Below are 56,755 nucleotides of genomic sequence, written 5' to 3' on the forward strand. Positions count from 1 at the left end.
ACTGACCCCGGCCGGTCCGTCCGGGCGCACGACCACGGTTGCACGCCCGGCGACGGGGTCCTACATGTGGGGCAGGTGCGTGCGCAGCTCGAAGGGCGTCACCTGGGCGCGATATTCCTCGAACTCGGCCCGCTTGTTGCGCAGGAAGTAGTCGAAGACGTGCTCTCCCAGCGTCTCGGCCACCAGTTCGGAGGATTCCATCGCGTCGATCGCCTCATCGAGTGAGCGCGGCAGGGCTGTGATGCCCAGTGCCCGGCGTTCCCGCTCCGACAGCGCCCACACGTCGTCCTCGGCCTCGTCGGGCAGGGGCAGTTCGCGGGTGATGCCGTCCAGGCCGGCGTTGAGCATGAGGGCGTAGGCCAGATAGGGATTGCACGCCGAGTCGATGGCGCGGTATTCGATGCGTGCCGCCGACGGCTTGTTGGGCTTGAACAGCGGCACCCGGATGAGCGCCGAGCGGTTGTTGCGGCCCCAGCAGACGTAGGCGGGGGCCTCGCCGCCGCCCACCAGCCGTTTGTAGGAGTTCACCCACTGGTTGGTCACCGCGGTGATCTCGGCGGAGTGCGCCAGGAGGCCGGCCACGAATTGACGACCGATCTTCGACAGTCGCACCTCGTCGGTGGCGTCATAGAAGGCATTGCGGTCGCCCTCGAACAGGCTCATGTGCGTGTGCATGCCCGATCCGGCCATGTCGGTGAACGGCTTGGGCATGAACGACGCGAGGATGTTCTGCTGGGCGGCGATCTCACGGACCACCACGCGGAAGGTCATGATGTTGTCGGCCATCGACAGGGCGTCGGCATAGCGCAGGTCGATCTCATGCTGGCCGTGTGCCGTCTCGTGGTGGCTGAACTCCACCGAGATGCCCATCTGCTCCAGCATCATCACCGTGTCACGGCGGAAGTCGGTGCCGTCGTCCATGGTGGTGTGGTCGAAGTAGCCGGCCATGTCGAGCGGCTCGGGCATCTGGCCGGGAATGATCGGCTTCTTGAACAGGAAGAACTCGATCTCGGGGTGACAGTAGAAGGTGAACCCCATGTCGGCGGCCTTATTGAGGGCGCTCTTGAGCACATGGCGCGGATCGGCCATCGCCGGCGAGCCATCGGGCAGGGCGATGTCGCAGAACATGCGGGCCGTGCTCGCCTCGGTGCGCCACGGCAGCAGTTGGAAGGTGGTGGGATCGGGACGGGCGATCATGTCCGACTCGAACACCCGCGCATAGCCCTCGATCGCCGAACCGTCGAACCCGGTGCCCTCGGCGAAGGCCCCCTCGAGCTCGGCCGGCGCCATCGCCACGGACTTCAGGAATCCCTGCACATCGGTGAACCACAGGCGGATGAACTTCACATTGCGCTCTTCGACGGCCCGCAATACGAACTCGGTTTGACGATCCATGCGTCCAGTGTGCCAGTGCCCGTGGCGACGGGGGGCGCGGACCACCGGCTGAGGTGATCGGCACCGTCACCCCTGTGGGGTGGCCGCCTGTGAATGTGCTGGGCACTCGACACATGGTCGGACGATAGGCTGCCGCCGAGATCGCACGGCCCCGCCACCCGGATCCGCGCGATGACGCTGCGCGGACTGGATGTGAGGTGACACCGATGCCCACGCCCGGTTGGTATCCCGATCCGGCAGGTACCCCCGGCCTGTACCGCTATTGGGACGGTCAGGCCTGGACCGGGGCCACCACCAACGACCCCGCCGCCACACCCGCTCCCGGACCCCAGGGCCCCGCCCCGACCCCCCGACGGCGTCGCGGCTGGCTGATCGCGCTGGTCGCCGTGCTCGTGGCGCTCGGCGTGATCATCGCCGTGGTGCTCACCCGCGGCGGCACGGCCCCGTGGAGCGGTGGAAACGCCAGGGAGGACCCCAACAGTGCCTCGCCCACCGGGTCCCAGTGGGACGAGACCTCCACCCCCACGCCCAGCCCCTCGGACAACGCCTCGAGCGTCCAGTGCCCGCGGACGACGGTGCGCACGAACACCGCCCAGAGCAACAGCACGCTGAGGAGCGGCAACCTCCAGGTGGACCGCATCTCGGGGTGGGGATATGACTCCACCTTCTACCTCGACTGGGTCTCCGACATCCACTCGGTGGCCGACACGGTGTATCCGGGCTGGATGTCGGACATCGCGGTGGGCACGCTCAACGCGAAGGACGGCTTCACCGAGGTGAGGGCCTCGGCCCACGCGACGCTGGAGTGCTATGCGAGCTCGGGATATTACGAGGGTTTCAGCGGGCGCAAGGACTTGGTCGACCAGCAGACCACGGTGGACGGCCACCCGGCGTGGCGCATCCAGTCCGAGGTTTATGTGACCAATCCGAATGTGCCCCAGGCGCGCGGTGACCGAGTGGACATCTATGTGGTCGACCTGGGCCGCCAGGACCAGCTCGGACTGTTCATCGGCAGTTCGAACCTGGGCGACGCCACCCGCAACGGCAAGGTCGACGAGGCCATCCGGACGCTGAAGGTGACCGGCTGAGGCCGGTGGCGACGCCAGCCCCGTCCATGGGGCGGACGATAGGCTGCCGCCGACGTTTGCCGATGGCGTCCTGAGGAGTCACACATGTCGAGTTCCGGATCGTGGCCCGGTGGCGGGTCCACGTCAGGCCCCACGCCCGGTTGGTATCCCGATCCGGCCGGCACCCCCGGCCTGTACCGCTATTGGGACGGTCAGGCCTGGACCGGGGCCACCACCAACGACCCCGCCGCCACACCGGCCCCGCAGGTGGACTCCCCGACGCGGTCGGGCACGCACCGACGCGGCTGGATCGTGGCGGTGCTCGCCGTGCTCGTGGCGCTCGGCGTGATCATCGCCGTGGTACTCACCCGCGGCGGCGCCCCGTGGAGCGGCGGCAACGCACCCGAGGACACCAACAGCGCCTCACCCACCGGGTCCCAGTGGGACGAGACCTCCACCCCCACGCCCAGCCCCTCGGACAACGCCTCGCACGCCCCCTGCCCCACGACCTCGGCGACCGGCGTCACGCGTCAGGCCAGCAACAAGGTACTGAGCGGCGGCGGGATCCAGGTGGACGCCATCAGTGGTTGGCAGCCGGCCACCATGTCACTGCGCTGGGTCAGCGACCTGCACACCGTGGCCGACACGGTGTACACCAGCCATGGCTTCGGCGTCACCCATACCTGGTTCTCCAATATCGGGGTGGGCGCGCTCAACGTGCAGGACGGATTCACCGACGTGCGGGCCTCGGCCCATTCGACCCTCGAGTGCTATGCCAGCACCGACTACTACGACGGGTTCACCGGGCGCAAGGACCTGGTGGACGAACAGACCACGGTGGACGGGCACCCCGCCTGGCACATCCAGACCGAGGTCTATGTGACCATGCGCGATATCCCCCAGGTGCGTGGCGACCGGGTGGACATCGTCGTGGTGGATGTGGGCAACCGGGACCACCTTGGTCTGTTCCTCGGCAGCTCGAACCTCGGCGACGCGGGACGCAACGGCAAGGTCGACGCCGCCATGAAGACCCTGCGGGTGACCGGCTGACCACGGCCTGATCGCGACGTCAGCCATGCTGTCGCCGCCTCGGTGGGGCCGCTGGTGTGACGCTCGTAGAATGGGAATGTGACCGCAATCAAGCCGTATCCACAGACTGAAGAATTGACCGTCCCCGCCGATATCGAGCGCCCTCCCTATGTGGGGGTCATGGGCCCCGAGACGTACACCGGGTCAGACGTCCAGAGCTCCGAAATCGTCGAGAAGATGCGGATTGCCGGACGCATCGCCGCTGACGCCATCCTGGTGACCGCCAAGGAGATCGCGCCGGGCGTCACCACCGACCACCTCGACAAGGTGGCCCACGAGTTCATGCTCGACCACCATGCCTGGCCGGCAACCCTGGACTACCGCGGTTTCCCCAAGAGCCTGTGCACCTCGGTCAACGAGGTGATCTGCCACGGCATCCCCGACCTGCGCCCCCTCGAGGAGGGCGACATCGTCAAGCTCGACGTCACCAGCTACATCGACGGCGTGCATGGCGACAATTGCGCCACCTACTACGTGGGTGAGGTCGACGAGGAGTCGAAGAAGCTCACCGAGGTGACGCGCGAGTCGATGTACCGCGGCATCAAGGCCTGCAAGCCCGGCCGCCCGATCTCGGTGATCGGACGCGTCATCGAGTCCTACGCCAAGCGCTTCGACTTCGGGGTGGTGCGCGAGTACACCGGCCACGGCGTACACACCGCATTCCACTCGGGCCTGATCATCCTGCACTACGACGAGCCGCGCCTGAACACCCCGATGCAGCCGGGCATGACCTTCACCATCGAGCCGATGCTCACGGTGGGCAGCCCCGAGACCGAGCAGTGGGACGACGGCTGGACCGTCGTCACCCGTGACGGATCGCGCAGCGCCCAGTTCGAACAGACCCTGGTGGTCACCAACGACGGCACCGAGATCCTGACCCTGCCGAGCAGCGGCCAGCCGATCCTGGGCGGGGACCCCACCCTGATCGACCTGTCGGACATCCACTGAGCCGAGCCTGACCCCGGTCCGGGAGACCGGTTCCGGAACGCACAAGGCGGCTGGTCCACGATCGTGGACCAGCCGCCTTGTCGTTGTCGGTGGGCACTCTCCCGGAGTGACCCGGGGCCCGGTCAGTCAGTGACCGGATCAGCGACGCCAGCGAGCGCGGGGCTCGCCGGGGTACTTCTTGCAGGTCGCGGTGATGCCCTGCACGGTGGTGCCGGTCGCCCCCTCGGGTGCGCAGAACGAGCCGAAGTGGACTCCGGTCTGCACGGTCCCCTCACCGGGGTTGGGATTCGGGTTCGGGTTGGCATTGCAACCGCCGCCGGTGATCGGCGTGCCGCCACCCTCGGTGAGGCGGTACATGAACGCGTCCATCGCGTCACGCTTTACGGGCTCCATGGGCTTGAAGACGCGGCAGCCGTTGCCGGTCTCCCAGCCGGTGGAGATCCCCTTCTGGGCCAGCCAGGACATCTCCTTGTAGAACTGGGTGGACGACGAGATGTCGACGAACGGCGAGGCGGCCTGGTCGGCGACCTCGGGGCTTCCCGCATAGCGGTAGAGGAAGGCGGCCATCGCATCGCGGGCCACCGGACGCAGCGGCTGGAAGCTGCCGTCCGGGTAACCGGTGGTCACCCCGCGGTCGGCCAACCAGGTGATCTCGGTGAAGAACTGGTTGGTGGCGGGCACGTCGACAAAGGAGGTCGCGGACGCCTGGTCCGCAGCACTCGCCATGGGCGCGTTGAGGGCTGGTGTGAGGGTGGCTGCCAGCAGGATTGCGATGGCAGCGCTGAAGAATCGACGCATGGGTGAACCATAGGGGACGCACAGTTTCCCCGCCAGCGAAAATGCACGCAGTGCAGCATGCTGGGCGGGGAGGGAACGAGCCGGCCGGTAAGCCGGATTCTGTGGCTCCAGGAGCCGATGATCATCCATCTGCGACCGCTGTTGCCAACGGCCTTCCCCCGGCGCTTCCACGCCGGGCGTGCAACCTACCCGCAGGCATCGGGCGGGCCGCCCTCAAACGCCTGCGCGGGCGAGGAATCCTCGTCCTTCTTGGTCTTGCTCCGGGTGGGGTTTGCCCTGCCGACGCAGTCACCTGCGTCGCGGTGGTCTCTTACACCGCCGTTTCACCCTTACCCGATTGCTCGGGCGGTTTGTTTTCTGTGGCACTGTCCCGCGGGTCACCCCGGGTGGATGTTGTCCACCACCCTGCCCTGTGGAGTCCGGACTTTCCTCGACGCCGAAGCGCCGCGATCATCTGGCCGGCTCGTCCAGCCGACCACTCTACCGTCGCCGGTGGCCCCCACCTACCAGCTCACGTGCCATTCGACGTGTCAGCTCACGGACATACCGGCAGACGGCCCTGCCCGCCCCGGCGGGGCTCAGACCCCCGACTGGGAGGTACGGACCAGGATGCGTCCGCACTCATCGCAGCGCAGCACCACATCGACCCCCTCGGCGGCGATGCGGTGCAGCTCGGCCGAATCGATCTCCAGGCCGCAGCCACCACAGCGCTTGGCGCGCAGCTCGGCGGCACCGGTGTTGCCGGTGTGCTCGGCCACGTGGTCGTAGAGCTTCACCAGGTCTTCGGGTAACACATCGGTGATCTCGCCACGTTCGCGCTGCAGCTGGTCGCGCTTGGTCTGCAGGCCGGCCTTCGCGTCATCCCGCTGGGTGAGCAGGGCGCGCATCTGGTTCTCGATCTCGGTGCGCTGGGCGGTGAACTCGCCATGCTCGCGGGCGGCGGCGTCCACCCGGTCCATGGCCTCGAGCTCGATGTCCTCGAGGTCGGAGACGCGTCCCTTGAGGTGTTCGATCTCGTCGGTGATGCCCTTCAGCGCGCGCTCGCTGTTGATCTCACCGGAATGCACGCGCTTCTCATTGCGCTCGAGGCGTTCCTTGGCGGGATTCAGGTCCTTCTCCACCCGGTCCACCTCGGCCTGGGCGTCGCCACGACGTGTCTCCGCCTCGGTGATGCGTTCCGAGAGGGCCAGCCTCTTGGTCTGCAGGGCCGACAGCTGCTGGTTCTCGGGCAGATGCTCACCGGCATGACGCAGCTGCACCAATTCGGTATCGATATGTGCCAGATCAAGCAGTCGGCGCTGGGCGGAAGGGTCAGCTCGCATAGGTGAATCCTTTCTGATTCATCCACCCTAGCCGGGCGACCATGCACGGCCCGGCACGCACAACCAGCCACGCCATAGGATCGGGGCAGGTGGACGGGTCCGGCCCCGGCGCAGGTACGTCCTCCTGACCGGTGCGCGGATGGCGCGCGGCCGGCAGGCAACGGCAACAGCAACAGCGATGGTGATGATGAGCGACAAGCAACCGAAGATCCCCGAGGGACGCACGCCCTTCTCGAGTGCGTTCAAGCAATTCATCTGCGAGGACTGGGCGCCCTACAGCGACCAGCTTCCGTTGCCACTGGACTCGGTGGCGAGCTCCAGCAGGCACCGTGCCGACATCGCCCAGCAGTTCCCCGGCGAGCGCCTGGTGGTGCCGGCCGGCAGCTACAAGCAGCGCAACAACGACTGCGACTACCCCTTCCGCCCCCATTCGGCCTTCACCCACCTCACCGGCCTGGGCACTGACCGCGAGCCGGACGCGGTGCTGTTGATCGAGCCCGACGGCGAGGCGAGGCTGTACTTCCATCCCCGCGCCCCGCGCACCGATCCCGAGTTCTATGCCTCGGCACGCTATGGCGAGATGTGGGTGGGCCAGCGCGATTCCCTGGCGGAGATGTCCGCACGGTGCGGGATCCCGACGGTGGACATCCGCGGCCTCGGCGACGCCCTGTCCGCCGGGCATGCGCCACTGCGGGTGGTGCGTGAGGCCGACCCCGCCGTCACCGAGACGGTGGATGACACCCGTGGCGCGATCCAGCTCGACCGCGATGACGAGCTGGCCACCGCACTGAGCGAACTGCGCCTGGTCAAGGACGATTGGGAGCTCGACCAGCTGCGCGAGGCCTGCCGGGTGAGTGCCCTGGCGTTCGAGGACGTGGTGGCGAACTTCAACAAGGCCGTCGAATACGGTCACGGCGAGCGGTGGATCGAGGGCATCTTCGGCCTGCACGCCCGCCACGAGGGCAACGCCGTCGGCTACGACACGATTGCCGCCGCCGGCGATCACGCCAACACGCTGCACTGGATCAAGAACGACGGCCCACTGCGCGAGGGCGACCTCGTGCTGATGGACGCCGGCATCGAGATCGACTCGCTCTACACCGCCGACATCACCCGCACCATGCCGGTGGGCGGCACCTTCACCACCCCGCAGCGTCAGGTCTATGACGCGGTGCGGGCGTCGCAGCAGGCCGGCATGGATGCTGCCCGGGCCGGCGCCAAGTTCGCCGACGTGCACAATGCGGCCGTGCGCGTGCTGGCGCAGACCTTTGCCGACTGGGGCATCCTGCCGGTCAGCCCCGACGAGGCGCTGTCACCCGAGGGTGGCCAGTGGCGCCGCTGGATGGTGCATGGCACCAGCCACCACCTGGGCCTGGACGTGCATGACTGCGCCCAGGCGCGCGTCGAGAACTACCGCAAGGGCACATTGCGGGCCGGCATGGTGATCACCGTGGAGCCCGGCATCTACTTCAAGTCGACCGACCTGAAGGTGCCCCCGGAGTTGCGCGGCATCGGCGTGCGCATCGAGGACGACATCGTCATCACCCCGAACGGCTGCGACATCCTGTCGTCGCACCTGCCCCGCGAGAGCCGGGCCGTGGAGGACTGGATGGCCTCGGTCGTCCGCAAGTAGGGGCGCGCGGACCCGCCCTGCCGACCATGAACGTGAGATTGCCCGGACCCCCGCGGGGGTCCGGGCAATCTCACAGATGAGGCGGAAAGCAAGTGCTGCGGCAGCACCACGGCACGGCGTCAGTGGTCAGTCACGACCACCGGTCGGGTCAAAGGTGCCCGCGCTGGAGGCGGGCGGTTGATCCGAGCCCTGCGCTCCCGGGGTCCCCTCTCCCGGGGTGGAGCCACCGTTGGTCGGCTGCTCGACGACACCGCGTGCCGGCGACTGGCCGGCCGCTGCGGGCGGCTGCTGCGAGGGATAGCCCTGCGACGTGCCGGACTGGGTGGACGTGGTGCCCGACTGACTGTTGGGCGCGGGCCATGCCGGCGGCGGGAACGACCCGGACCCGGTGGTGGCGGGTGCCTGCTGGGAGCCGGCGGAACCCGGCTGCCCGGCCTGCTGGCTTGCCCCATAGGGCTGCTGCCCCGCGGCGCCGTAGTGCTGGCCACCCGATGCTCCGCGGTTCTGGCCACCGGACAGCATGGCGCGTGCCTGACCGGCCACCTCGGCCTCGCCCAGCACCTCATAGTGCGTGGCAATGATCTGCGTGGTCGAGGTGAAATCGCGGCGTCCGCCAGTCATCCGGTAGCCGATGGCCGAGGTGATCATATTGGCCGCCACGAAGATGACCAGCGAGCTGACGAGCATCAGGAAGGGGTTGACGTTGGGGATGAACAGCCACAGGAACAGCGAGGCCATGATGCCCCACACCACGCCGGTCATCGCCGAGGACGTCAGCACCTTGCCCCAGGTGAGTCCTCCGGTGATCCGCTCGAAACTCTTCAGGTCGGTGCCGACGATCGAGAGGTTCTGCACGGGGAATCGCTGATCGGCGAGGTAGTCGACCGCGTGCTGGGCGTCCTGGTAGGAGTTGTAGATGGCGATGGACACGGGACGCTGCAGGGTGAACCGACCGGCCGGGCCGCCCTGTGCCGCTGCGCCCTGAGGGCTGAGGAAAGACATTGGTTGCTCCTTGCGGGCCCGCCGCACCTCGGCGGAACTCACTCCAGCCTAGCCACCGGATTTCCCGATTCCACAGGTCCCGCTATGGAGCGGGAATGAACTTTCTGTGCGTCTGCCCTGTGCCCCCTGAGCATTCCCGGGCGTTCAGCGCGCGCGGATCGCCTCATGCATCGCCAGCACGCGTCGTGCCGTCTCGACATGCAGGTTCTCGATCATCTTCCCGTGGAATGTCACCACTCCCCGGCCCTCGGCCAACGCCTGGTCGAAGGTGTCGATCAACTCGCGGGCCCGTGCCACGTCGTCGGCACTGGGTGCCCACACGCGATTCGCGATGCCGACCTGACCGGGGTGGATGAGTGTCTTGCCATCGAAGCCCAGGACGCGTCCGTCGACGCATTCCTGCTCGAAGCCGCCGATATCGCGCACATCGTTGAACACCCCGTCGAGCACCACCTTGTCGTTGGCGCGTGCGGCGCAGATCGCGGCCGACAGGGCATATTGCAGCGGCCGGCGACTGGGCACCGACTGGGCGCGCAGCTCGTTGAGCAGGTCATTGGTGCCGAGCACCACCACATTGAGTCGCTCGGAGGCCGCACAGATGGCATCGGCGTCCACGATCGCGCGGGGCGTCTCGATCATCGCCCACAGGTTCATCTGCGGGTCGGCACCCAGCCCCTCGAAGGTGTCCACCAGCTGGCGCACCTGCTCGGGCGAACTCACCTTGGGCACGGCGATGGCTGCCGGCCGGGCCGCGCACACGGCGGCCAGGTCGTCGTCATGCCAGGCGGTGCCCACGCCGTTGACGCGCACCACGAGCTCGCGGTAGCCGTAGTCGCCACTGGCGACGGCGTCGCAGGCGGCCTGGCGGGCCTGGGGCTTGGCATCGGGGGCCACGGCGTCCTCGAGGTCGAAGATGATGGCATCACAGTCGATGGTCCTGGCCTTCTCGAGGGCTCGCTGATTGGATGCCGGCATGTACAGCACGGAACGACGCGGACGAAAGGTCATGCCCTCACGCTAATGCCCCCGCGCCCGCGCGTCACCTGTGCCCCGAGGTGTGTGTCCGCCGCCGGCGCCGCGGACGCGAGGGGCACCCCCCGGAACGGGCAACGCCGCGTGTCCATCCGTGACACGACGCGTGTCCTCGCGCGCGCTCCTGACAGGTAGCCTTTGTGCGTGAGCCCTCAAATGACATCGATCTTCCTCTCAAGGCTCCAGGGTCTGCCCGTGCTGGACGCATCGGGCGACCAGGTGGGCAAGGTGCGCGACTTCGTCTGCCAGTTCCGATCGCCGGGCCGATTACCCCGGGTCAAGGGCATGGTCGTCGACCTGCTGGCGGCCCGGCGCATCTACGTTCCGATGGAGAGGGTCCATTCGGTGGACGCCAACCAGATTGCGCTGGCCGGCGTGATCGATGCGCGCCGTTTCGTGCAGCGTGACAACGAGACCCTGGTGTTCGACGACCTGTTCGATCGGTCGGTGATCACCACCGAGGGCAAGTCGGCGACCATCTTCGATGTGGCCATGCGCCAGGTGCGCACCCGGCAGTGGGAACTCGTGGAGGTGGCCCTGCGCGAGCGGCTCCCCAAGCGTCCCTTCAGCTTCGCGAGCCGCAAGGGCAGCGTGTTCACCGCGCCGTGGACCGATATCGCCAGCACCGTGGCACGCGCCGACCAGGCCACCGACCAGAAGGTGGCGCAGCTGTCGGACATGCCCCCTGCCGACGTGGCCCGTGAGCTGCATGACATGGATCCCGGGCGGCGCGTCGAGGTGGCCGAGGCACTCGATGACGAACAGCTTGCCGACGCCTTCCAGGAGCTCCCCGAGTCGGAGCAGGTGTCCCTGCTGAGCCGCCTGGAGGTGGAGCGCGCCGCCGACGTGCTCGAGGAGATGGACCCCGACGACGCGGCCGACCTGATCAACGACCTGCCCACCGACTTCGCCGAGGACCTGCTGGAGCGCATGGAGCCCAAGGACGCTGCCGACGTGCGCAATCTGATGCAGTACGAGGACCTCACCGCCGGCGGCATGATGACCCCCGAACCGGTGGTGCTCGCCCCCGACGCCACCATCGCCGACGCCCTGGCGGCCGTGAGCCGCGAGGACGTGACCCCGGCAACAGCCTCCATGGTGTTCATCACCCGCCCACCCACCGACACGCCCTCCGGGCGCTATATCGGCGCGGTGCACAGCCAGCGACTGCTGCGCGAACCGCCTTCGGTGATGACCGCTTCGGTGATCGATGCCGACCTGCAACCACTGGCCCCCGACGCGGGCCTCTACCAGGTGAGCCGCTACTTCGCCACCTACAACCTCGTCATTGCACCGGTGGTCAACGCACGCGGCCAGCTCGTCGGCGCCGTGACCGTGGACGATGTGCTGGACCACATGCTGCCCGACGACTGGCGCGGCGTTCAGATGGACGGCATCCACCCCGATGACCAGAGCCGGGAGGCGGACGAATGAGCGACAACAGCTGGGCAGATGACCGACTCAACACGCCGGGCGACCGCACCCGGTTCAAGCGCCACCTGAAGAACCCCTTCACCGGCGACAGCTTCGGACAGTTCGCCGAATGGGTCGCCCGCTTCATGGGCAGCCCCGCGTTCCTGCTGTGGATGACCATCTTCGTGATCAGCTGGATCTCGTTGAATGTGCTGGGCAGCTGGCACCACTGGGACGCCTATCCATTCATCCTGCTCAACCTGGCCTTCTCCACCCAGGCCTCCTACTCGGCCCCCCTGATCCTGCTGGCGCAGAACCGTCAGGAGGCACGTGACAAGTTGAGCCTGGAGGACGATCGCCGGGTCGCCGCCCAGTCGCGCGCCGACATGGACTTCCTGGCCCGCGAGATCGCCTCGCTGCGCGCCAGCGTCGGCGAGATGGCCACGCGTGATTTCGTGCGCTCCGAGCTGCGCGACCAGATCCGTGAGCTGATCGCCGAGCTGGAGGATTCCGATGACGAGGCCGACGATGCGGCCTCCCAGGAGAGCTCCCACACCGACGCCTCCCCCGACGGTTCCTGAGCGTCCGGACCCCTCGGCGGGCCCGGAACCAAGGTCGTGGGATCTGCCCGGGGGCTCGGCGAACGTGCATCGCACGCCTGCGCGCGCAGGATAGTCGCCCGGAGATTTGAAATCCATGCATCCGGTGACGTAGACACGACTCTATGAGCGATGCTGAAAACCCCCTGTTGCCCCAGATCAACGAGGCACTCACAACAGTCCAGGATCCTGAGATCCGCCGGCCGATCACTGACCTGGGCATGGTCGATGGGGTCAGCGTCGACGATCAGGGCAATGTGGACGTCAAGATCCTGCTGACCGTGGCCGGCTGTCCCCTGCAGACCACCATCCGCGGCGATGTGCAGAACGCCCTCGACAAGGTTGAGGGCGTCAAGGACGTGAACATCGAGTTGGGCACCATGAACGCCCAGCAACGCGAGGCCATGCGCAATACGCTGCGTGGCGGCGAGCCCGAGCACGAGATCACCTTCGCCCAGCCGGGCAACCTGACCCGCGTGCTGGCCGTTGCGTCCGGCAAGGGTGGCGTGGGCAAGAGCTCCGTCACCGTCAACCTGGCGCTGGCGCTGGCGCAGCGCGGGCTGAAGGTCGGCCTGCTGGACGCCGACATCTACGGACACTCGGTGCCCGACATGCTGGGCATCCCCGATGCGCATCCCACGGTCGTCGACGACATGATCATGCCGGTACCCGCCCTGGGCATCAGCTCGATCAGCATGGGCATGCTCAAGGAATCCCGCGATCAGGTGATCGCCTGGCGCGGGCCGATCCTGGACCGGGCCCTGACCCAGCTGCTGGCGGACGTCTACTGGGGCGACCTCGACTGGTTCCTCATCGACCTGCCCCCCGGCACTGGTGATGTCGCCATGTCGATCGGCCAGAAGCTGCCCGGCTCCGACGTGATCGTCGTCACCACCCCGCAGGCCAATGTGGCCGAGGTGTCCGAGCGCGCCGGCACGATGGCCAACATGATGCACCAGCAGGTGATCGGCGTGGTGGAGAACATGAGCTACCTCGATTACACCTGCCCCAAGTGCGGCAACCACGACCACATCGAGCTGTTCGGTGCCGGCGGCGGCGCCCAGACGGCTGCGGCACTGACCGAGCGTGTCGGCCATTCGGTGCCCCTGCTCGGCCAGATCCCGATCGATCCGGTGATCAGCTCCGGCGGCGAGAGCGGTGATCCGGTGGTGCTGGCCGCCCCGGAGAACCCGAGCGCGAAGGCGATCACCACCCTGGCGGCGATGCTTGCGTCCAAGCCCAAGGGGCTGGCCGGCAAGCCGCTCAAGATGGCCGTGAAGTAACTTCCGCAACACCAACACAGCAACGACACCAACACAGCAACACAGTGGAGGGGCCGGCGTCATGACGCCGGCCCCTCCACTGTGTTCATGATCACCGTGTTCATGATCACCGGGTTCACGCCCACCGGCCTGACGACCAGTTCAAGATCGTCACGCCCTGCGAGGAAGCCCCCGGGATGCCTCAGGTGGCCTCAAGATCGAAGCACAGCCCATAGCGGGCCCTCATCGAGGCGACATCCGGGTCAACCGGCGCAGGGCTGTCTGCGTGGATCGCCGCACCGACGCCGGCCGACGCGGCGGCCACGTCCTCGCCGGCCATGTTGAGTTCGGTCTTCACCACGTTGAGGTCATCCTTGACCTCGCTGATCTGGTCCTGGATGTCGTCGAGCAGGTGCTTCTTCACGAAGGTCTTCGGGTTGAGGTCCTCCACCGTGAGGTCCTTGTACTCGGGCCCGAGCTCCTCCTTCAGCTGGGAGGTGGCGTCATTGGCGATATTTCGCACATAGAACACCACGCGAGCCGCCTTGCGGCTGAACTCGGGGATGCGCTCGGGCCCGAAGAAGATGACGGCGAGCACCGCGAGGATGACGAACTCGCTCCCGTTGATGCCAAAGATGGCCAGAGGAACCACGCCACAAGGCTAGTCGCCGCACCGCCGGCAGACGAAGCGGCCACCGCCCCTCGGGACGCGCCGGGCCTCCCGTCCGCCACGGCGGGGGCGGCTACAGCTCGGCGGCGTCCAGGATCTTGCCGAAGGCCTGCGCCAATTCGGCGGGGGCCTCGCCGAGCGGGGCCCGGCAATGGCCCACCGGCATGCCCTGGTGCGCCAGGCCGGCCTTCACCATGAGACAGCCCTGGGTGGCGAAGACGCCGGTGAACACCGGCAGCAGCAGCCGGTGCAGGCGCAACGCCTCGGTCAGGTCCTGCGCGACGAAGGCGTCGATCATCTGGTGGGCGATGCGTCCGGTGAAGTGGGTGGAGGTGCCGACCAGGCCCACGCCACCCAGGGACATGAGCGGCAGGGTGATCGCGTCGTCGCCGGCGTAGTAGGCCAGGTCGGTCTGCGACATGACGATGCCGGAGGCGTCCAGGTCCTTCTTGGCATCCTTGACGGCCACGATGCGGGGATGACGCGCCAGCTGCAGCAGCGAATCGGTTTCGATGGCCCGGCCGCTGCGGTGCGGGATGTCGTAGAGCACCACCGGAAGGCTGGTGGAGTCGGCGATGGCCACGAAGTGGTCGATGATGGACGACTGCGGGGGTAGCGAATAGTACGGCGTCACCACCAGCAGCGCGTCGGCCCCGGCCTGCTCGGCCTGCTTGGCCAGCTCGATGCTGTGCGCGGTGTCATTGGTGCCCACACCGGCGATGAGGTTCGCCCGGTCGCCGACCTCGGCCTTCACCGCCGCGAGGAGCTCGGCCTTCTCCCGATCGGTCGTGGTGGGCGATTCCCCCGTGGTGCCCGAGATGACCAGCCCGTCATTGGTCAGGTCGTCGACGAGGTGGGCGGCCAGGCGCTTGGCGCCGGGCAGGTCGAGGGACCCGTCGGCGTTGAAGGGGGTGACCATTGCGGTCAACATTCGGCCAAAGATCGGTTCAGTCATCGTGTTTGCCTTCCGTACCTGTGGCACACCCGCTTGTGCCCCACCTTCTAGTGTTCCGCGTGCCTGCTCCGGGCCCGAATCAAGGGTCCGGCCATCTGCACGCACTTATACATGGTAGAGACATTGCCCGCTAGGCTGGGCGCGTGACAGCGCCGCATAACCATAAGAATTCGCCTTCCGTCGACCTGGACGCGAGTTCCCTGGTCTTCGCCGATGACTTCGTGCCCATGTCCGAGGCCATCCGTGAGGCCCGTGACCAGGCCGTGTTGATGGGTGCACCCCAGCTCAGCAATGGGTCGTGCAGCACCCTGACGATGCTCACCCGGGCCATCGGTGCCCAGGCGATCGTCGAGGTGGGTTCGGCGACCGGGGCCTCCGGGCTGGCCTTCTTCGCCGGCATGGGCGACTCCGGCGTGCTGACGTCGATCGACCCCCAGTCGCAGTGGCAGCTCGAGGCCCGCAACGCATTCCTGTCGCGGAACATCCCGACCCGCCGGTTCCGCCTCATCCCGGGCCTGCCGCTGGACGTGCTGAACAACCTGCGCGACTCGGCCTACGACCTGGTGTTCATCAACGGTGACAAGCTCGAATACGTCGAGTACTTCGCGCAGGCCCAGCGGCTGCTGCGTCCCGGCGGCCTGATCGTGATCAACGACGCCCTGTGGCACAACAAGATCGCCGATCCCTCCAATGAGGACGATGAGACGGTGATCATCCGCGAGGCGCTGCAGTCGGTCACCGACACCGAGAACCTCACCACGGCCCTGCTACCGGTCGGCGATGGCCTGCTGGTGGCCGTGAGCGGCTGAGCACCGCACGCTCCACGAACGAGCACACCACACGAACATGACTGTGGCCCCGGCAGCTGCCGGGGCCACAGTCATGTGTGCACGCTGGTGCTGCGCCGGTCGCCGGCCGGAGCCATCGGCCGGCGTCCGGGCGCCCGCTAGAGCGGGTTGCCCTGTTCGGATCCGTCCTTGGTCACCACGAAGTCCTTCGGCACGACGGTGACACCGCCGGGGCTGACGGTGAGTCCGCGGCGCTCGTCGTCCTCGGGATCACTGCCGACATTGGTGCCCGGGGTGATCACGACGCCCTTGTCGAGGATGGCATTGCGCAGGATGCAGTCCTCCCCCACCTGTGCCTCCTCCATGAGCACGCAGCGGTCGATCGAGGCCCCCTTCTCCACGCGCACCTTCGGGCTGAGCACTGAATGGTCCACGTCGCCGCCGGAGATCACGCAACCGGGCGCGACCAGCGAGCTCTCCGCGTTGCCGTGCAGGGTGAACTTGGCGCCGGGGGCCTGCACCGAGTCGGCCCAGATGGGCCATTCCTCGTTGTAGAGGTTGAACTCGGGCACGACGCTGACCAGGTCCATGTGGGCGGAGTGGAAGGCGTCCACCGTGCCCACATCGCGCCAGTAGTCCTTGTCATGCTCGGTGGCGCCGGGCACCACATTGTCCTTGAAGTCGTAGACGATCGCGTCGCCCGCGTCCACGAAGGCCGGCACGATGTTGCCACCCATGTCGTGCTTGGAGTCCTCGTCGCGCGCGTCGGCCTCCAGCATGTCCACCAGGGCCCGGCCGGTGAAGATGTAATTTCCCATCGACGCCATGGACTCCTCGGGGGAACCGGGCAGGCCGGGGGGATCGTCCGGCTTCTCGAGGAAGCTGCGGATCCGGTGGTCACTGTGCGCGTCGATGATGCCGAAGTCGGACGCCTGGGAGCGCGGCACCCGGATGCCCGCGACGGTGGCGCTGACGCCGGCGTCGATGTGGGCGTCGAGCATCTGCATGACATCCATCCGGTAGATGTTGTCGGCCCCGAAGACCACGATGTAGTCGGGGCGGGTGTCCTTGATGAGGTTCATCGACTGGTAGATCGCATCGGCACTGCCCTGGTACCAGTGCGGCCCGCGACGCTGCTGGGCGGGTACGGGCGTCACATAGTTGCCCAGCATGGCCGACATGCGCCACTTCATCGAGATGTGACGGTCAAGGGAGTGCGACTTGTACTGCGTGAGCACGGCGGTCCGCAACAGATTGGAGTTCGCCAGGTTGGACAGCACGAAGTCGATCAGCCGGTAGGTGCCACCGAACGGGACGGCCGGTTTGGCCCGATCGGCAGTGAGGGGCATCAGCCTCTTCCCCTCGCCTCCAGCAAGCACGATGGACAAGACACTTGGGGTTGCCATGGCCATAATTTAGCGCCCGCGATGGGCCTTGGGAGGCTGTCATGACAAATCGCTCACCAACGGCCTCCACGGGCCCGCAATATGACACCATCGGGGCATGCACGTCTCGATCCTCACCCGTGAATATCCTCCGACCATCTATGGCGGCGCAGGCGTCCATGTGGCGCAGTTGGTGCCGCAGTTGCGCAAGCTCGTCGACGTCGACGTGCAGTGCATGGGCGAGCCGCGCCCCGGTGCGGTGGCGCACAAGGAGGACTACCCGCCCAACGCCAATGCCGCGTTGCGGGTCTTCGGTGCCGACCTGGCGATGGTGGCCTCGTTGGAGGCCGACACCAACCTGGTGCACTCACACACCTGGTACGCCAACCTGGGTGGTCACCTCTCGGGGCTGTTCGCCTCGATCCCCCATGTGGTGACGGCCCATTCCCTGGAGCCGCTGCGTCCCTGGAAGAAGGACCAGCTGGGTGGGGGCTATGAGCTGTCGAGTTGGGCCGAGCGCACGGCCTTCCAGGGCGCCTCGGCGGTGATCGGGGTGAGTTCGGCGATGGCTGCCGACATCCTGCACTGGTATCCCGAGCTCGACCCCGACAAGGTGCATGTGGTGCGCAACGGCATCGACGTCGAGGAGTTCTACCCCGACGCCGCGCACGACTACTGCGACAAGATCGGCATGGACCTCGACCGCCCGACGGTGGCGTTCGTGGGACGCATCACCCGCCAGAAGGGCCTGGTGCACCTGGTGCGCGCCGCCCGCGAGTTCGACAAGGGCACCCAGCTGGTGCTGCTGGCAAGTTCCCCGGACACCCCCGAGATCGCCCAACAGTTCTCCACCGCCATCGAGGAATTGCGTGCCATCATGGGCGACGACCTCATCTGGGTGGAGGAGATGGCGCCGCGCGCCGCGGTGCGGCAGGTGTACTCCCACGCCACCGTGTTCGCCTGCCCGTCGATCTACGAGCCACTGGGCATCGTGAACCTCGAGGCGATGGCCTGCGAGGCGTCCGTGGTCGCCTCCGCCGTGGGCGGCATTCCCGAGGTGGTCGACGACGGTGTCACGGGTTCGCTCGTGGCCTATGACCCAGACCAGGAGAATGACGCGAGCTATATCGCCGACTTCGAGCACCGCTTCGCCGAGCAGGTCAATGAGCTCACCCGCAACCCGGCGAGGGCCGAGGCCTTCGGCAAGGCCGGTCGCCAGCGCTGCATCGACCACTTCAGCTGGGCCAAGATCGCCCAGCAGACGGTGGATGTGTACAACCACGCCATCGAGTACTACGCGGCCCACGGCCGCCAGCTGGCCAGCGGAACCCACTGAGCCGCCAGCAGAAGGCGGACGTTCGGGGCAGGGCCTTCGCGGACGAGGGTCCTGCCCCGACGACAAGAGGCCCAGCACGACGAAGATGCCCAGCACATTGCGTGCTGGGCATCTTCGTGTCCGGGTGGTGCGCAGCCCATGGCCGCGCTCCCGGGGGGGGTTGTCTGGTGGGTCTTGATCAGCCGACGACACCCTTGAGGCACTCGAGCAGTTCGCTCGCCTCGGTGGCGTTCAACTCCACCACGAGGCGCCCACCGCCATCGACCGGCACTCGCATCACAATTCCACGGCCCTCTTTGGTAACTTCCATAGGGCCGTCACCGGTGCGCGGCTTCATCGCTGCCATTGGATCCTCGTTTCTCGTCGTCCTGCGCGTCTAGTACCTCATTATCTCCCATCTGGGCGTCAGGTGCCCAGATCGGAGTCCTGCCGGGGTGCCGAGAGCTGCGCAACCACGCGGTTGATCACGGCATCCACCTGATCCATTTCATAACCCCGGGTGACCACATCGAAGCGGGTGGCAAGCACCCGGGTGAGGGCCTCCTGGGGAGGATTGGCCCCTTCGGAGAGCAATCCCGCGAGCACGTCCATCGCGGCGCGTACCTGCTTGGGGTCGTAGCCACGCAAGACCGTGGCAAAGACCACGTCGTGCAGGTCATCGGCGCGAATGCCCGACTCGGGAAGGTCGGGGCCGGGACGATCGGGCACCGCAGGCGCGAGCTCGCCGAGCTTCCCCCGCGCGGCAAACACGCCACAGGCGATTGCCACGATGATGAGAATTCCGATAGCCCAGACCACGCACCAATGCTATCCGCTCCCCCTACGGCGCCGGGGTCCCGCGATACAGGCGCGCCGCCTCGAGGCGATTTCGCAACTGGCTGTGGAAGATCGAATTGTCGCCGACGATCATCGTGGCAATCGCCACCGCAATCATGGCCGGGGCCAACAGCGACAGGTTCCCGGTCATCTCGGCGACCATCAGCATCACGCCGAGCGGGGCATGCGCGATCGCGCCGAAGCAGGCGATCATGCCGATGATCACATAGGGCGCCGGCGACGACGAGACGCCGGGCATGTCGTGGATGATCCGCCACAGGGCAGCCCCGGTGGCCCCACCGATCACCATGCCGGGCCCGAAGACGCCGCCCGAGCCCCCCGAGCCGATCGACAGCGTGGTGGCCACGATCTTGGCGAAGGGGATCACCAGCACCAACCACAGTGGGGACGACAGCATCCAGCCGCTGGTCATCTGTAGTTGGGTCCACCCGTAGCCGGTGCCCAGGACGGCCGGCACCGCGAGTCCCAGCAGGCCCACGCACAGTCCCCCGATCGCCGGCAGGATCGCCCTGGGCACGGGAAGGCGCTGCAGCAGTGCCCCGCCTGCATAGAAGGCCTGGGCGTACCACCGGCCGAGCAGTCCTGCGGCAACCCCGACGACCGCGAACCACAGCAATTCGGCCGGATGCACGAACGTGAGCCCGCTCATCGTGCCGAAGATCGGTTGGAAGCCGTACACCGATCCGTACACCGCGAAGGCCACGATCGACGAGATGAGTCCCGGCATGATGGCATCGGCCTCAAGGTCGTCGCGGTAGAGCAGCTCGGCTCCGAGCAGGGCCCCTCCCAAGGGCGCGCGAAAGATCGCGCCGATACCTGAGGCCATGGCGGCCGCCACGGCGATGCGGGCGTCGGGACGGGGGATGCGCAGGGCACCACACAGGCGTGAGATCACGGTGGCGCTGATCTGGGCGGTGGGCCCCTCGCGCCCGCCTGACCCGCCCGATCCGATGATCAGCGAGGAGGCGACCACCTTGACCAGCGCGGCCCGCAGCCGCAGGCCGGTGGGGTTGTGGTGCACGGCCGCGATGGCGGCGTCGGTGCCGTGGCCCCTGGCCTCGGGGGCGATGCATGCCACCAGGATGCCGGCCACCAGGGCTGCACCGCCGGTGACGGCCGGGATCGCCCAGGGACGGGCGAAATCGGCGCCCGGGAAGCCGGTGCCCTCGCCGCGGGTGGTGGGCGGCAGGTAGCCGCCCAGATCGACCAGCAACCACTGGGTGGCGTGGGACAGGCACCAGTAGAAGCCGACCGCGCCGAGTCCGGAGACGACGCCGATCACCACCCCGAACAGCAGCCAGCGCGACATCGAATCGCGGAAGGCCTTGGGGCTCGACGGTGTGAACCGGGCAACCAGTGCCCTGAGGCGGCCCAGCGTGGTCCGTCGTGGTGTGGCGCTGCCCGCGCTGGGACCCTGCGCGCGCTCGGACACGGCGTCATTATGCCGCCGGCTGGGTGCACGCCGTGAGTCGGGACCAGTCTGCGGTTGGCGCGTTGGTCCCCCACCCGGTCAGGGCCTCGGCTCAGTCCTCGCGGGGTTCGAAGGGCGGTGCCTCGGTGACCAGGCGAACGGCCTCGTCGACGTCATCGGTGACACTGACCAGGTCGAGGTCAGGCGCCGAGATGTTCCCCGAGGGCAGCACCTGCGACCTGAGCCAGTCGAGCAGTCCACTCCAGTACTCGGACCCGAACAGCACCACCGGGAAGTGGCTCACCTTGCCAGTCTGCAACAGGGTCAGGGCCTCGAACAACTCGTCGAAGGTGCCGAACCCGCCGGGCATCACGATGAACCCCTGGGCGTACTTGAGGAACATCACCTTGCGGGCGAAGAAATAGCGGAAATGCACGCCCAGGTTGATGTACTCGTTCATCGAAGACTCGTAGGGCAGTTCGATGCCCAGGCCCACGGAACGTCCGTGTGCCTCGGAGGCACCGCGATTGACCGCCTCCATGGTGCCGGGACCGCCCCCACTGATCACCGCATAGCCGGCCTCGGCCAACAAGTGGCCCATCCGCCGGGCCTGCTGATAGGCCTTCGCCTGGCGCGAGGTACGGGCCGAACCGAAGATCGCAATGGCCGGTCCGAGCTCCTCAAGGGCTCCGAAGCCCTCCACGAACTCGGCCTGGATGCGCAGCACCCGCCAGGGATCGCTGTGCAGCCATGATCCGTCGTGATGGCTCTCCAGCAACCGTTGGTCAGTGGTGGAACCATCCACCTCCGCGCCGCGTCGGATCACCGGGCCGGCGAAGACCTCGCCGACCTGCGCCGAGGGAACATTGTCCGTGGGGGCCTGTTCGGCCCATTCCGAGGCGCTTCGCACCCGTGCGGGATCGGACTCGCGGGCCTCGTCTTCTTTCATTGCCATCCACGTCTCTTTCTTTCGTTTCGAATGATTACCGTCTCCAACTCGGCGCACCCTGATGGCCGTGCAGTGTCGCCGCTACCGGTAACCATCGTGCCCCGGTGCCGCCCAATACTGAAACCGTCCCCCGCGTGTCCGCCGATTTCACTGGTCAGGTCTCACCGGTCGGGCGCCCGGTTCGTCAGCCACGTGGTCAGTGCGCCGGCGCATGTGTCGAGGTCGGCCAGGGGGCAGCATTCGTCCACCGCATGGGCCTTGCCGGCATCGGCGGGTCCATAGTTGACCGCCGGAATGCCCAGCTGCCCGAAACGCGCCACATCCGTCCAGCCGTATTTGGGGCCGGGCGTGCCACCGACCGCCTGCAGGAAGCCGCGTGCCTCGGGACGGTCCAGGCCGGGACGGGCCGCCGGAGACAGGTCGAGCACCTCGAAGTCGACATCGGGCAGGTCGAACAGCTCGCGCATCCGGGCCAGTGCCCGGTCGGCGTCCAGGTCGGGCGCGAAGCGGTAGTTCACCTGCAGCTGGGCACGGTCGGGGATCATATTGCCGGCCACTCCCCCGCTGACGATGGTGGCGTTGAGGCCCTCGCGGTACTCCAGTCCCTCGACCATGACGCGGCGCACCGGGAAGGCCTGGATGCGCTGCAGCAACGGCGTCAGGTCGTGGATCGCGTTGTGGCCCAGCCAACTGCGCGCGGAATGGGCCGCCACGCCATGGGTGGTCAGCAGGAAGCGCGTCGTGCCCTGGCAGCCGCCCTCGATGCGGGCGCTGGTGGGCTCCATCAACACCGCGAAGTCACCGGCCAACCACTGTGGCTGGGCCGCGGCGATCTTGGTCAGGCCGTTGGCGGCGGCCTCGATCTCCTCGCACTCATAGAACACCCAGGTGACGTCGTGGACGGGCTCGGCCAGTTGGGTGGCCAGCTGCACCATGACGGCGATCCCGCCCTTCATGTCGGCGGTGCCGCGTCCCACCAGGTAGTCACCGTCGGGGCGGTGCTCCAGCCTGCTGGGCAGGTTGTCGGCCACCGGCACCGTGTCCAGGTGACCGGCGATGATCATGCGTTGCGCGCGCCCCAGGTGCGTGCGCGCCACCACGCTGTTGCCGTGGCGCGTCACCTCGAGGTGGCCGCACGGCTCGAGCACCGCCTGCACGGCGTCGGCCAGGCGTTCCTCATTGCGGCTGACCGACTCGATGTCGACGATCTGGGCGAACAGTCGGTGCAGGTCCCTGGTATCCAGCGTCATGGCGTCAGCGTAGCGATCCCGCCGACGTGACCAGTCGGGTGGCGACGGCCCACAGCCGGCGCATCGGGAACGCACCGCAGCGTCGGTAAGATCGCTGGCATGACGCAGAACGCCGCATCGCGCAGGGCCTGGGGCTGGGGCCTGGCCACCATCCATTCGTCCGGTCAGGTGCTTGACACCTGGTTCCCGAGTCCGGCCCTGGGGGAATCCGACGGCACGCCGGCTCCCTCCGCTGTGACCAGCGGGGTTGCGGTGGACGAGCTGCGCCACGTCGAGACCCAGCCCCGACTGGTGGAGATCGACCTGGACCAGCCGCCGGCCGACACCAGCGACGCCTATCTGCGCCTGCACCTGCTCAGCCACCGACTGTGCCAGCCCAACAGCATCAACCTCGACGACATCTTCGCGGTGCTGCCCAATGTGGTGTGGACCAGCGCCGGGCCCTGTTCCCCCGACGACTTCAACGAGCTGCGGGCCGGCCTGCGCGCCGCCCACGGCACCCTGATCGTCACCAGCATCGACAAGTTCCCGCGCATGGTCGATTACGTGGTGCCGTCCGGAGTACGCATCGGCGACGCCGATCGGGTGCGCCTGGGTGCGCACCTCGCCGAGGGCACCACCGTGATGCATGAGGGCTTCTGCAACTTCAACGCCGGCACGCTGGGCGCCTCGATGATCGAGGGCCGCATCAGCCAGGGCGTGATCGTCGACGTCGGCTCCGACATCGGTGGCGGTGCCTCGACGATGGGCACCCTGTCGGGCGGCGGCAAGGAGCGCGTCCGCATCGGCAAGGGCTGCCTGCTGGGGGCCGAGTCGGGATGCGGCATTGCCCTGGGCGACAACTGCGTCATCGAGGCCGGGCTGTACCTGACCGCCGGCACCAAGGTGACGATGCCCGATGGCTCGGTGGTGAAGGCCCGCGAACTGTCCGGGGGCCACAACATGCTGTTCATCCGCGATTCGGTGAGTGGGGCGGTGAAGGCGTTGGCACGCAGAGGCAAGCAGATCACCCTGAACGCCGCGCTGCACCACAACTGAGGCCCGATGGCTGAGCGCACGGCACGCCGGCTGACCCGTCGGTCGCTCCTGGCGATCGGGGCAGTCGGCTCCCTCACCGCCCTGGCGGCCTGCGCGGGGGCGACCACTCCCTTCGTCTCACCGGGATGCACGGCGACGGTCAATGGCTCCAGCGACCTGCGCGACCTGGAGCAGGCCGGCAATGTGGCCATCATCGTGGGCGAGGCGCTGCGTCGCGGCCTGCCTCCTCGGGCAGCCACCATTGCCATCGTCACGGCACTGCAGGAGTCCAAGTTGTACAACCTGGACTACGGCGACGCCGATTCCGTGGGGCTGTTCCAGCAACGCCCCAGCCAGGGTTGGGGCACCGAGGACCAGATCATGAACCCCTGGTATTCAGCGGGCAAGTTCTATGAGGCGCTGGTCAAGGTCGACGGCTGGCAGACCGACACCATCAATGACGTCGCCCAGAAGGTGCAGCGGTCGAACTTCCCGCACGCCTATGCCCAGCACGAGGACGTCGGACGAATCTGGGCCAGCGCCCTGTGCGGTTTCGACCCGGCCGGGGTCACCAGCGTCGACAACAAGAACGCCACCGGGAACCCCGAGGTGCTGCGTGAATTCGTGGTGCGCGTGTGGGGCGGGGCGATCCCGATCGCCATCAACCCCGATGGGCTCAGCTTCACGGTGGGTTCGGCGACCACGGCCTGGTCGGTGGCCCTGTTGTGCATGTGCCTGGGCTCGCAGGCCGGCCTGGTGGGACTCCGGGTGGGCGACATGACGTGGGCCAACAGCACCAGCCAGCGCGCCACCTGGGCAGGCCAGAACGCGGTGGATCCCACGGTGGTCACCGCCACCTGTCGCACGGCGTGAATCCAGCGACCCACGCCAAGCGGCCTGTCAGCTCGTGAGCCGTCCGGCCGCCGCGTTGATGCGCTCATCGGTGGCGGTCATCGACAGCCGCACATGGTCATGGGAGGTCGGCCCGTAGAAGTCGCCCGGGGCGGCCAGGATGCCGCGCTCGGCAAGCCAGTCGATGCTGGCGCGCCCGTCGCGTCCCTGGGTGGCCCACAAGTAGAGCGAGCCCTGCGAGTGGTCGATGCGGAAGCCTGCTGCTTCCAGGGCACGGCGCATGATGGCGCGGCGCGCCGCGTACCGGGCGCGCTGCTGTTCCACATGTTCCTGGTCGCCCAGGGCGGCCACCATGGCCGCCTGCACCGGCGTCGGCACGATCATGCCGAGGTGCTTGCGCAGCGCGACCAGCTCGGTGACCAGTTCCTCATCGCCGGCCACGAAACCAGCCCGGTAGCCGGCCATGTTCGACCGTTTCGACAACGAGTCAACGACCAGCAGGCCGGTGATGTCGCCGTCATTGATGATCGGGTCGATGACGCTGTAGGCCTTTGCGTCGAAGGCGAACTCCCCGTAGCACTCGTCGGAGGCAATCACGGCGTGGTGCTTGCGCGCGAACGCCACCCACCGTCGCAGCAGTTCCCCGGAGGCAACCGCCCCGCTGGGATTCGACGGGCTGTTGAGCCAGATGAGGCGCGGTGCGCCCTGCACCCGGTCGGGATCGTCGCACCGTTCGATGTGTGCCCCGGCCATGAGCGCCCCCACCTCATAGGTGGGATAGGCGGTCTCGGGGATCACCACAAGGTCGTCGGGCCCCAGTCCGAGCAGGGTGGGCAGCCAGCCGACGATCTCCTTGGTGCCGATCGCGGTGGTCACATTGCGATCGCGCAGGCCCGTCGCGTTCCAGCGTCGGGTGAGGTAGCCCATGATCGCGGCACGCAGCTCAGGGCTGCCCCAGACTGCGGGATAGCCGGGGGCCTGCGACGCCGCCGCGAGCGCGTCGCGCACGAGGTCGGGCGTCGGGTCAGTGGGGGTTCCCACCGACAGATCGACGATTCCCCCGGGATGCGCCTGCGCGGTGGCTTTCGCCCGCGCCAGCGAGTCCCAGGGGAAGTCGGGCAGGGATTGCGAGAGTTTCACGAAGCCTGCGGGGGCAGCTTGGCTACCGAGGGCTCGTCAAAGCTCTGGGGGCCGAGGCGCGCCGCGCCACCGGGCGATCCCAGTTCACTGAAGAAGTTGGCGTTGACGTCGTACCACTCCTTGTACTCGTCGGGCAGGTCGTCCTCGTAGAAGATGGCCTCCGTGGGGCACACGGGCTCGCAGGCACCGCAGTCGACGCATTCCTCCGGATGGATGTAGAGGGTGCGCTCACCCTCGTAGATGCAGTCGACGGGACATTCCTCGACGCAGGCTTTGTCCTTGACGTCCACACAAGGCAACGCGATGACGTAGGTCATGAGAGCTCCTGGAAAGGTCAGGCAATATCGTTCCGCCGGCGCTCAAACCGGCGCTCCGGCCACCCTACAACCGATTGGTCCGACAAGGCCCGCGGCCGCACGCCGTCTCAGCGGTCAAGCCGGATCGTGCACGCCCGCCGCCTTCTGCTCCCGGTCTCCGTGCCAGCGGCGGCGTTCCGGACGCACCCCTTGCCGGGCCGGTATCGTCCGGTACATAAGGAAAGGGGTGTCAACCATGGCGAGAATCTGCATCACCGACGGAGTACCTGCCGAGGGCATCGAGGCCCTGCGCACCGCCGGCAACGAGGTCATCACGTGGGATGGCCAGGAACCACCCACGCGCGAACAGCTCCTGGCGCACGTGAAGGGCGCCGACGCCGTGCTGACCGTGCTGTCCGACGGCGTCGACGAGGAATTCATCGCGGCCGCGGGTCCCCAGCTCAAGGTGGTGGCGAACATCGCGGCCGGCTTCAACAACATCGACCTCGACGCCTGTCGCGCCCACGGCATCGTGGCGACCGTGACGCCGGGCACCCTGTTCGACGCCGTGGCCGACCTGGCGTTCGGACTGATGCTGTCGGTGACGCGACGCATGGGCGAGGGCGAGCGGTTGATCCGCGCCGGCAAGCCGTGGCGGTACCGCACCACGTTCATGCTCGGACGCTCCATCGAGACGAAGTCGATCGGCCTGATCGGTGCCGGCCAGATCGGCACCGCAATGGCCCAGCGCTGCAAGGCCTTCGGCATGGACGTCTTCTACGCCCAGGAACATCCGATGCGGGAGCCGGCACGCAGCGAGCTGGACGCCAAGGGCCTGTCGGTCGATGAGCTGGTGGCCCACTGCGATGTGATCAGCCTCCATTGCCCGCTGACCCCCGAGACCCACCACATCATCAACGCCGAACGCCTCGCGTCGATGAAGCAGGGCTCCTATCTGATCAACACGGCACGTGGCGCCTGCGTTGACGAGAAGGCACTGGTGGCCGCCCTGCAGAGCGGGCACCTGGGTGGCGCCGGCCTGGACGTCTACGAGCATGAGCCGGCCATCGAGCCCGAGCTGCTGACCATGGAGAACGTGGCGCTGCTGCCTCACCTGGGCTCGGCCAACATCGAGACGCGCACGGCGATGACCGCGCTCGCCGCGAAGAACGCCCTCGAGGTGCTCGCCGGACGCGCCGCACCGACGCCGGTTCCGGGCCTGTAGGGCACTGCCCCACGCCGGACGCGCGGGCACATGGGTCACGCAGGACCCCCTGCGTCGTGCCGTGGTGGGGCGCCTGATCGGCCGATCGGCGCCCCACCCATCGCGTCCGTCGCGGCATGCCCCCTCACCGCCGGGGACCGCCCCGGATCGCTAGGCTGAGGCCATGGCTGATAACACCAGCGCGAAGACGCGCACGGAATCCGACTCCATGGGCACCGTCGAGGTGCCGGCAAACCACCATTGGGGGGCGCAGACCGAGCGCAGTCTGCACAACTTCGACATCGGTCGTCCGACCTTCGTGTGGGGACGCCCGATGATCAAGGCCCTCGGCATCCTGAAGAAGGCTGCCGCCCAGGCCAATGGAGAGCTCGGGGAGCTCCCCAAGGACATCTCCGAGCTCATCGTCAAGGCCGCCGATGACGTGATCGCCGGCAAGCTCGACGACGACTTCCCCCTGGTGGTCTTCCAGACCGGCTCGGGCACGCAGTCGAACATGAACGCCAATGAGGTGATCTCCAACCGCGCGATCGAGATCGCCGGCGGCGAGATGGGCACCAAGACCCCGGTGCACCCCAATGACCACGTGAACCGTGGCCAGTCCAGCAACGACACCTTCCCCACGGCGATGCACATTGCCGTGGTCACCGAGCTGCAGGAGATGTACCCGCGCGTGATGAAGCTGCGCGACACCCTGGACGCCAAGGCCAAGGAATATGACGATGTCGTGATGGTGGGGCGCACCCACCTGCAGGACGCGACCCCGATCCGCCTCGGCCAGGTGATCAGCGGCTGGGTGGCCCAGATCGACTTCGCCCTCAAGTGCATCAAGTTCTCCGACGAGCAGGCACGCGAACTCGCCATCGGCGGCACCGCCGTCGGCACCGGCCTGAACGCGCATCCGAAGTTCGGCCCGCTCACCGCCGAGAAGATCAGCGACGAGACCGGCCTCAAGTTCGAGCAGGCCCCGAACCTGTTCGCCGCACTGAGCGCCCACGACGCGCTGGTGCAGGTCTCCGGTTCGCTGCGCGTGCTGGGCGACGCCCTGATGAAGATCGCCAACGACGTGCGTTGGTATGCCTCCGGCCCCCGCAATGGCATCGGCGAGCTGCTGATCCCCGAGAACGAGCCCGGCAGCTCGATCATGCCCGGCAAGGTCAACCCGACCCAGTGCGAGGCCATGACCATGGTGGCCACCAAGGTGTTCGGCAACGACGCCACGGTCGGCTTCGCCGGCAGCCAGGGCAACTTCCAGCTGAACGTCTTCAAGCCGGTCATGGCCTGGTGCGTGCTGGAGTCCATCCAGCTGCTGGGCGACACCTGCGTGAGCTTCAACGACCACTGTGCGGTGGGCATTGAGCCCAACCTCGAGAAGATCAAGCACAACCTCGACATCAACCTGATGCAGGTGACGGCGCTCAACCGCCACATCGGCTACGACAAGGCCTCGAAGATCGCCAAGAACGCCCACCACAAGGGCATTGGCCTTCGTGATTCGGCCCTCGAGCTCGGCTTCCTCACCCCCGAGGAGTTCGACAAGTGGGTAGTGCCGGCCGATATGACCCACCCGTCCGCCGCCGACGACGACTGAGCAGGCGCCGGCGGCGTGACCACGATGCGCCACCGGACCTGATTGCAGAGGGAGGGTCCCGGAACCATGGTTCCGGGACCCTCCCTCTGCCTATCATCGGACAAGCCGCCCCGCCGCTCCGCCACCCGGCGCCCACGACGGGGCCCGGAACCGGGGGAGCACGATGGTTGACCACGACGAGATCAGGCGCCAACAGGAATCGCTGTGGCAGACGCAGCTGAAGCATCCGGACATCGACATCATGGGCAAGATGGGCGGCTGGCTCGCCGGCCCGCCGTCGCCGGATCCGCCCGCCGGACCCGTGTGGCAATGGGGCCCCGAGGACATGCACAAGCGCTTCCTCATCATCTACCCCGATGGGACCGACTCCACCGGTTCCATCCATGAATACGTCTCACTGCTCGCGCGCCTGCCACCGTTCGGCCCCGACAGGCGGTTCAGCTATGACGAGAGCATCGAGCTGTGCCGGTTGATGCACACGATGGGGGCCTGGAGCTGGGACGAACCTCGACACTGCCTGGTGTGGAGCAGCAAGCGCACACATGAGCTCGAGGCCCGCGCCATCGACGCCTGGCTGCGGTGGTTGGATTCGCGCGGCGGGCACGACTGAGCCACACCCGGCGACGGGCCCGCGTGGCCGAACCGGCCCGCACGGGGGCCGGTTCGGACTGCCCGTCGCGCGGCGGCGGCGAGCAGAATGGCAGTGGGTGGACAACGACCAATCAGGAAGGCAAGGCATGAGCACACGTATCGAAGTGGACCTGCTGGGCAAGCGCGAAGTACCCGAGGACAAGTACTACGGGATCCACACCGTGCGGGCGCTGGAGAACTTCCAGCTCTCCGGGGACACCATGAATGACGTGCCGGAGTTCATCCGGGGCATGGTGCAGGTGAAGAAGGCCGCCGCGCTGGCCAACAAGGAGCTCCATGCGCTGCCGGGCGACGTGGCCGATGCGATCGTCGCGGCCTGCGATGCGATCCTCGACGAGGGACGCTGCATGGACCAGTTCCCCACCGATGCATTCCAGGGCGGTGCGGGCACCTCGATCAACATGAACACCAACGAGGTGATCGCCAACCTCGCGCTGGAACTGGTCGGCTACCCGAAGGGTCGCTACGACCTGATCAACCCGAATGACGATGTCAACAAGTCGCAGTCGACCAACGACGCGTACCCCACCGGATTCCGCCTGGCCGTGTTCACCCTGGTGCGCGGGCTGGTCGCCGAGGTTGACCGGCTCCAGGCCAGCTTCGCGGCCAAGGGCATCGAGTTCGCCGATGTGCTCAAGATGGGGCGCACCCAGCTGCAGGATGCCGTGCCGATGACGCTCGGCGAGGAGTTCAGGGGGTATGGGAACAACATCCGCGAGGAGGTCAAGCGCATCAGCACCGCGGCCGACCTGCTGCTGGCCATCAACCTCGGTGGCACGGCGATCGGTACCGGGCTGAACACTCCCCCGGGCTATGCCGCGCTGGTCACCCGCAAGCTCGCCGACATCACCGGCTACGAGGTGGAGATGTCCGGTGACCTGCGCGAGGCCAGTTACGACAACGGTGCCTATATCGCCGTGCACTCGGCCATGAAGCGCCTGGCGGCCAAGTTGTCGAAGATCTGCAACGACCTGCGGCTGCTGTCGTCGGGCCCCCGCGCCGGGATCAACGAGATCAACCTTCCGGCCATGCAGGCGGGCTCGTCGATCATGCCGGCCAAGGTGAATCCGGTGATCCCCGAGGTGGTCAACCAGGTGTGCTTCCGTGTCTTCGGCAACGACGTCACCGTCTGCTTCGCCGCCGAGGCCGGCCAGCTCGAACTCAATGTGATGGAACCCGGCATGACCCAGGCGATGTTCGAGACGGTCCACCTCCTGACGCGCGCCTGCGCCACCCTGCGGGAGCGCTGTGTCGACGGCATCACGGCCAATGTGGAGCGCTCCCGTGAGTTCGTCATGAACTCGATCGGTATCGTCACCTACCTCAACGACGTGATCGGCCACCACAACGGCGACCTGGTGGGCAAGGAGGCCGCCCGCACCGGCAAGTCAGTGCGCGAAGTGGTCATCGAGATGGGCCTGCTCACCGGCGAACAGGTGGACGCCATCCTGACGCCGGAGAACTTCCTCAAGCCGCGCTACACCGGCAAGGTCTACGGCCCGGACGACCACCGCCTGCCCAGTGATGCCCGACTGCGGGCGCTGGATGAGCGCTGACCCACCCAACACACGCACACGAGGACTCCCGGTAACTTGCATATTGGGAGCCCTCCTGCTACGTGATCCTCCACCAACGCCGCCGAAACGCACGCTGACAGGCGTTTCGCCTCTCACGAACCGAGGGTTACAGTTCACATTCCCCACCTGTGCACCACATGAAGAAGTTTCAACAAGAATCACTGTGAGCTACTTCATAATCAATCAGATACCCCCCCCTTGACCCCCTGAAACAGCAAATGTTACTGTGGCCAGGACAACACCGACTTGTCAATCGGCGGCCCCAGAACGGGACGCGCCCGTGGCAAGAAGCTCAAGGGAGAGTCATCATGTCCACACGCATTGAAGAAGATCTTCTCGGCAAGCGGGAAGTACCGAACGACAAGTATTACGGGATCCACACCGTGCGAGCACTGGAGAACTTCCAGATGTCCGGACGATCCATGAATGATGTGCCGGAGTTCATCCGGGGCATGGTGCAGGTGAAGAAGGCCGCCGCGCTGGCCAACAAGGAGCTGCGAGTGCTCCCGGCGGACATCGCCGATGCGATCGTCGCGGCCTGCGATGCGATCCTCGACGAGGGGCGCTGCATGGACCAGTTCCCCACCGATGCATTCCAGGGTGGTGCGGGCACCTCGATCAATATGAACACCAATGAGGTGATCGCCAACCTCGCCCTGGAGCTCATCGGATATCCCAAGGGTCGCTATGACCTGATCAATCCGAACGACCACGTCAACAAGTCGCAGTCGACCAACGACGCGTACCCCACCGGATTCCGCCTGGCCGTGTTTACCCTGGTGCGCGGGCTGGTCGCGGAGGTTGACCGGCTCCAGGCCAGCTTCGCGGCCAAGGGAGTTGAGTTCGCCGATGTGCTCAAGATGGGGCGCACGCAGCTGCAGGATGCCGTGCCGATGACGCTCGGCGAGGAGTTCAGGGGGTATGGGAACAACATCCGCGAGGAGGTCAAGCGCATCAACACCGCGGCCGACCTGCTGCTCGAGACGAACATGGGCGGCACCGCAATCGGCACCGGGCTGAACACCCCTCCGGGCTATGCACCGGTTGTGACGACGAAGCTCGCAGAGGTCACCGGATACCCGGTGGTCGCCGCTGCCGACCTCATGGAATCCAGCTATGACAACGGGGCTTACATCGCCGTGCACTCGGCCATGAAGCGCCTGGCCGCCAAGATGTCGAAGATCTGCAACGACCTGCGGCTGCTGTCGTCGGGCCCCCGCGCCGGGATCAACGAGATCAACCTGCCCGCCATGCAGGCCGGCTCGTCGATCATGCCGGCCAAGGTCAACCCGGTGATCCCCGAAGTGGTCAACCAGGTGTGCTTCCGCGTCTTCGGCAACGACGTCACCGTCTGCTTCGCCGCCGAGGCCGGCCAGCTCGAACTCAATGTGATGGAACCCGGCATGACCCAGGCGATGTTCGAGACGGTCCACCTCCTGACGCGCGCCTGCGCCACCCTGCGGGAGCGCTGTGTCGACGGCATCACGGCCAATGTGGAGCGCTGCCGTGAGTTCGTCATGAACTCGATCGGCATCGTCACCTACCTCAACGACGTGATCGGCCACCACAACGGCGACCTGGTGGGCAAGGAGGCCGCCCGCACCGGCAAGTCAGTACGCGAAGTGGTCATCGAGATGGGCCTGCTCACCGGCGAACAGGTGGACGCCATCCTCACCGACCAGAACTTCCTCAAGCCTCATTACACCGGCCGCTTCTACAGCGCCGATGAACATGGGCTTCCTGAGGATGTCGCACCGGAGCTCGTCGGCCCCGAAGGCTAGAACAATGCTCGCGCTACAGCTAGCGGTAGTTCTTGTCTTCATTTTCATCGGCGTGCGCCTGGGAGGTTTGGGGATCGCGTTCGCCGGTGCAACAGGTGTGATCGTTCTGGGTCTTCTCGGATGTGACGTCAATATCAGTACGGGCATCCCATGGGAAGTTCTTGGAATCATCATTTCGGTGATCTCCTGCGTGGCAGCCATGCAGGTCGCGGGCGGCCTCGATCTGCTCGTGAAGATCAGCGAGCACCTGCTCCGGAAGAATCCGAAACGGATCACATTCCTCGCGCCCATCGTCACCTACTTCATGACATTCCTATGTGGCACGGGTCACGTTGCGTTCGCCACGCTGCCAGTGATCGCGGAGGTCGCCAAGGAGCAACACGTGCGACCATCGCGGCCATTGTCCATCGCCGTGGTCGCGTCCCAGGTCGCCATCGCCGGATCGCCTCTTTCCGCGGCAACGGTTGCGATGGCCGCCGCCGTTGAGCCCCGGGGTGTCGGCTACGTCCCACTGATCGGGGTGACTTTGGTTACTACCTTCATCGGCTGCATGGTTGGCGCCCTGGTCGCAAGCCACCAAGGATGCGAGCTGGACGACGACCCGGTGTACAAGGAGCGCCTGGCGAGGGGCGAAATAACCATGCGGGGTCAGGGAGAATACGACATCCCCCGGTACGCCAAGCGATCTCTGATCATCTTCGGCACCACCCTCGTGATTGTGATGGTGTACGCGGTCGCGGTGGGTTCCATAAAGAACCCTCCGCTACCCCGAACAGCGGCGATCATCTGCCTCATGTTCGCGGCCGCATTGGCCATCAGGCTTTTCTGCAAGATCGAACTCGGAAAGGTTGCAGATCAGACCACATTCAAGGGTGGCATGAGCGCCGCAATTTGCATCCTGGGCGTTGCATGGCTGGGGAACACCTTCGTCAATTCAAACCTTGATGCGATCAAGAGCGTCGGCTCGGGAGTCATTGGCCATTTCCCTTGGCTGCTCGCGGTAGTCCTCTTCTTCGCCTCCGCCCTGCTCTATTCCCAGGGTGCTACGACAGCAACTTTCATGCCCGTTGCCGCCGCAATGGGTGTGTCGGGGGCAGTCATGGTGGCTTCTTTCCCAGCAGTGACCGGCCTGTATCTCCTGCCGACATATCCAACCACTGTCGCCGCCGTCGAAATGGACGACACAGGATCCACCAGAATTGGAAAATATGTGTTCAACCACCCATTTATCCTACCCGGGTGCGCGGCCGTAGTAGTTTCCACTCTCTTGGGTTTCGCCATTGCACCATTGATTTTCTGAATCGAGAGCATCATGAACTCCTATCGATACCAGAACACTCTGATCGGAGTACTTGGAGGAATGGGACCTGCCGCAACGGGAAAGTTCCTTCTTGAACTCACCACCGCATGTGGTGCGGCCCAGGACCAGGGTCACCCCCGAGCAATCGTCCTGTCTGATACCCACATCGCAGACCGGACGGCCGCAATCCTCAATCACGACGATCTTCCACTGCGCCAGACTCGTGAGGACATCTGGAAGCTCGTCGCCTGGGGTGCAACCCTGATCGCGGTCCCATGCAACACAGTGCACTATTTCATCAATCAATTCATCGACGAAGTACCAGTACCCTTCGTCAACATCGTTGACGCGACACTGGACGCCGCACAGAAGGCCAGTCCTGAGGGAGCCTGGCTAACCTGTACGCGCGGCACCGTGGAAACAGGGCTGTACCAGCGGGAGGCAGAAAAACGCCATTACACGATACTCACACCGGACGACGATGGCCTGGACCAGCTCATGACCATTGTTGGCGAAGTCAAGGCAGGAAGACTGTCCGACGCCGGGATTCATTACAGCGAGATTGCGGAGCAACTCATGTCCATGCATGAGCTGCCCCTCATGACCGCCTGCACCGAGCTCCCCTTGGCCTTTGAGGCCTCCGGGTTGTCTCCATCAATCCAGATTTCCTCCTTGACGGCTCTGGCTGAAGCCAGCATGTCGGAGATCAACAAGCTGGAGCCCGCCCTCAGCTGAACAACAACAAGAGGGGGTCAGGATTTAATCCTGACCCCCTCTTGTTGCGCCGCAGCATTGGCGACCAGGGCCGGGGAGAGCTCCCCCCGGCCGTCGACCGCGACTATTTCTCGGGTTCGGCGGCACTCTGCGCCGCTATTGCCTCATCGGTGGTCCACACATGCAGGCGCAGGGGGCGTCCCCGTTCGATGCGCACGCGAACTCCCTTGTGCACGAAGAAATACAGTCCGACGATCACACAGGCGGCGCCGGTGGCAATCGATCCGGCCAGCAACGACCATCGGGGCCCGGCCACGTCACCCACCCATCCGACGATGGGGGCGCCGAGCGGCGTGCCACCCATGTTGATTGCCGCATAGACCGCCATCACCCGTCCCCGCATCGAGGGGGCGGTGGATATCTGCACGGTGGAATTGGCGCTGGTCATCACGGTGAGCGCACACAGGCCGGTCGGGATCAGCAGGATCGCATAGAACCAATAGCTGGGCGCGAGCGCCAGGAAGGTGTTGGCCAGCGCGAAGCCACCCAGCCCCAGCAGCAGCACCGAGACCCGTGGGGCCCGGCGACGCGCCGCGATGATGGCCGCACCGAAGGTGCCGATGGCCATGATGGTGCCCAACGCACCGTATTCGGCAGCGCCCCGGCCGAACACCTTGGTGGCCATGGTGGCATTGGTGATCTGGAAGTTCATGCCGAAGGTGCCCAGCATGAACACCATGAACAACACGAGCATGATGTCGGGGCGATGCCTGATGTAGCTGAGCCCCTCCCGCACCGAGCCACGCCCCTTGCGCTGCGGCGCCGGGTGCAGTTGCGCGGGATTCATGGCCAACAGCGCCCCGATCATCGCCAGGAAGCTGAGCGCATTGATGAGCATGCCCGGCGCCACCCCCACCGCCGCGATGAGCAGGCCGGCAGCCCCCGGCCCGATCAGCCGCGCGGCGTTGAAGGACATCGAGTTGAGGCCCACCGCATTGGGAATCAACGAGTCGGCCACCATCTCAGAGACGAAGGCCTGACGCGCCGGCATGTCGAAGCTCGCGACAACGCCCTGGGCGAAGGCGAACACGTAGACATGCCACAGCTCCACGTTGTTGGTGACCACCAGCAGCCACAGGAGGGCACAGTTGAGCCCGAGCAGGGTCTGGGTGATCAGCAGGATCGTCCGCTTGGGATAGCGATCGGCCACGGCCCCCGAGAAGGGCGCCAGGAACGGAATCGCCAGGAACTGCAGGGCGCTGACGATGCCCAACGCCGACGACGAGCGGTCGGTCAGCTGGGTGAGCACCAGCCAGTCCTGACTCGTACGCTGCATCCAGGTGCCGATATTGCTGAGCAGGGCCCCGGTGAAGTAGAAGCGGTAGTTGCGCTGCGCCAGCGACACGAAGGTGCGTCCGACGCTGTGCCAGAACGCAGCCGAACGGCTCTGGGTGGGATTCACCGTGCCACCACCCCCTCGGTCAGTTCGGTGAGCAGCCGGGCGGCGTCGCGCAGCAGGGCCCGCTGATCGGCGTCGAGTCCGTCCAGCCGGCGCAGCATCCAGGTGTCACGTGCGGCCAGGGTGCGTTGCAGCTGGCCGCGTCCCCGCTCGGTGAGGCCGATCAGCACCTGGCGATGATCGTCGGGATCCGGCGTGCGGGCCACCAGCCCCTCCGCGACCAGGGCGTTGATCACCCGGGTGATGGCCGGTGTGCTCACCCCGGCGTGCGCGGCGAGTGCCGTGGGCGTCTGGGGGTCTGTCCGGTGCAGCTGCATGAGCACGCTCATCAGCGGGCCGGGCAGCTCGTCGCTGGCGTGACGAATACCGCGAGCAATGCGTTGGCAGGCAATCCGAACATCGGTGGCGAGGTTTGCCAGCTCCTCGTCGGCACCCGCCGGTGCCGGATGCGCGGTCCCGCCGTCGTGGGGCCCGGCCACGCCCGAGTGCGATGTTCCGCATCGACGCGCGTGGGTGTCGGGCTTCTCGTTGTCCTGTCTGCTCACGAGGCACCAGACTAACCCGTTAACCAAGTTAATTAGCTTTGGTAACCAAACCCGCGGGGCGGTTTCGCTCAGGGCCGCGATCAGCAACCACCAGGGGGACGATCAACCGCGCCCGACCTGGCCGGACCTACGCTGCTTGGGTGCCCATCTCCTTCATCGTGCGCGACGCCGTGAACGACGACGCAGCCGCACTCACCGCCATCCACAATGCGCAGGGGGTGGCCACCACGGCCAGCTATGCGCTGACGCCGGGCACCGTCCCCGACCGGCGGGCCTGGCTGGCCCGGCAACATGCCGCACGCCATCCGGTGCTGGTGGCCGCCGACGGCCAGGGACGGATCGTCGGCTTCGCCGACTACGACCGCTTCCGATCCCTGCCCGGCTATGACCTGACCGTGGAACACAGCGTCTACACGGCGCCCGGGCACGAGCGACTGGGGATCGGCGCAGCACTCATGGACCAGCTCATCGACCGGGCCCGCAGCGCCGGGATGCACGCCATGGTGGGCGTGATCGACGCCGACAATGCGGCGAGCATCGACTTCCACCGGCGACTGGGCTTCCGACTGTGTGGCACCCTGCCGCAGGTGGGCCGCAAGTTCGACCGCTGGCTGGACGCCTGCCTGCTCGTCAAGCTGCTGGACGAGCGCTGAGCACCGCTGCCGCACGGACCCGGGAAGCGCCGCGACGCCGGCCTCGATAGGATTCCGACATGACGGCTTATCACGCGGATGCGGTCGACCAACACGACAAGGAAATCCTCACCTGGGATGGGCTGGGTGAGGCATCACGCGAACTGGCCCAGACAATCGTTGATTCGGACTTCGATCCCGAGATCATCATCGCGGTGGCCCGCGGGGGCATGATCCCGGCCGGCGCGCTCACCTACGCACTGGGAACCAAGCTCACCGATGCGATCAACGTCGAGTTCTACACCGGCGTGGCCCAGACGCTGCCCGATCCGGTGCTCCTGGCGCCGATGCTCGACACCGAGTCGATCACGGGCAAGCGCCTGCTGGTGGTTGACGATGTGGTCGACTCCGGACGCACGATGCAGCTGGTGATCAAGCTGCTGCGCGGCTTCGGTGCCGACGTGCGCAGCGCCGTGCTCTACGCCAAGCCCACCACGGTGGTGCTCCCCGATTTCGTCTGGCACCACACGGCACAGTGGATCGTCTTCCCCTGGTCGGCACAGCCGCCGGTGGAAGCCAGCAAATAGGCACACACTGACCCACCAGCGATGAGGGGGACCCGCCGATTCCGGCGGGTCCCCCTCATCGCTTTCCCGGGAGTATCACTCCGGCAGCGCGCCGCTCCAGGCAAGTGCCGCGAGGAGGGCCGCCTGATCGCCCAACACGGCGTCGTCGTAACGGGCCAACGGCGAATGCAGCTGCGGAGCCGTGGCCGGGTCGACGCCGGGATACAGGGCCCCCATGAACAGGAAGGCCCCACGCACCTTCTCCAGCACATAGCTGAAGTCCTCGCTGGCCATCACCGGATGCTTCATCTCGACCACGCGCTCGGCGCCGAACAGCCGCGTCGCGGTGTCCAGCACGACCTGCGCCGCCACGGGATCATTCATCGTGGTGGGGCAATTGACCTTGAACTCGGCATCGACGGTGCAGCGATGGGTGGCCGCCACGGACCTGGCCACCTCCACCCCGCGCCTGGCGAAGTGCTCGGTGGCCTCCGGGGAGACGGCCCGCACCGTGGCCCCGAGGTAGGCGGTGTCGTGGATCACATTGATCGCCTCGCCGGCCCTCAGCTGCGTGGTGGTGCACACCACCGGGTCGAAGACCGAGAACTCGCGGGTCACGAGGTTCTGCAGCTGCTGACCCAGGTCGAGCACGGCTGGCACCGGGTCGATCGCCGTATGGGGGGCAGAGCCGTGGCCGCCCAGGCCGGTGAAGGTGGCAGTCAATTGGCAGTTGCTGGCCATCTGGGCGCCGGCGCGCACGTGGACGGTGCCCAGCGGATAGGGCATTTCGTGGATGCCCCACGCCACCACCGGCTGGTCGCCGGCGGCATCGAGCAGGCCGTGGCTGAGCATCTCGGCTGCGCCCCCGGCGATCTCCTCGGCCGGCTGGAACATGAACAACACCGAGCCCGCCAGGTCGTCGCGCACCCGGCTCAACAGTTCCGCCGCGCCGACCATGCCCGACATGTGCAGGTCGTGCCCACAGGCGTGCATGCGCCCGTTGGTCGACCTGAAGGGCTCGTCGGTCTGCTCGGCCACCGGTAGGGCGTCCATGTCGCCGCGCAGCAGCACGGTCGGCCCGGGCCTGCCCCCGCGCAGCACCGCAATGATTGAACTGGACCCCTCACGGGTGTGGATCTCCAGGGGCAGGCCGTCCAGGGCCTGCAGCAGGCGCGCCTGGGTGCGCGTCAGGTCGAATTCCAGCTCGGGGATCTGGTGCAGCTCACGGCGAAGGCCCGACAGGCCCGCCTCCAGCTCTGCACCCATCGCCCGAAAATCGGGAGTGGTCGGATCGGGAGCCGTCCTGCCGGCCGCCTTGCCATGGGATGGCGTCGAAGCATTCGTTGCATTGCTCATGGAGCCATGGTTGCACCGGCCCCATCACCGCACCCGGAGCGTCCATCACCGAGCGGGTAGCGTGCCTGCCATGGAGCAGCCAGCATCCGGGCAGGGTCACGACGAGGCACTCACCCGACTCGCGCCGACCACCCCGGGGCGCGCCATGCTGCTCGAATCGGGACGCCAGGCCCTGACGCTGATCGCCCGATGGTGCCGCAACCATCATGTGGGGCTGGCGCTGCTGCCGAGCTATCACTGCGACACGATGGCCCTTCCGTTCTGGCTCGAGGGCATGCGCGTGCACTTTGTGGAGGTGGGTGCCAACCTGCAGTTCGACCCGCCGGCACTCGGCACCGCGCTGGACGACGCCGATGAGCCGGCCCTGGTGGTGTGGTCACGGGTTGGTGCGATCGCGCCCGATGCTGCGCTGACCACGGTGTTGCGACGCGCCCGCGAAGGGGGCCACCTCGTGGTGGACGACGCCACCCATGCCGTGCTGGACGACCTGTTGCCCGACCCCCTGCGAACCGGCCCACTGTCGTCCACCAGCCCCCTGCCGACCACTGGCGCGTCAGCCACTGGACCCCTGCCGACCTGCGACTTTCGCGTGGCCAGCCTGCGCAAGCTCGTCGCGGTGACCGATGGTGCCCTGCTGTGGTCGCGCGAGGGCATCACCCCCGACTCCCCCGCCACCCGCAGTGGGGTCGACGAGGAATTGTCCGCGGCCCGATCCACGCTGCTCACCCGGTCGGCGGCACTGGAAGCCCGCACGCCGGTGCCGGTGAGTGCGACGACGGCCGACCTGTCGGAGGCCCCGCCTCTGGTCGCCGACGATTACCTCGCCCAACTCGCCCGTAGCGAGGAGCTGTTCGACCGGGCCACCACCCCGGTGCCGATCAGCCACGGGGCCCGCTCGCAGTTGGGGATCTTCGACCTGCCGCGCCAGGCCCGTCGCCGACGCCGGGCCAACCGCGCACTGACCAGGGAACTTGGCGATGCACCACTCGAGGTGCTCAATGCGGGGCGCGCATGCTTTCCGCTCATCCGTTCGGCGGCCGCGCCGGCGATCGAGGATGCCCTGGCGCGGCGCGGGATCTTCTCGCCGCAGAGCTGGCCACGGCCCGCCTACATGCCCGATACCCAGGGCTGGCCCACCGATGTGGTGAGCATCGACTGCGGGCCGACCACCAGCACCGAGAAGATGAGGCAGATCGCGGCCATCATCACTGCGGCGTTGTGATCACGGCTCGCGGCGACCGGCCCGTGCGGTCCGCCGGTCCTCGCGGCGCCTCCGCGGCGGACCCGGTCGGGCTGCTGCCGTCCACACGGCTCAGTCCAGGCGACCGTCGCCGATATGGACCGCCACATGGCCGCCCACCTCGGCCGACAGCTGACGCGCCCGGGCGCAGATGATGTCGCCGTCGGCCTGCACGGGCAAGGGTTGATCGGGCTCGATGGTGACCCGCGCCCCCTGGGCCCGCTGCAGGCCATGCGTGGCAGTCCGTGTGTTGAGTAGGCCCGCCGCCGCAATCGCCATCCAATGCCCGGGGTTCTCCGGGCGGGTGGCCACCACGTCCAACAGCCCATCGTCCATGCGCGCCCGGTCGGCGAGCACCGCGCCCGCGCGCAACGGTCCTACTCCCGGCAGCAGGGGCGTGTTCGTCGCCAACACTGACCAATAGCGCCCCCGCCGCCAGGGCGTGTCGTCGGTGCGCCACGACATCTCGAAGCCGCGACGGGGAAGCTGCCCCAGCCCCGCCACTCCATAGGCCAGGGGCCCCAGCACCCGCTTGGTGCGCCGATGGGTTGACTGCACCGACAGGGCATCGCGCCCCATGCCGACCATGGTGCAGAAGGGTTGCGGCGCCACGGGTTGCCCGTGCTCATCCCAACAGCTGGCCAACCCGACGTCCAGGTCTGCCAGGTCGCCCAGCACGGCGACCCGCGCACGACCGCTCACCGATCCCCGGCGAAGGCCCAGCGCCGAGGCGAGCACATTGCCCGAGCCCGCGGCAAGGATGCCCAGGGTGCACTGGTTGGCGCCGGCACCGGCCAGCACCCCGGCGGCCAAGCGCACCGTCCCGTCGCCGCCGGCCACGACCACCGTGTCGGCCCCGGCGTCCAGGAACTGCACCACCTGTGCGCGCCCGGGCTCGGCCCGGGAGGTGTGCCGCACCAGCAACCGCGCCCCCACCTCCCGGCACACGGCCTGCACCGAGTCGACGATGGCACCCTGACGCTCAGCCAGCGAGTGAACCAACAGCCCGACCACCCGGGGACGTCCGGACGGACGCGAAGGCCGGTCGAAGGGCTGGGGACGGGCACGCGGCAGCACATCGGACCATCGCGTCGGCCCATCGCCCTGCTTGTCCACCATGGGATTCATTGTGCCGCCAGGGTCGGCGTCGACGCCCGGTGGCCTCCCATTGCGTGTCCGCCGCCCGCGCCGCCGCGGCGTCAATGCGGGACCACCGGCCCGCGTTGTCCGCAATTTGAACCGGTTTGGCATATGGCAATTCGACAGCTATGTTTATTCACGTGAACAGCACTCCCGACCTGAGCCACGCGACGTCGTCGCGCGATGCCGTCGTGATGATGTGTTGTCTCTGTTGCCGCTAGTCCGGCGCAGCTTTGTGCGGTCATACTCCCAAACTTCTGCGTTAGCCGGGCGGGCCTCCCAACTCCCCTGTCAGAGCCGGCGTGCTTGCACACCCGAACTCTCGTGACAGTACGGCGCGAAGGCCTCTCAAGCTCTTCACTGCGCCGTCACAGCAATTGACGGAAAACTCTCTTTCATCAAAAGCTATTCCCTCACTCGAAAGGCCCTCGCATGTCTGCAATTCACGATTCCATCACCGAACTCATCTTCAACACGCCGCTGGTGCGCGCACCCCATTACCTGAAGGCAGCCGGCGCCCCTGATGCCGACATCGCCCTCAAGCTGGAGTACTTCAACCCGGCCGGTTCGGTGAAGGACCGCATTGCCCTGGCAATGATTACCGACGCCGAGAAGCGCGGCGTCCTGAAGCCCGGCGGCACCATCATCGAGCCCAGCTCGGGCAACACCGGTATCGGCCTGGCCGCCGTGGGCACCGCCCGCGGCTACAAGGTGAAGGTCGTGCTTCCCGCCAGCCTGTCGGTTGAGCGCCGCGCGCTGATCCAGGCCTACGGCGGCGAGGTCATCCTCACCCCCGGACCGCTGGCCATCAAGGGCTCCATCGCCTACGCCAAGCAGCTGCACGAAGCCGACCCCTCCTCGGTGATCCTCGGCCAGTTCGACAACCCGGCCAACCCGGAGATCCACTACAAGACCACCGGCCCGGAGATCTGGAAGGACACCGACGGCACCGTCGACGTCTTCATTGCCGGAATCGGCACCGGCGGCACCCTGTCGGGCGCCGGCAAGTACCTGAAGGAACAGAAGCCCGACCTCAAGGTGATCGGCATCGAGCCCGCCAAGAGCCCGATCCTCGAGGGTGGCAAGCCCGGCCCGCACGGAATCCAGGGCATTGGCACCGGCTTCGTCCCCAACACGCTTGACCGTTCGGTCTACGACGAGGTTGTGGGCATCACCGACGAGGACTCCATTGCCCAGGCCCGCCTGCTCGGCACCGCCGAGGGCATCTTCGTGGGCATCAGCTCCGGTGCTGCCCTGACCGCCGCCCTGCAGATCGCCGCCCGCGACGAGTACAAGGGCAAGCGCATCGTGGCCCTGCTCCCCGATTCGGGCGACCGCTACCTGTCCACCGCCCTCGGCCAGTTCCCCGAGCTCACCGTGCACGAGGACGTCGAGCTCTGAGCGACAGCCCGGCCCCAACGCACACATAATCACCACTGACAGGTCCGTCACCCCGGCCCTGCCGGCCCACAAGGACGCCGTCTCCGAGGGAAGTCACCCGCCCGCGGACGCGGCGTCCTTGCGCGTTCCGGCACCCGTCCGCCCACCATCGTCATGGCAGGGCCCCAACCTCCCAGATAATGTGATATCACTTTGGTATCACATTGAGAGGATTCCACCATGACCACTCCTCAGTCCCCTGACGCCTCGGGCACGCCACTACCGGACGATGCCCTGGTGCACTCCCCCGCCGGCCATCCAGTAGGACGCGAGGGAAGCCGCGTCGACATCAACGAACGCAGGGCCTGGGCCATCACCGGGCTGCCCGGGATCCTCATCGCCCTGGCGCTGCTGGCCGTTGGTGCCTGGCTCTTCCTGGCCGAGGACATGCCAGAATTCAGCGCACCGCTGGGCGTGGTGCTGGCCGTCATCGGCCTGCTGCTGTTCAGTGGCCTGGCGGTGATCAGCCCCGGCCAGACCCGCGTAGTGCAGTTCTTCGGCGCCTACATCGGCACAGTGCGACGCACCGGCCTGGTGATGACCGTGCCGCTCACCACCCGCCGCAAGGTGTCGGTCAAGGTGAACAACTTCGAGACCAACGAGCTGAAGGTCAACGACTCCGAGGGCAATCCGGTCAACATCGCCGCCATCATCGTGTGGCAGGTGGCCGACACCGCCAAGTCGGTGTTCGCCGTGGAGAATGCCCACGAGTTCGTGGCCGTGCAGTCGGAGTCGGCGCTGCGCCACATCGCGGGCGCCCATCCCTATGACAACGGGGAGCCCGGCGCCGAGACGCTGCGCGGGGCCACCGAGAAGGTGGCCGACGAGCTGGCTGCCGAGGTGGCCGCCCGCATCGCCATCGCCGGCCTTGAGGTGATCGAGGCCCGCATCAGCTCGCTGGCCTACGCCCCCGAGATCGCCCAGGCCATGCTGCAACGCCAGCAGGCCTCGGCGGTGATCGCCGCGCGCGAGAAGATCGTCGAGGGCGCCGTGACCATGGTGCAGAACGCCCTCAACCAGCTGGAGGAGCAGGACATCGTGGCACTTGACGATGGGCGCAAGGCCGCCATGGTGTCGAACCTGCTCGTGGTGCTGTGCTCCGACTCCCGCGCGACCCCGGTGGTCAACGCCGGAACGCTCTACAACTGATCCGCTGGCGCCATGAGTGAGCGCAAGACGCTCCTGCTGCGACTTGACCCTGCCGTGCACGACGCACTGCAGCGGTGGGCCAATGACGAACTACGGTCGACCAACGCGCAGATGGAGATGGTCCTCCGCGACGCGCTGCGGCGCGCGGGACGACTGCCGAAGGACGTGAAGCCCATCCGGAAACCGGGGCGTCCACCGGCACGACGGAACAAGGGGGACGACCAGCCCACGACGTGAGGGACGGTCGCAGCCCGGCCAAGTGGGCCGGGCTGCGACCGTCATGTCACATCTCGTGCAGATCAGGCTCCCCCGACCAAGGCCGGGGGATGACGTCCGGGCTCAGCGGGCGAATGCCGGCAGCTCGTCGTCGACGTCACCGCGCGCCGAGGCGATGATGCCGAAGGTGACGAACAGGACGGCACTGATGATCAGGGCCACCAGCGGCACGGTCCACCCGTTGGTGATTCCGTGCACGGCGCCCACGAGCCAGGTGCCGACGCCGGCAATCAGATAGCCGAGGGCCTGGGAGAACCCGGACAGCTGCGCGGTCACCAGCGGATCGCGGCTGCGTTCGGCCACCAGGGCAATGGCCAGCGGGAAGGCCCAGCCCGACAGCGAGAGCATGATCGTCCACAACCACGGCAGCGCGGCCGGGGCGAGCAACAGCCCGACATAGCCGCCGGCCAGCAGGATACCCAGCACCACGATCATGCCGGTGGGCCGCGTCAGCTTCTGGGCGACGATGGGCATCACCAGCCCGCCGGGAATGGCAATCACGTTGAACAGCGACAGCAACAGGCTCGCCTGGGCCACCGACAGGCCGGCGTCCCGGAAGATCTGCGGCAACCACCCGAAGGACACATAGGCCTGCATGGACTGCAGCCCGAAGAACAGTCCGAGCGCCAGCCCCTTGCGGGTGCGCGCGATCTCCCACATCGTCGGACCCTTGCGCTGCACGGCGCCCTCGGTCATGTCACGCATGTGCCCGGCATGGGGCGCGATGGCGGCGACCACCACCCACACCACCAGTGCGACGGCGGCCGTGGCACCCCACACACCCAGGTTGAGCTGCCAGTTGCCCGGATGGGACGCGAAGATCACCGGCACGAGCAGGCTCGGCGCCAGGGCACCGATCGGCAGCACGGTGGTGTACACCGACATCATGCCGGCCACATGCCCGGGGAAGAAGCGCTTGACGAACACCGGGGCCAGCACATTGCCGACCGCCATGCCGGCCAGCGCGAGCACGCTGAGCGCCAGGAAGCTCATCTCGCCGTGCACGAGCACCCGGCCCAGGAGCCCCCCGGTGATCACCAGGGCGGCGACGGCCAGGGTGCGGGTGGTGCCGAAGCGACCGCCGATGCGGGCGGCGAAGGCGCCGATGATGGCGAAGCAGAAGGGTGGCATCGCACTCAGCAGCGCCGCCACGCCCGGGCCCATGTGCAGCCCGGCACGCAGTTCGCTGAGCAACGGACCGATCGAGGTCGCGCCCGGACGCAGGTTCACTGCCAGGACAATGACCGCCACCACCGCCAACCACACGGGCAGGTGGCGTCGGATCCGATGGCTGGGATTCAACGTCGGTTCAGTCTCGATAGTGGATGTCACATTCGACATGGATGCTCCTTCTGGGCCAGAACGCCAGCTGATCAACCGTCGCGGCCCCGGCCATCATGCCCCCGATCTCACCATTCGGGAACTTTTCGCCACCAGCGCATCGCCCGTGACAAGGCCTTATGTCGATCTGTCCGAGTCCTGTCGCGGTCAGACGAGCGACTTCGCGCGCAGCCACTCCCGGGCGATGTCGGCGGCCTTCAACTGCTTGGTCACGCTCTGGGAGTTCAACGACTGCAGCTCCGACTGGCCCAGCTGGGCGCTCACCTTGTTGATGGCCGCGGCGGCCGCAGCGTCAACCCGCGCCGAGGCGAGGGGCGTCACATTCTGCGCCAGGATGAGGTGCTTCGGATCGGACAGCACCACCAGGTCGTTGCTGGCAATCGAGGGATCGGCGGTGTAGATGTCGGCCGCCTGCACCTTGCCGTCGAGCAGCGCCTTCACCGTCAGGGGGCCTCCGGAGTCCTCCACCCCGAGCACCGTGGCGTCCACCCCGTAGAGCCTCTTCAGGCCGGTGGGACCGTAGGGCCGCGTCGCGAACTCCGAATTCGCGGCCACCGTGATGGTGGTGCCCAGGGCCGCCAGGTCGCCGATGGACGACATGGAATGCTCCTGCGCGGATGCCCTGGTGACCGTGTAGGAATCCTGGTCGCCGGCGTCGGCCTGGTCGAGCACATGCAGGCTGGCGGGCAGTGCCTTCACCACCGCCTCGCGCACGGCGTCGCGGTCGGTCACCTGGGTGTCCTTGTTGAAGTACTGCAGCAGGTTCCCCGAGTATTCGGGGATCAGGTCGATCTTGCCCGAGGTCATCTCGTCGATGTACACCTCGCGCTGCCCGATCTCGAACTGGCGCGTCACGGCGATGCCGCTGGCCTCGAGCACCTGGGCGTAGCACTCGGCGATGATCTCGTTCGAGTAGTACTGCTGCGAGCCGACCACCAGGCCCGTCCGGCTGGCCGATGAGCTGGCACCAATGGGGTCATTGCGTGAGCAGGCGGCCAGGGTCGCAAGTCCAATCGCCCCCAGGACGGCACGTCGTGGCAATCTCATGGTTTTCCTCCCTGTTCGTGATCCGTCGCCCGGCGGGTCAGTGCCGCCAATAGGCGCGCGTGGTCTCGGTGAGCCCGCCGAGCTCGGTGAAGCCCGCATCGATGATGCTCACCGGACGCGGGGTGCGGTGCCACTGCTCGACGCTGGGGAAGTCCACCTGGAGTCGGAAGCCGTCGGCGCGCCAGGAGGCACGGGTCGATTCCGGGTCACCATCTGTTCCGGCCGACTCATAGAGGCGCTGCGCGGCATGGGCGCACTGGGCCGCCATCTTCCCGCTGGTCATCTCGACCAACGGGCTGACCTCCACCACGGCCAGCGCATCCACCGACAGGCTCACGCCCTCGTCGGGGAAGTTGGTGCCGGCGATCTGCAGCTTGTCGATGGCCTTCGGCTGCGGTTCCTCGGGCCCGGGGACGAAGGCCCGCGCCGCCGCGACACCGAAGTCCGCGGGGCCCGCCTGTTCGACGCTGACCCCCTCGAGCAGCTGCACATCGTCCCACCGCTTGCCGTCCGCACGACGGACGAGCTTGCGGATGTGCCCGCCGACCCAGTGCTGCACCGCGTCATGCCAGGGGCCACCCTCGGCGGAGCGCGCATCGTCCAGCAGGGCCACCACGGCCCGGGCCGTGGCCTCGCAGACATCCACCTGACGCGCGGGTTCGTGGCGGTCACGGTAGACCACCAGCTGCATCGCCCACGGCATGACGCCGCCGGGCTCGGGATGGGGCACATGGAAGGAATCGACGCTCACCCGGCCACGCTATCCCGGCACCGCAGCCGCGACCCCCACGTCCGCCCAGCATCCGGTGCCCGCCCTGATACCGCGACATCGCGGCCTGTAACGTCGGCGCATGAGCCAAGTCATCATTCCGTCACTGTGGTTCGACCACGTGGCGCGCGGGGCGGTCGACTTCTACCTCGACGTGTTCCCCGACGCCCGCCAGACCCACATCGCCCACTACCCGGCCGAGGGACTACCCGACTTCCAGCAGGAGTTCGCCGGCGAGGTGCTGGAGATCGGCTTCTCCATCGACGGCTTCGAGTTCAGCGCGATCAACGCCGGGCCGGAATTCGCGATCAACCCGTCGATCTCGTTCATGCTCAACTTCGACCCGTCCACCATGCCCGACGCCCGCGACCGGCTGGATGCCCTGTGGACGCGCCTCATCGACGGCGGTTCGGCGCTGATGGACCTCGACAGTTACGACTGGTCGGCCCGCTACGGGTGGTTGCAGGACCGTTTCGGGGTGAACTGGCAGCTGATGCTCACCGACCCCGCCGGCGAGCCGCGTCCGTTCGTCATCCCGCAGTTCATGTTCCCCTACCGCTCCGCCCGGGCCCACGAGGCGTTGCAGTACTGGACGAGCGTGTTCCCCGACGCACGGCAGGGCACGGTCGTCGGCTACCAGCCCGACCAGGGCCAACCGGACGGCACGATCCTGTTCTCCGACTTCCAACTGGCCGGCCAATGGTTCAGCGCGATGGATTCGGGCGCACAGTTGCCCGAAGGGTTCGACTTCAACGAGGCCGTGAGCCTGACCGTGCAGTGCGCTGACCAGGCCGAGATCGACCACTTCTGGCAGGCCCTGTCAGCAGTGCCCGAGGCCGAGCAGTGCGGCTGGTGCAAGGACCGATTCGGCGTCAGCTGGCAGGTGGTGCCCGCGGCGATGGAGGAGCTCATGGCCCGGCCCGGCGCCTACCAGAAGATGCTCGCGATGAAGAAGCTCGTCATCGCCGACTTCTGAGGCCGACAGGTGGGCCTTGTCGGATTCCGGGATCGCGACATATAGTCGCATCATGTTTGCGACAGGGTGTCTCGAACCGCGCAGTCCCCATCGAGCCCATGGACCCCGCCGAGCCCGGCACGGCTTCGCGTGCGACCCCTGGAACCACCCGGGAAACCACGTGGAAAACCACCTGGAAGACCCGGAAGACAAGGTGCTGTCATGAGGGCCGAACGAGGAATCGCCGCCACCGGTGACGACCTGACGGCAGGTGAGCGGGCGTCACGCGCCCTCGAGGGGCCCGCGGCGGATTCGCACCGCGATGCTCCCGGCGGATCGCCCACCGCACCGCCCTGGAAGGCCCTGTGGGTGTTGGCCGCCGGCCTGGCGATCATCGTGCTGGACGGCACCATCGTGTCCGTGGCGATGCCGACGATCATCGACTCGATCGGCATCAGCCTGACCGATGCGCAATGGGTCACCTCGCTGTACAACATCGTGTTGGCGGCGCTGCTGCTGCCCTTGGGCAAGCTCGGTGACGAGAAGGGCCGCAAGGCGTTGTTCCTCATCGGCATCGTCGTGTTCATGGCTGGATCCGGCCTGGCCGCCCTGTCGGGCGCCGCCGCTCCCCTGCTCGCCAGCCGCACGGTGCAGGCCATCGGCGCGGCCATGATCATGCCCTCCACCCTGTCGATCGTGTCGGCCTCGTTCCGCGGCCGGGACCGGGCCGCCGCCTTCGGCGTCTGGGGTGCCGTGATGTCGGGCGCCGCCGCCCTGGGTCCATTGCTCGGCGGCATCTTCACCGAGACCATCGGCTGGCGGTGGATCTTCCTGGTCAACATTCCGGTGGGCATCGTGATCGTGGCGTTGGGACTGAAGTTCGTCCCGCACACCGGCGGGGCATCGGCCCTGCCGGGTGCCTCCGATCCGACCGGGGCGTCCCGCCGGCGGGGTCGTGGTCCGTTGTCCTTCCTCGACGTGCCCGGCACCGTCCTGGCCTCACTGGGCGCGGCGCTGTTCGTCTTTGGCCTCATCGAGGGGAACACCTATGGATGGTGGAGCCCCACGGCGCCGTTCTCGGTGGCCGGCATTGAATGGCCCACCGGGTGGGCAGTCTCGGTGACGCCGGTGGCGTTGTTCGTCGGCGCGGCACTGATCGTGGCGTTCGTCGTGGTCGAGCGCCTGCGCGGCGCCCGGCACAAGGCCGTGACGCTCGACATGCGCCTGTTCTCGATCCCGTCGTTCTCGTGGGGCAATCTGACGGCCGGGGCGGTATCGGCCGGTGAGTTCGCGCTGGTCTTCGTGCTGCCGCTCTACCTGGTGAACGCCGTGGGCCTGTCGACGATCCGGGCCGGGCTGGTGCTCATGGCGATGGCCTTGGGCGCCATGGTCTCGGGTGCCCTGGCCCGCAAACTCGCCGCCGCGCTGGGGGCCGCGCGGGTGGTGCAGCTGGGGTTGCTGCTCGAGATCATCGGCGTGGCCATCTCGGTGACCATCATGAAGCCCTCGATGTCGCCGTTGTGGTTCGCCGGGACCCTGATCATCTACGGGGTCGGACTGGGACTGGCCTCCGCCCAACTGACCAGCCTGGTGCTGGGCAGGGTGCCGGTGGCCCAGTCGGGCGAAGGATCGGCAACCCAATCGACGGTGCGCCAACTCGGATCTGCACTGGGCGCGGCCATCTCCGGCACGGCCCTGTCGGTGGCGCTGGGCAGGATCGTGCCCGGCCTGCTGTCGGCCATCCCCGGCATGCCAGCGGCTGCGGTGTCGGGGCTCGTCGACTCGCTGCGGGGCTCCGCAGGGGGCTCGATCGCTACCGTCGCCGCACAGGGTGGCCACGGACAGCTCGGGGAGCTGGGACCCCGCGTTGCCGAGGTGATGGCCCAGGGATTCTCACGGGCGGCCCAGTGGTCCATGGGCATCGCCGCCGCGATGCTGGTCCTTGGCCTGATCGGCTCGCTCATGGTCAGGCGCGCGGCGCAACGCGCCTGAACCGATCCCGATCCTCCCGGAAGCACCGAAGGTCCTGCGGGGTTGCCGGACCCTTCGCCACCGGGTGAGGGCGTTGCTCAACCAGAGAACTGCTGCGCTATCCGCGCACCGGCCTCCCCCAGGTAGCGGGCGGGGTGCGCCATGGCCTCCCCGGAGGAGCCGGCCAGCTCGGTGAGGCTGAGGCACCCGATGCCGCGCCGGGTCAGGGCGGCACGACCCTCATCGGTGAACCCGCCGGCGACCACCACGCAGGAGGTCCCACTGGCGGCTGCGGCATCGATGATGGCCGCCACCGCCTTGCCGGCCAGCGACGAGACGTCGAAGGAGCCCTCACCGGTGAGGGCCAGGTCGGCGCGAGCCAGGGCATCCGCGAGCCCGGTGAGCCTGGCCACTTCCTCGGCCCCCGAGACGATGGACGCGCCCCACAGGCTCATCAGCCCGAAGGCAGTGCCCCCGGCAGCGCCGGTGCCCGGGAAGTCCGCGTCGCCCCCGCTGACCTCGGCCAGGTGGGCCAGGGCAGCGTCCAGATAGGCAATGTCCGCGGGCGTGGCGCCCTTCTGGGGCCCGAAGACGGCCGCGGAACCCTCGGGGCCCGTCAGGGGGCTGCGCACATCGCACAGCAGGCGCACGCCACCTGCTGGCGGGGCCACCATCGCCGAGCGATCGATGGACGCCAAGTCAGCCAGGCCGGCTCCCCCGTCGCCGATCTCGGTGCCGTCGGCGGTCAGGAATCGCACGCCGAGCTCCCGCATGGCCCCCACGCCGCCATCGGTGGACGCCGAACCGCCCAGGCCCACCGAGATTCGGTCGGCACCTGCCGCGACCGCTGCCCGCAGCACCTGCCCCAGGCCACGGGTGTGGGCCCCGCGCGGGTCCTTGGCCGCCATGAGCGTGAGGCCCGAGGGGATCGCCAATTCCACGATCGCCTCGCCGGAGGGCAGCACGACCCAGCGGCCGGGCGCGGGACGTCCATCGGGTCCGGTGACCGGCTCGGGAGTGGACATCCACCGGGCCCCGGGAACGGCATCGGCGATCACCGCACAGGTGCCCTCGCCGCCGTCGGCCTGCGGCAATGCCATGACCTCATCGTCGGGTCGCACCCGGGCCCAGCCCGCGCCGAGCGCCGCGGCGGAGTCCTCGCCACTGATGGTTCCCTTGAACGAATCCGGGGAAATGATGATCCGGGACATCTTCATCCCACCTTCCTGACCGGTGCCTCTTGCCTGGCCTGTGCCGTTTGTCTGAGCTGTGCGTCCTGCATGAGCTGTACATCCCGACGGGTCCGGCCACGACCAGCGCACCGCGTCGTGTCGTGTCGTGTCGGCAATCGCCGCACCACCACTGGCGCGGCACCCGTCCCTATCCATCATGGGCCACAGCGCGGCCGCGCGGGCCGGGACAGGCCGCGCTCCCCTCCCCGGTGCACATTCTGGTTGCGATTGATCCATTCTGGTTCCATCCCTGATGATTCTCATGGACAGACCCCGAATGAACCCCCATTTTCCTATGCTGACTGCGTCAACGGCTTCATGCCATCCATGCACCTCCCAAAGACGAGAGAACAACATGTCAGCAGCTGTCAAAGAAGGGCTGCCTTCCTACACACCGGAGGAAGAGAAGCTCATCATCCGCAATAAGGCGGGTGTACCCATCGGCGTCAAGCCGCATAACAAATGGACGGTCCGGAAGGTCATCGTGTGGGTGGTGATCACGGCCCTTGGAGTGCTCGGTTGGACAATGCTCGCCATCGTGCGCGGTGAGGAAGTGAACACGATCTGGTTCGTGGTCACCGCCGTGTGTACCTATGCCATTGCCTACCGGTTCTACGGCCTGTATATCCAACGCAAGATCATGCGCCCCGACGACACGAATGCCACGCCGGCCGAGCGCATCAACAATGGCAAGGACTTCGACCCCACCAACCGGGTGGTGCTCTATGGCCACCACTTCGCGGCCATCGCCGGTGCCGGTCCGCTGGTCGGTCCGGTGCTCGCGGCCCAGATGGGCTACCTGCCCGGCACCCTGTGGATCATCCTCGGCGTCTGCGTCGCCGGTGCCGTGCAGGACATGCTCGTGCTGTTCTTCTCGATGCGCCGCGGCGGCCGCTCACTGGGCCAGATGGCCACCGATGAGATCGGCCGGATCGGCGGCACCGTGGCAACCATCGCCGTGCTGGTGATGCTCATGATCGTGCTCGCCGTGCTCGCCATGGTCTGCGTGAATGCCCTGGCCGCCTCCCCCTGGGGCGTGTTCTCGGTGGGTTGCACCATCCCGATCGCCGTCGGCATGGGCCTGTGGCTGCGCTACATCTCGCCGGGCAAGATCACCCAGGTGTCCATCGTCGGCTGCGCGCTGCTGATCGGCGTGATCATTGCCGGGCGCTGGGTCTCCACCTCCGCCTTCGGCAAGTACCTGCACCTGTCGCCCACCGCACTGGTGTGGGCGATGATCGTCTACGGCTTCTTCGCCGCGGTGTTGCCGGTGTGGGTGCTGCTCACCCCGCGCGACTACCTGTCCACCTTCATGAAGGTCGGCACCATCGTGGTGCTGGCCCTGGGCATCATCATCGTGCGGCCCATCGTCGAGATGCCGGCCGTCACCGAATTCGCCTCCAACACCGCCGGCCCCGTGTTCGCCGGCAAGCTGTTCCCCTTCCTGTTCATCACCATCGCCTGTGGGGCCCTGTCGGGCATGCATGCCATGGTCTCGTCGGGCACCACCCCGAAGATGATCCAGAAGGAATCACAAACCCGCATGATCGGCTACGGCGGCATGCTCATGGAGTCGTTCGTGGCCATCATGGCGCTGGCCGCGGCCGTGTCGCTCAACCAGGGCGTCTACTTCGGCATGAACACCTCTGAGGCCACCGTCGACAAGCTGGCCGGCCCCGCCGTGGTGCAGGCCGCCGACGGCAACCGCGAGCAGATCACGGCCGAGGCCGTCGGGAACCTCGGCGTCACCGATGCCCATGGCAACAAGATCCAGGCCACCTGGGACTCGTGGGACGAGAACGGCAACGACAAGGTCTACTACGGTGCTGACGCCCTGAAGCAGGTGGCCAACGACGTGGGCGAGCCCTCCGTGGTCTCGCGCACCGGCGGCGCCCCGACCCTGGCTACCGGCATGGCGCACATCCTGCACCAGATCGGCGGCGGCAAGACGATGATGGGCTTCTGGTACCACTTCGCCATCATGTTCGAGGCGCTGTTCATCCTGTCCGCAGTGGACGCGGTGACCCGAGTGGCCCGCTTCCAGGTGTCGGATGCGCTGGGCAATGCCTTCAAGAAGTTCAAGGATCCCTCGTGGCGCGTGGGCGCCTGGAGCAGTACCGCCCTGGTGGTGGCTGCCTGGGGCTCCCTGCTGCTGATGGGCGTCACCGATCCGCGTGGCGGCATCCAGACGTTGTATCCGCTGTTCGGCATTGCGAACCAGTTGATTGCCGCAGTGGCCCTGTTGTTGTGCACCGTCATGGTGATTCGCAAGGGCTACAAGAAGTACGTGTGGATTCCGCTGGTACCCTTCCTGTTCGACGCCGCGGTCACCTTCACCGCGTCGTGGGAGAAGATCTTCTCCACCGATCCACTGGTGGGCTATTGGCAGCAGTGGCGCAATGCCCGCAAGCTGCTGACGACGCTGACCGATCCGGCCAAGGTCGAGATCCAGAAGGCCATCATCCGCAATACCTTCATTCAGGGAACCCTGTCCATCGCCTTCCTGGCGGCGGTGGTGTTCGTGCTGATCTGCGCGATCATCCGCGTGGTGAAGGTATTGCGCACCGGTGGTACGACCACCTCGGAGGATCCGCACCAGGAGTCGAACTTCTTCGCCCCCGGCGGCTTGTTCGCCTCCAAGCTCGACAAGAAGCTGGTGGCCGAATACCACGAGGTGGGTGACCCGGCATTGATTCCCGGCCTGAAGAAGACCGAGCGCATCGCCGAGGAGAAGGCACGCCATGAGCATTGACACTGCTCACCGCCTGCGCCGGCTCGCCGACACACTGGCGGGCTGGCGTGAGCTGTGGCGCGACTTCACCGGAGAATCGGCTTACGACCACTACGTCGAACGCCATGAGCGTGAGCATCCCGACCACGCGCCGATGAGCGCCCGGGAGTTCTGGCGGTGGCGGGCCGACTTCGATGAACAGAATGTGTCGACGGGCTGCTGCTGAGGGTCAGTCAGCCGCAGCGATGTCGGCACGCACGACGGTGAGGATGTCACGCACCAGGCGCGATGACGTCAGGGCGCTCTGCCAGATGGCGCACAATGGTCGCTTCGGCGGATCGTGCGCCCAGGGCACCACGACGACGTCCCCGGTGCGGGCATTCTCACCGATCGTGAGTTCGCTGAGCACCGCCGGTCCGAGGCCGGCCGCGACGGCACGCACGATGGCCGTGTTCGAATCGAACTCCGCTGCCGGGCTTGCCCGGTGTGGCAGCACCGTGTCCACCATGGAGCGCGTTCCCGACCCGGGTTCGCGCTCCACGAGGTGCGCGGCGGCCAGGTCGTCCAAGCCGACCGGACGCCCCACCCAGAGATGGTTCGGCGGCGCGATCACCACCAGCCGGTCATAGAGCAGGATCTCGTGGGCCAGACCCACCGGCGGGGTTGGCACCTCGACGAAGCCCAACGGCACCTCACCGGCGCGCACCTGTTGGATCACGGCATCGGAATTCCCCACGTGGAACGATACCTGCAGGTCACCCCGCTGCCCTGCCAGTGCGCCCAACCAACCTGGCACGAGTTGCTCCCCCACGGTGCGGCTGGCGGCAAGGCGCACATGCCCGGGCGTGCCCCGCGACAGGTCATGGGCCAGCGATTCCAACTGGTCGTAGGCCTTGAGCACCAGGCGCGCCTGCGCAGCCAGCGCCAGTCCCTCCGGGGTGAGCGACGATCCCAATGCGGTGCGTCGCAACAACAGGCAACCCAATCGCCCCTCCACGCCGGCCAACGCCCGTGAGGCGCTGGGCTGACTGACGCCGCAGGCCCGGGCCGCCGCCCCCACTCCGCCGAGGTCCTCCACCAACACCAACAGGCGCAGCACGGCGGGGGTGAGGCTACGATCGAGTGGATGGGTCGCCCCGTCAGTGGTCATGCAAAAAGTGTATGACCTGATGCGGGGATCCATCGAGCAGGGTGGCCAACCCCCGTAGACATGTGACTCGTGGACAACCAATCAAGCGAAGTGCTCGACATCGAACCACCACTGGCCGCAGAGCTGGCGGACGCCCCGGGGCCGGGCAGGCGATCGCGCGTCTCACGCGACTTCTGGCCCGGACTGGGATTGTGCGCCGCCGTCGGCCTGGCCGTGCTCGCGTTGGGTTCGGTGGTGCCGAGCCTGAGCCCCATGCTGGTGGCGATCCTGGCGGGCATCGTGCTGCGCAATGTGGTGCCGATCCACGCCGCCCTGGAGCCCGGCATCGCGCTGGCCGCCAAGCGGGTGCTGCGCTGGGGCGTGGTGCTGCTCGGCCTGCAGGTTTCCATTCCGACCATCATCGGGCTCGGACCCGGCGTGCTGGTGATCGTCACCTGCGCGGTGGCCATCACCTTCTGTTCGACGCTGGCCATG

At 67.2% G+C, this 56,755-nt stretch carries 53 protein-coding genes, 1 other RNA gene and 1 pseudogene (2 of these 55 only partly in view); 30 read left to right on the top strand and 25 right to left on the bottom strand.

Annotation, left to right across the window (positions count from 1 at the left end; all coding sequences use genetic code 11):
* On the top strand, positions 1-5 hold the end of the coding sequence (locus tag RM25_RS11915; protein ID WP_013161467.1) for a sterol carrier family protein. Its footprint begins 733 nt before the window's first position; only the last 5 of its 738 coding nucleotides appear in the window; the start codon falls outside the window, past its left edge; its stop codon occupies positions 3-5.
* A 55-nt stretch (positions 6-60) separates the two neighbouring features.
* Here RM25_RS11915 and RM25_RS07500 read toward each other — a convergent pair whose 3' ends face one another.
* The gene (locus RM25_RS07500) at positions 61-1,395 is read right to left on the bottom strand and encodes a glutamine synthetase family protein (RefSeq protein ID WP_013161468.1); all 1,335 of its coding nucleotides are present in this window, start codon (positions 1,393-1,395) and stop codon (positions 61-63) included.
* A 206-nt stretch (positions 1,396-1,601) separates the two neighbouring features.
* On the opposite strand from RM25_RS07500, the gene RM25_RS11920 reads away from it, so the two are divergent.
* The 3 genes from RM25_RS11920 (at position 1,602) to map (ending at position 4,499) form a co-directional block, all read left to right on the top strand.
* The gene (locus RM25_RS11920; protein ID WP_013161469.1) at positions 1,602-2,483 is read left to right on the top strand and encodes a DUF2510 domain-containing protein; all 882 of its coding nucleotides are present in this window, start codon (positions 1,602-1,604) and stop codon (positions 2,481-2,483) included.
* Positions 2,484-2,567: 84 nt separating this feature from the next.
* Positions 2,568-3,512, top strand: a complete 945-nt coding sequence (locus tag RM25_RS11925; protein ID WP_052809148.1) for a DUF2510 domain-containing protein — start codon at positions 2,568-2,570, stop codon at positions 3,510-3,512.
* Positions 3,513-3,590: 78 nt separating this feature from the next.
* Positions 3,591-4,499, top strand: a complete 909-nt coding sequence (gene map, locus RM25_RS07515; RefSeq protein WP_013161471.1) for a type I methionyl aminopeptidase — start codon at positions 3,591-3,593, stop codon at positions 4,497-4,499.
* Between the two features lie 138 nt (positions 4,500-4,637).
* Here map and RM25_RS11930 read toward each other — a convergent pair whose 3' ends face one another.
* The 3 genes from RM25_RS11930 to RM25_RS07525 all read right to left on the bottom strand — a co-directional run bounded on the left by RM25_RS11930 (position 4,638) and on the right by RM25_RS07525 (position 6,619).
* Complete coding sequence (locus RM25_RS11930; protein WP_052809149.1) at positions 4,638-5,297, bottom strand: S-layer homology domain-containing protein; 660 nt, start codon at positions 5,295-5,297, stop codon at positions 4,638-4,640.
* 72 nt (positions 5,298-5,369) lie between these two features.
* Positions 5,370-5,763: RNase P RNA component class A (gene rnpB, locus RM25_RS12145), an RNA gene on the bottom strand.
* 112 nt (positions 5,764-5,875) lie between these two features.
* Entirely contained in the window at positions 5,876-6,619 is a 744-nt protein-coding gene (locus RM25_RS07525) for a zinc ribbon domain-containing protein (protein ID WP_044636257.1), read from the bottom strand.
* 187 nt (positions 6,620-6,806) lie between these two features.
* On the opposite strand from RM25_RS07525, the gene RM25_RS07530 reads away from it, so the two are divergent.
* On the top strand, positions 6,807-8,252 hold the full coding sequence (locus RM25_RS07530; RefSeq protein ID WP_044636790.1) for an aminopeptidase P family protein: 1,446 nt from the start codon (positions 6,807-6,809) through the stop codon (positions 8,250-8,252).
* A gap of 513 nt (positions 8,253-8,765) precedes the next feature.
* Here RM25_RS07530 and RM25_RS13535 read toward each other — a convergent pair.
* Positions 8,766-9,158 (bottom strand): annotated as a pseudogene (locus RM25_RS13535) (YflT domain-containing protein); the annotation flags it as partial.
* A 240-nt stretch (positions 9,159-9,398) separates the two neighbouring features.
* Positions 9,399-10,262, bottom strand: coding sequence for an HpcH/HpaI aldolase/citrate lyase family protein (locus RM25_RS07540; protein WP_044636258.1), 864 nt, complete (start codon positions 10,260-10,262; stop codon positions 9,399-9,401).
* 180 nt (positions 10,263-10,442) lie between these two features.
* On the opposite strand from RM25_RS07540, the gene RM25_RS07545 reads away from it, so the two are divergent.
* The 3 genes from RM25_RS07545 (at position 10,443) to RM25_RS07555 (ending at position 13,581) form a co-directional block, all read left to right on the top strand.
* On the top strand, positions 10,443-11,720 hold the full coding sequence (locus RM25_RS07545) for a magnesium transporter MgtE N-terminal domain-containing protein (RefSeq protein WP_112317720.1): 1,278 nt from the start codon (positions 10,443-10,445) through the stop codon (positions 11,718-11,720).
* Positions 11,717-12,280: a DUF1003 domain-containing protein gene (locus RM25_RS07550; RefSeq protein WP_013161478.1), complete on the top strand. Its 564-nt coding sequence runs from the start codon at positions 11,717-11,719 to the stop codon at positions 12,278-12,280. The genes RM25_RS07545 and RM25_RS07550 overlap by 4 nt, the downstream gene beginning before the upstream one ends.
* A gap of 143 nt (positions 12,281-12,423) precedes the next feature.
* Positions 12,424-13,581 (top strand): Mrp/NBP35 family ATP-binding protein, encoded by a 1,158-nt coding sequence (locus tag RM25_RS07555; RefSeq protein WP_013161479.1) that lies wholly within the window; start codon positions 12,424-12,426, stop codon positions 13,579-13,581.
* 181 nt (positions 13,582-13,762) lie between these two features.
* Here the strand turns inward: RM25_RS07555 and RM25_RS07560 are convergent, their stop codons facing one another.
* Both RM25_RS07560 and dapA read right to left on the bottom strand, forming a co-directional pair.
* Positions 13,763-14,212: a sec-independent translocase gene (locus RM25_RS07560; RefSeq protein WP_013161480.1), complete on the bottom strand. Its 450-nt coding sequence runs from the start codon at positions 14,210-14,212 to the stop codon at positions 13,763-13,765.
* A gap of 91 nt (positions 14,213-14,303) precedes the next feature.
* Positions 14,304-15,185 carry a 4-hydroxy-tetrahydrodipicolinate synthase gene (dapA, locus tag RM25_RS07565; protein ID WP_044636259.1) on the bottom strand — a complete coding sequence of 294 codons (882 nt, stop codon included), beginning with the start codon at positions 15,183-15,185 and terminating at the stop codon, positions 14,304-14,306.
* 227 nt (positions 15,186-15,412) lie between these two features.
* Between dapA and RM25_RS07570 the strand changes: the two genes are divergently transcribed.
* Positions 15,413-15,994 (top strand): O-methyltransferase, encoded by a 582-nt coding sequence (locus RM25_RS07570; RefSeq protein ID WP_230953338.1) that lies wholly within the window; start codon positions 15,413-15,415, stop codon positions 15,992-15,994.
* Between the two features lie 137 nt (positions 15,995-16,131).
* Here the strand turns inward: RM25_RS07570 and glgC are convergent, their stop codons facing one another.
* Positions 16,132-17,385: a glucose-1-phosphate adenylyltransferase gene (glgC, locus tag RM25_RS07575; protein ID WP_044636260.1), complete on the bottom strand. Its 1,254-nt coding sequence runs from the start codon at positions 17,383-17,385 to the stop codon at positions 16,132-16,134.
* Between the two features lie 91 nt (positions 17,386-17,476).
* Between glgC and glgA the strand changes: the two genes are divergently transcribed.
* The gene (glgA, locus tag RM25_RS07580) at positions 17,477-18,694 is read left to right on the top strand and encodes a glycogen synthase (protein ID WP_044636261.1); all 1,218 of its coding nucleotides are present in this window, start codon (positions 17,477-17,479) and stop codon (positions 18,692-18,694) included.
* A gap of 178 nt (positions 18,695-18,872) precedes the next feature.
* On the opposite strand, the gene RM25_RS12310 is transcribed toward glgA, so the two are convergent.
* The 5 genes from RM25_RS12310 to dapE form a co-directional block, all read right to left on the bottom strand.
* Positions 18,873-19,040, bottom strand: a complete 168-nt coding sequence (locus RM25_RS12310; protein ID WP_013161485.1) for a DUF3117 domain-containing protein — start codon at positions 19,038-19,040, stop codon at positions 18,873-18,875.
* A gap of 59 nt (positions 19,041-19,099) precedes the next feature.
* Positions 19,100-19,492: a DivIVA domain-containing protein gene (locus RM25_RS11935; protein WP_013161486.1), complete on the bottom strand. Its 393-nt coding sequence runs from the start codon at positions 19,490-19,492 to the stop codon at positions 19,100-19,102.
* A gap of 22 nt (positions 19,493-19,514) precedes the next feature.
* On the bottom strand, positions 19,515-20,963 hold the full coding sequence (locus tag RM25_RS07590) for a chloride channel protein (protein ID WP_044636262.1): 1,449 nt from the start codon (positions 20,961-20,963) through the stop codon (positions 19,515-19,517).
* Positions 20,964-21,054: 91 nt separating this feature from the next.
* On the bottom strand, positions 21,055-21,897 hold the full coding sequence (locus tag RM25_RS07595) for an LOG family protein (RefSeq protein ID WP_036942487.1): 843 nt from the start codon (positions 21,895-21,897) through the stop codon (positions 21,055-21,057).
* Positions 21,898-22,052: 155 nt separating this feature from the next.
* Entirely contained in the window at positions 22,053-23,141 is a 1,089-nt protein-coding gene (gene dapE, locus RM25_RS07600) for a succinyl-diaminopimelate desuccinylase (RefSeq protein WP_013161489.1), read from the bottom strand.
* A gap of 99 nt (positions 23,142-23,240) precedes the next feature.
* On the opposite strand from dapE, the gene dapD reads away from it, so the two are divergent.
* Positions 23,241-24,179: a 2,3,4,5-tetrahydropyridine-2,6-dicarboxylate N-succinyltransferase gene (dapD, locus tag RM25_RS07605; protein ID WP_013161490.1), complete on the top strand. Its 939-nt coding sequence runs from the start codon at positions 23,241-23,243 to the stop codon at positions 24,177-24,179.
* Positions 24,180-24,185: 6 nt separating this feature from the next.
* Positions 24,186-25,031, top strand: a complete 846-nt coding sequence (locus RM25_RS13420) for a hypothetical protein (RefSeq protein ID WP_013161491.1) — start codon at positions 24,186-24,188, stop codon at positions 25,029-25,031.
* A 27-nt stretch (positions 25,032-25,058) separates the two neighbouring features.
* On the opposite strand, the gene dapC is transcribed toward RM25_RS13420, so the two are convergent.
* Both dapC and fdxA read right to left on the bottom strand, forming a co-directional pair.
* Positions 25,059-26,150, bottom strand: coding sequence for a succinyldiaminopimelate transaminase (gene dapC / locus RM25_RS07615; protein WP_013161492.1), 1,092 nt, complete (start codon positions 26,148-26,150; stop codon positions 25,059-25,061).
* Entirely contained in the window at positions 26,147-26,467 is a 321-nt protein-coding gene (gene fdxA, locus RM25_RS07620) for a ferredoxin (RefSeq protein ID WP_013161493.1), read from the bottom strand. Before fdxA ends, dapC begins: the two co-directional genes overlap by 4 nt.
* A gap of 235 nt (positions 26,468-26,702) precedes the next feature.
* On the opposite strand from fdxA, the gene RM25_RS07625 reads away from it, so the two are divergent.
* From RM25_RS07625 to RM25_RS07655, 7 genes are all read left to right on the top strand, one after another.
* On the top strand, positions 26,703-27,671 hold the full coding sequence (locus RM25_RS07625) for a 2-hydroxyacid dehydrogenase (protein ID WP_013161494.1): 969 nt from the start codon (positions 26,703-26,705) through the stop codon (positions 27,669-27,671).
* Between the two features lie 163 nt (positions 27,672-27,834).
* Positions 27,835-29,259, top strand: a complete 1,425-nt coding sequence (fumC, locus tag RM25_RS07630; protein WP_013161495.1) for a class II fumarate hydratase — start codon at positions 27,835-27,837, stop codon at positions 29,257-29,259.
* Positions 29,260-29,422: 163 nt separating this feature from the next.
* Positions 29,423-29,869 carry a hypothetical protein gene (locus RM25_RS07635; protein WP_044636263.1) on the top strand — a complete coding sequence of 149 codons (447 nt, stop codon included), beginning with the start codon at positions 29,423-29,425 and terminating at the stop codon, positions 29,867-29,869.
* A gap of 127 nt (positions 29,870-29,996) precedes the next feature.
* A complete protein-coding gene (gene aspA, locus RM25_RS07640) occupies positions 29,997-31,466 on the top strand; it encodes an aspartate ammonia-lyase (protein ID WP_080774511.1) in 1,470 nt (489 codons plus the stop codon).
* 329 nt (positions 31,467-31,795) lie between these two features.
* The gene (gene aspA, locus RM25_RS07645; protein WP_080774512.1) at positions 31,796-33,268 is read left to right on the top strand and encodes an aspartate ammonia-lyase; all 1,473 of its coding nucleotides are present in this window, start codon (positions 31,796-31,798) and stop codon (positions 33,266-33,268) included.
* A 4-nt stretch (positions 33,269-33,272) separates the two neighbouring features.
* Positions 33,273-34,568, top strand: a complete 1,296-nt coding sequence (locus tag RM25_RS07650; protein WP_044636797.1) for an anaerobic C4-dicarboxylate transporter — start codon at positions 33,273-33,275, stop codon at positions 34,566-34,568.
* Positions 34,569-34,580: 12 nt separating this feature from the next.
* On the top strand, positions 34,581-35,303 hold the full coding sequence (locus RM25_RS07655; RefSeq protein WP_044636264.1) for an aspartate/glutamate racemase family protein: 723 nt from the start codon (positions 34,581-34,583) through the stop codon (positions 35,301-35,303).
* A 103-nt stretch (positions 35,304-35,406) separates the two neighbouring features.
* Here the strand turns inward: RM25_RS07655 and RM25_RS07660 are convergent, their stop codons facing one another.
* Together RM25_RS07660 and RM25_RS07665 are read right to left on the bottom strand one after the other, a co-directional pair.
* Entirely contained in the window at positions 35,407-36,744 is a 1,338-nt protein-coding gene (locus RM25_RS07660) for an MFS transporter (RefSeq protein ID WP_013161500.1), read from the bottom strand.
* Complete coding sequence (locus RM25_RS07665) at positions 36,741-37,286, bottom strand: MarR family winged helix-turn-helix transcriptional regulator (protein ID WP_144406053.1); 546 nt, start codon at positions 37,284-37,286, stop codon at positions 36,741-36,743. The genes RM25_RS07660 and RM25_RS07665 overlap by 4 nt, the downstream gene beginning before the upstream one ends.
* A gap of 140 nt (positions 37,287-37,426) precedes the next feature.
* Between RM25_RS07665 and RM25_RS07670 the strand changes: the two genes are divergently transcribed.
* Both RM25_RS07670 and RM25_RS07675 read left to right on the top strand, forming a co-directional pair.
* Positions 37,427-37,939 carry a GNAT family N-acetyltransferase gene (locus RM25_RS07670; RefSeq protein WP_230843959.1) on the top strand — a complete coding sequence of 171 codons (513 nt, stop codon included), beginning with the start codon at positions 37,427-37,429 and terminating at the stop codon, positions 37,937-37,939.
* Positions 37,940-37,998: 59 nt separating this feature from the next.
* A complete protein-coding gene (locus RM25_RS07675; RefSeq protein WP_013161503.1) occupies positions 37,999-38,505 on the top strand; it encodes a phosphoribosyltransferase in 507 nt (168 codons plus the stop codon).
* A 75-nt stretch (positions 38,506-38,580) separates the two neighbouring features.
* On the opposite strand, the gene RM25_RS07680 is transcribed toward RM25_RS07675, so the two are convergent.
* Positions 38,581-39,840, bottom strand: coding sequence for a M20 metallopeptidase family protein (locus tag RM25_RS07680; protein ID WP_230953970.1), 1,260 nt, complete (start codon positions 39,838-39,840; stop codon positions 38,581-38,583).
* A gap of 70 nt (positions 39,841-39,910) precedes the next feature.
* Between RM25_RS07680 and RM25_RS07685 the strand changes: the two genes are divergently transcribed.
* A complete protein-coding gene (locus tag RM25_RS07685; RefSeq protein WP_044636266.1) occupies positions 39,911-41,062 on the top strand; it encodes a hypothetical protein in 1,152 nt (383 codons plus the stop codon).
* A 90-nt stretch (positions 41,063-41,152) separates the two neighbouring features.
* Here the strand turns inward: RM25_RS07685 and RM25_RS11940 are convergent, their stop codons facing one another.
* A complete protein-coding gene (locus RM25_RS11940) occupies positions 41,153-42,199 on the bottom strand; it encodes a diacylglycerol/lipid kinase family protein (protein WP_060759123.1) in 1,047 nt (348 codons plus the stop codon).
* 453 nt (positions 42,200-42,652) lie between these two features.
* Between RM25_RS11940 and cysK the strand changes: the two genes are divergently transcribed.
* The 3 genes from cysK (at position 42,653) to RM25_RS07705 (ending at position 45,046) form a co-directional block, all read left to right on the top strand.
* A complete protein-coding gene (gene cysK / locus RM25_RS07695; RefSeq protein ID WP_044636267.1) occupies positions 42,653-43,621 on the top strand; it encodes a cysteine synthase A in 969 nt (322 codons plus the stop codon).
* Between the two features lie 219 nt (positions 43,622-43,840).
* Complete coding sequence (locus RM25_RS07700) at positions 43,841-44,809, top strand: SPFH domain-containing protein (protein WP_044636268.1); 969 nt, start codon at positions 43,841-43,843, stop codon at positions 44,807-44,809.
* A gap of 12 nt (positions 44,810-44,821) precedes the next feature.
* Positions 44,822-45,046, top strand: a complete 225-nt coding sequence (locus tag RM25_RS07705; RefSeq protein WP_036942816.1) for a type II toxin-antitoxin system antitoxin — start codon at positions 44,822-44,824, stop codon at positions 45,044-45,046.
* A gap of 102 nt (positions 45,047-45,148) precedes the next feature.
* On the opposite strand, the gene RM25_RS07710 is transcribed toward RM25_RS07705, so the two are convergent.
* The 3 genes from RM25_RS07710 to RM25_RS07720 form a co-directional block, all read right to left on the bottom strand.
* Positions 45,149-46,426: an MFS transporter gene (locus RM25_RS07710; protein WP_052809153.1), complete on the bottom strand. Its 1,278-nt coding sequence runs from the start codon at positions 46,424-46,426 to the stop codon at positions 45,149-45,151.
* 147 nt (positions 46,427-46,573) lie between these two features.
* On the bottom strand, positions 46,574-47,473 hold the full coding sequence (locus RM25_RS07715; RefSeq protein ID WP_013161510.1) for an ABC transporter substrate-binding protein: 900 nt from the start codon (positions 47,471-47,473) through the stop codon (positions 46,574-46,576).
* A 37-nt stretch (positions 47,474-47,510) separates the two neighbouring features.
* A complete protein-coding gene (locus tag RM25_RS07720; RefSeq protein ID WP_036942849.1) occupies positions 47,511-48,164 on the bottom strand; it encodes an aminoacyl-tRNA hydrolase in 654 nt (217 codons plus the stop codon).
* 160 nt (positions 48,165-48,324) lie between these two features.
* Here RM25_RS07720 and RM25_RS07725 point away from each other — a divergent pair, with 160 nt between their 5' ends.
* Entirely contained in the window at positions 48,325-49,218 is an 894-nt protein-coding gene (locus RM25_RS07725; RefSeq protein WP_044636269.1) for a VOC family protein, read from the top strand.
* Between the two features lie 201 nt (positions 49,219-49,419).
* On the top strand, positions 49,420-51,189 hold the full coding sequence (locus tag RM25_RS07730) for an MFS transporter (protein WP_044636270.1): 1,770 nt from the start codon (positions 49,420-49,422) through the stop codon (positions 51,187-51,189).
* 77 nt (positions 51,190-51,266) lie between these two features.
* On the opposite strand, the gene RM25_RS07735 is transcribed toward RM25_RS07730, so the two are convergent.
* Positions 51,267-52,385: a glycerate kinase gene (locus tag RM25_RS07735; RefSeq protein ID WP_044636271.1), complete on the bottom strand. Its 1,119-nt coding sequence runs from the start codon at positions 52,383-52,385 to the stop codon at positions 51,267-51,269.
* A gap of 370 nt (positions 52,386-52,755) precedes the next feature.
* Here RM25_RS07735 and RM25_RS07740 point away from each other — a divergent pair, with 370 nt between their 5' ends.
* Positions 52,756-55,152, top strand: coding sequence for a carbon starvation CstA family protein (locus RM25_RS07740; RefSeq protein ID WP_044636272.1), 2,397 nt, complete (start codon positions 52,756-52,758; stop codon positions 55,150-55,152).
* Positions 55,142-55,357, top strand: a complete 216-nt coding sequence (locus tag RM25_RS07745) for a YbdD/YjiX family protein (protein ID WP_013161516.1) — start codon at positions 55,142-55,144, stop codon at positions 55,355-55,357. The genes RM25_RS07740 and RM25_RS07745 overlap by 11 nt, the downstream gene beginning before the upstream one ends.
* A gap of 3 nt (positions 55,358-55,360) precedes the next feature.
* On the opposite strand, the gene RM25_RS07750 is transcribed toward RM25_RS07745, so the two are convergent.
* Complete coding sequence (locus RM25_RS07750) at positions 55,361-56,281, bottom strand: LysR family transcriptional regulator (RefSeq protein WP_013161517.1); 921 nt, start codon at positions 56,279-56,281, stop codon at positions 55,361-55,363.
* Positions 56,282-56,350: 69 nt separating this feature from the next.
* Here RM25_RS07750 and RM25_RS07755 point away from each other — a divergent pair, with 69 nt between their 5' ends.
* Positions 56,351-56,755, top strand: the start of a protein-coding gene (locus tag RM25_RS07755; RefSeq protein WP_013161518.1) for a YeiH family protein. Its footprint extends 678 nt past the window's final position; 405 of the gene's 1,083 nt are visible here — the first part of the coding sequence; its start codon is at positions 56,351-56,353; the stop codon falls past the right edge of the window.

The sequence above is a fragment of the Propionibacterium freudenreichii subsp. freudenreichii genome (assembly GCF_000940845.1).
Lineage (GTDB): Bacteria > Actinomycetota > Actinomycetes > Propionibacteriales > Propionibacteriaceae > Propionibacterium > Propionibacterium freudenreichii.

What these genes read in the sequence shown, in the direction of transcription:
- RM25_RS07500 (WP_013161468.1), bottom strand. Translation starts at nt 1,395, where the DNA reads ATGGATCGTCAAACCGAGTTCGTATTGCGGGCCGTCGAAGAGCGCAAT.
- RM25_RS11920 (WP_013161469.1), top strand. Translation starts at nt 1,602, where the DNA reads ATGCCCACGCCCGGTTGGTATCCCGATCCGGCAGGTACCCCCGGCCTG.
- RM25_RS11925 (WP_052809148.1), top strand. Translation starts at nt 2,568, where the DNA reads ATGTCGAGTTCCGGATCGTGGCCCGGTGGCGGGTCCACGTCAGGCCCC.
- RM25_RS11930 (WP_052809149.1), bottom strand. Translation starts at nt 5,297, where the DNA reads ATGCGTCGATTCTTCAGCGCTGCCATCGCAATCCTGCTGGCAGCCACC.
- RM25_RS07525 (WP_044636257.1), bottom strand. Translation starts at nt 6,619, where the DNA reads ATGCGAGCTGACCCTTCCGCCCAGCGCCGACTGCTTGATCTGGCACAT.
- RM25_RS07530 (WP_044636790.1), top strand. Translation starts at nt 6,807, where the DNA reads ATGAGCGACAAGCAACCGAAGATCCCCGAGGGACGCACGCCCTTCTCG.
- RM25_RS07540 (WP_044636258.1), bottom strand. Translation starts at nt 10,262, where the DNA reads ATGACCTTTCGTCCGCGTCGTTCCGTGCTGTACATGCCGGCATCCAAT.
- RM25_RS07545 (WP_112317720.1), top strand. Translation starts at nt 10,443, where the DNA reads ATGACATCGATCTTCCTCTCAAGGCTCCAGGGTCTGCCCGTGCTGGAC.
- RM25_RS07550 (WP_013161478.1), top strand. Translation starts at nt 11,717, where the DNA reads ATGAGCGACAACAGCTGGGCAGATGACCGACTCAACACGCCGGGCGAC.
- RM25_RS07555 (WP_013161479.1), top strand. Translation starts at nt 12,424, where the DNA reads ATGAGCGATGCTGAAAACCCCCTGTTGCCCCAGATCAACGAGGCACTC.
- dapA (WP_044636259.1), bottom strand. Translation starts at nt 15,185, where the DNA reads ATGACTGAACCGATCTTTGGCCGAATGTTGACCGCAATGGTCACCCCC.
- RM25_RS07570 (WP_230953338.1), top strand. Translation starts at nt 15,413, where the DNA reads ATGTCCGAGGCCATCCGTGAGGCCCGTGACCAGGCCGTGTTGATGGGT.
- glgC (WP_044636260.1), bottom strand. Translation starts at nt 17,385, where the DNA reads ATGGCCATGGCAACCCCAAGTGTCTTGTCCATCGTGCTTGCTGGAGGC.
- glgA (WP_044636261.1), top strand. Translation starts at nt 17,477, where the DNA reads ATGCACGTCTCGATCCTCACCCGTGAATATCCTCCGACCATCTATGGC.
- RM25_RS12310 (WP_013161485.1), bottom strand. Translation starts at nt 19,040, where the DNA reads ATGGCAGCGATGAAGCCGCGCACCGGTGACGGCCCTATGGAAGTTACC.
- RM25_RS07595 (WP_036942487.1), bottom strand. Translation starts at nt 21,897, where the DNA reads ATGGCAATGAAAGAAGACGAGGCCCGCGAGTCCGATCCCGCACGGGTG.
- dapE (WP_013161489.1), bottom strand. Translation starts at nt 23,141, where the DNA reads ATGACGCTGGATACCAGGGACCTGCACCGACTGTTCGCCCAGATCGTC.
- dapD (WP_013161490.1), top strand. Translation starts at nt 23,241, where the DNA reads ATGACGCAGAACGCCGCATCGCGCAGGGCCTGGGGCTGGGGCCTGGCC.
- RM25_RS13420 (WP_013161491.1), top strand. Translation starts at nt 24,186, where the DNA reads ATGGCTGAGCGCACGGCACGCCGGCTGACCCGTCGGTCGCTCCTGGCG.
- fdxA (WP_013161493.1), bottom strand. Translation starts at nt 26,467, where the DNA reads ATGACCTACGTCATCGCGTTGCCTTGTGTGGACGTCAAGGACAAAGCC.
- RM25_RS07625 (WP_013161494.1), top strand. Translation starts at nt 26,703, where the DNA reads ATGGCGAGAATCTGCATCACCGACGGAGTACCTGCCGAGGGCATCGAG.
- fumC (WP_013161495.1), top strand. Translation starts at nt 27,835, where the DNA reads ATGGCTGATAACACCAGCGCGAAGACGCGCACGGAATCCGACTCCATG.
- RM25_RS07635 (WP_044636263.1), top strand. Translation starts at nt 29,423, where the DNA reads ATGGTTGACCACGACGAGATCAGGCGCCAACAGGAATCGCTGTGGCAG.
- aspA (WP_080774511.1), top strand. Translation starts at nt 29,997, where the DNA reads ATGAGCACACGTATCGAAGTGGACCTGCTGGGCAAGCGCGAAGTACCC.
- aspA (WP_080774512.1), top strand. Translation starts at nt 31,796, where the DNA reads ATGTCCACACGCATTGAAGAAGATCTTCTCGGCAAGCGGGAAGTACCG.
- RM25_RS07650 (WP_044636797.1), top strand. Translation starts at nt 33,273, where the DNA reads ATGCTCGCGCTACAGCTAGCGGTAGTTCTTGTCTTCATTTTCATCGGC.
- RM25_RS07655 (WP_044636264.1), top strand. Translation starts at nt 34,581, where the DNA reads ATGAACTCCTATCGATACCAGAACACTCTGATCGGAGTACTTGGAGGA.
- RM25_RS07675 (WP_013161503.1), top strand. Translation starts at nt 37,999, where the DNA reads ATGACGGCTTATCACGCGGATGCGGTCGACCAACACGACAAGGAAATC.
- RM25_RS07680 (WP_230953970.1), bottom strand. Translation starts at nt 39,840, where the DNA reads ATGAGCAATGCAACGAATGCTTCGACGCCATCCCATGGCAAGGCGGCC.
- RM25_RS07685 (WP_044636266.1), top strand. Translation starts at nt 39,911, where the DNA reads ATGGAGCAGCCAGCATCCGGGCAGGGTCACGACGAGGCACTCACCCGA.
- RM25_RS11940 (WP_060759123.1), bottom strand. Translation starts at nt 42,199, where the DNA reads ATGGTGGACAAGCAGGGCGATGGGCCGACGCGATGGTCCGATGTGCTG.
- cysK (WP_044636267.1), top strand. Translation starts at nt 42,653, where the DNA reads ATGTCTGCAATTCACGATTCCATCACCGAACTCATCTTCAACACGCCG.
- RM25_RS07700 (WP_044636268.1), top strand. Translation starts at nt 43,841, where the DNA reads ATGACCACTCCTCAGTCCCCTGACGCCTCGGGCACGCCACTACCGGAC.
- RM25_RS07705 (WP_036942816.1), top strand. Translation starts at nt 44,822, where the DNA reads ATGAGTGAGCGCAAGACGCTCCTGCTGCGACTTGACCCTGCCGTGCAC.
- RM25_RS07710 (WP_052809153.1), bottom strand. Translation starts at nt 46,426, where the DNA reads ATGTCGAATGTGACATCCACTATCGAGACTGAACCGACGTTGAATCCC.
- RM25_RS07715 (WP_013161510.1), bottom strand. Translation starts at nt 47,473, where the DNA reads ATGAGATTGCCACGACGTGCCGTCCTGGGGGCGATTGGACTTGCGACC.
- RM25_RS07720 (WP_036942849.1), bottom strand. Translation starts at nt 48,164, where the DNA reads ATGCAGCTGGTGGTCTACCGTGACCGCCACGAACCCGCGCGTCAGGTG.
- RM25_RS07725 (WP_044636269.1), top strand. Translation starts at nt 48,325, where the DNA reads ATGAGCCAAGTCATCATTCCGTCACTGTGGTTCGACCACGTGGCGCGC.
- RM25_RS07730 (WP_044636270.1), top strand. Translation starts at nt 49,420, where the DNA reads ATGAGGGCCGAACGAGGAATCGCCGCCACCGGTGACGACCTGACGGCA.
- RM25_RS07735 (WP_044636271.1), bottom strand. Translation starts at nt 52,385, where the DNA reads ATGAAGATGTCCCGGATCATCATTTCCCCGGATTCGTTCAAGGGAACC.
- RM25_RS07740 (WP_044636272.1), top strand. Translation starts at nt 52,756, where the DNA reads ATGTCAGCAGCTGTCAAAGAAGGGCTGCCTTCCTACACACCGGAGGAA.
- RM25_RS07745 (WP_013161516.1), top strand. Translation starts at nt 55,142, where the DNA reads ATGAGCATTGACACTGCTCACCGCCTGCGCCGGCTCGCCGACACACTG.
- RM25_RS07750 (WP_013161517.1), bottom strand. Translation starts at nt 56,281, where the DNA reads ATGACCACTGACGGGGCGACCCATCCACTCGATCGTAGCCTCACCCCC.